Source organism: Oceanobacillus sp. FSL W7-1304 (genome assembly GCF_037969805.1).
Classification (GTDB): Bacteria; Bacillota; Bacilli; order Bacillales; family Amphibacillaceae; genus Oceanobacillus; species Oceanobacillus profundus.
The window spans coordinates 1,266,326-1,323,996 of the sequence record NZ_CP150211.1; the positions used below are offsets into that span (position 1 = coordinate 1,266,326).

General features: G+C 37.6%; 58 protein-coding genes and 1 other annotated feature (2 of these 59 running past the window's edge). Of the genes, 23 read left to right on the forward strand and 35 right to left on the reverse strand.

Annotated elements, in window-relative coordinates:
* Nucleotides 1-285 carry the 3' end of a bis(5'-nucleosyl)-tetraphosphatase PrpE gene (gene prpE, locus NYE61_RS06335; protein WP_095309472.1) on the forward strand. Its footprint begins 456 nt before the window's first position, so only the last 285 of its 741 coding nucleotides appear in the window; its start codon lies beyond the left edge, outside the window; its stop codon occupies nucleotides 283-285.
* A gap of 5 nt (nucleotides 286-290) precedes the next feature.
* Here the strand turns inward: prpE and NYE61_RS06340 are convergent, their stop codons facing one another.
* The 3 genes from NYE61_RS06340 to NYE61_RS06350 form a co-directional block, all read right to left on the reverse strand.
* On the reverse strand, nucleotides 291-1,163 hold the full coding sequence (locus tag NYE61_RS06340) for an RluA family pseudouridine synthase (protein ID WP_303447992.1): 873 nt from the start codon (nucleotides 1,161-1,163) through the stop codon (nucleotides 291-293).
* 15 nt (nucleotides 1,164-1,178) lie between these two features.
* Nucleotides 1,179-1,988, reverse strand: coding sequence for an NAD kinase (locus NYE61_RS06345; RefSeq protein ID WP_095309476.1), 810 nt, complete (start codon nucleotides 1,986-1,988; stop codon nucleotides 1,179-1,181).
* A gap of 100 nt (nucleotides 1,989-2,088) precedes the next feature.
* The gene (locus tag NYE61_RS06350) at nucleotides 2,089-2,697 is read right to left on the reverse strand and encodes a GTP pyrophosphokinase family protein (RefSeq protein ID WP_118888748.1); all 609 of its coding nucleotides are present in this window, start codon (nucleotides 2,695-2,697) and stop codon (nucleotides 2,089-2,091) included.
* Nucleotides 2,698-2,924: 227 nt separating this feature from the next.
* Between NYE61_RS06350 and NYE61_RS06355 the strand changes: the two genes are divergently transcribed.
* From NYE61_RS06355 to NYE61_RS06370, 4 genes are all read left to right on the forward strand, one after another.
* Nucleotides 2,925-3,497 (forward strand): CYTH domain-containing protein, encoded by a 573-nt coding sequence (locus NYE61_RS06355; RefSeq protein WP_095309480.1) that lies wholly within the window; start codon nucleotides 2,925-2,927, stop codon nucleotides 3,495-3,497.
* A gap of 84 nt (nucleotides 3,498-3,581) precedes the next feature.
* Nucleotides 3,582-3,968 carry a globin gene (locus tag NYE61_RS06360; protein WP_095309482.1) on the forward strand — a complete coding sequence of 129 codons (387 nt, stop codon included), beginning with the start codon at nucleotides 3,582-3,584 and terminating at the stop codon, nucleotides 3,966-3,968.
* 18 nt (nucleotides 3,969-3,986) lie between these two features.
* Entirely contained in the window at nucleotides 3,987-4,880 is an 894-nt protein-coding gene (locus tag NYE61_RS06365; RefSeq protein ID WP_095309484.1) for a ClpXP adapter SpxH family protein, read from the forward strand.
* A gap of 386 nt (nucleotides 4,881-5,266) precedes the next feature.
* Nucleotides 5,267-5,452 carry a hypothetical protein gene (locus tag NYE61_RS06370; protein ID WP_095309486.1) on the forward strand — a complete coding sequence of 62 codons (186 nt, stop codon included), beginning with the start codon at nucleotides 5,267-5,269 and terminating at the stop codon, nucleotides 5,450-5,452.
* 47 nt (nucleotides 5,453-5,499) lie between these two features.
* Here the strand turns inward: NYE61_RS06370 and pepF (NYE61_RS06375) are convergent, their stop codons facing one another.
* The 6 genes from pepF (NYE61_RS06375) to spxA all read right to left on the reverse strand — a co-directional run bounded on the left by pepF (NYE61_RS06375) (nucleotide 5,500) and on the right by spxA (nucleotide 12,508).
* Complete coding sequence (pepF, locus tag NYE61_RS06375) at nucleotides 5,500-7,311, reverse strand: oligoendopeptidase F (protein WP_095309488.1); 1,812 nt, start codon at nucleotides 7,309-7,311, stop codon at nucleotides 5,500-5,502.
* Nucleotides 7,312-7,405: 94 nt separating this feature from the next.
* Nucleotides 7,406-8,599: a competence protein CoiA family protein gene (locus tag NYE61_RS06380; protein ID WP_095309490.1), complete on the reverse strand. Its 1,194-nt coding sequence runs from the start codon at nucleotides 8,597-8,599 to the stop codon at nucleotides 7,406-7,408.
* A gap of 175 nt (nucleotides 8,600-8,774) precedes the next feature.
* Nucleotides 8,775-10,067 carry a DUF5068 domain-containing protein gene (locus NYE61_RS06385; RefSeq protein ID WP_303447994.1) on the reverse strand — a complete coding sequence of 431 codons (1,293 nt, stop codon included), beginning with the start codon at nucleotides 10,065-10,067 and terminating at the stop codon, nucleotides 8,775-8,777.
* Between the two features lie 146 nt (nucleotides 10,068-10,213).
* Entirely contained in the window at nucleotides 10,214-10,906 is a 693-nt protein-coding gene (mecA, locus tag NYE61_RS06390; protein ID WP_095309492.1) for an adaptor protein MecA, read from the reverse strand.
* Nucleotides 10,907-11,363: 457 nt separating this feature from the next.
* Entirely contained in the window at nucleotides 11,364-11,765 is a 402-nt protein-coding gene (locus NYE61_RS06395) for a thiol-disulfide oxidoreductase DCC family protein (RefSeq protein WP_095309494.1), read from the reverse strand.
* A gap of 347 nt (nucleotides 11,766-12,112) precedes the next feature.
* Entirely contained in the window at nucleotides 12,113-12,508 is a 396-nt protein-coding gene (gene spxA, locus NYE61_RS06400) for a transcriptional regulator SpxA (protein WP_095309496.1), read from the reverse strand.
* A gap of 382 nt (nucleotides 12,509-12,890) precedes the next feature.
* On the opposite strand from spxA, the gene NYE61_RS06405 reads away from it, so the two are divergent.
* Nucleotides 12,891-13,232: a P-II family nitrogen regulator gene (locus tag NYE61_RS06405; RefSeq protein ID WP_095309498.1), complete on the forward strand. Its 342-nt coding sequence runs from the start codon at nucleotides 12,891-12,893 to the stop codon at nucleotides 13,230-13,232.
* A 330-nt stretch (nucleotides 13,233-13,562) separates the two neighbouring features.
* The gene (locus tag NYE61_RS06410; protein WP_303447995.1) at nucleotides 13,563-14,939 is read left to right on the forward strand and encodes an ammonium transporter; all 1,377 of its coding nucleotides are present in this window, start codon (nucleotides 13,563-13,565) and stop codon (nucleotides 14,937-14,939) included.
* Nucleotides 14,940-15,047: 108 nt separating this feature from the next.
* Here the strand turns inward: NYE61_RS06410 and NYE61_RS06415 are convergent, their stop codons facing one another.
* Both NYE61_RS06415 and NYE61_RS06420 read right to left on the reverse strand, forming a co-directional pair.
* A complete protein-coding gene (locus tag NYE61_RS06415; RefSeq protein ID WP_095309502.1) occupies nucleotides 15,048-15,641 on the reverse strand; it encodes a GNAT family N-acetyltransferase in 594 nt (197 codons plus the stop codon).
* Between the two features lie 110 nt (nucleotides 15,642-15,751).
* Entirely contained in the window at nucleotides 15,752-16,963 is a 1,212-nt protein-coding gene (locus tag NYE61_RS06420) for a putative glycoside hydrolase (RefSeq protein WP_118888745.1), read from the reverse strand.
* A 267-nt stretch (nucleotides 16,964-17,230) separates the two neighbouring features.
* Between NYE61_RS06420 and NYE61_RS06425 the strand changes: the two genes are divergently transcribed.
* On the forward strand, nucleotides 17,231-18,136 hold the full coding sequence (locus NYE61_RS06425; RefSeq protein WP_303447996.1) for a nuclease-related domain-containing protein: 906 nt from the start codon (nucleotides 17,231-17,233) through the stop codon (nucleotides 18,134-18,136).
* Between the two features lie 730 nt (nucleotides 18,137-18,866).
* Nucleotides 18,867-19,041: a binding site (T-box leader), on the forward strand.
* A gap of 69 nt (nucleotides 19,042-19,110) precedes the next feature.
* Complete coding sequence (trpS, locus tag NYE61_RS06430; protein ID WP_095309531.1) at nucleotides 19,111-20,100, forward strand: tryptophan--tRNA ligase; 990 nt, start codon at nucleotides 19,111-19,113, stop codon at nucleotides 20,098-20,100.
* A 75-nt stretch (nucleotides 20,101-20,175) separates the two neighbouring features.
* On the opposite strand, the gene NYE61_RS06435 is transcribed toward trpS, so the two are convergent.
* The 6 genes from NYE61_RS06435 to NYE61_RS06460 form a co-directional block, all read right to left on the reverse strand.
* Nucleotides 20,176-20,937: a YjbA family protein gene (locus NYE61_RS06435; protein ID WP_095309534.1), complete on the reverse strand. Its 762-nt coding sequence runs from the start codon at nucleotides 20,935-20,937 to the stop codon at nucleotides 20,176-20,178.
* Nucleotides 20,938-21,020: 83 nt separating this feature from the next.
* Entirely contained in the window at nucleotides 21,021-21,221 is a 201-nt protein-coding gene (locus NYE61_RS06440) for a hypothetical protein (protein WP_095309537.1), read from the reverse strand.
* Nucleotides 21,222-21,535: 314 nt separating this feature from the next.
* Nucleotides 21,536-22,774, reverse strand: coding sequence for a beta-ketoacyl-ACP synthase II (fabF, locus tag NYE61_RS06445; protein ID WP_303447997.1), 1,239 nt, complete (start codon nucleotides 22,772-22,774; stop codon nucleotides 21,536-21,538).
* Between the two features lie 31 nt (nucleotides 22,775-22,805).
* Complete coding sequence (locus NYE61_RS06450; RefSeq protein WP_095309541.1) at nucleotides 22,806-23,744, reverse strand: beta-ketoacyl-ACP synthase III; 939 nt, start codon at nucleotides 23,742-23,744, stop codon at nucleotides 22,806-22,808.
* Between the two features lie 126 nt (nucleotides 23,745-23,870).
* The gene (locus NYE61_RS06455; protein ID WP_303447998.1) at nucleotides 23,871-24,827 is read right to left on the reverse strand and encodes a BMP family ABC transporter substrate-binding protein; all 957 of its coding nucleotides are present in this window, start codon (nucleotides 24,825-24,827) and stop codon (nucleotides 23,871-23,873) included.
* Nucleotides 24,828-24,920: 93 nt separating this feature from the next.
* Nucleotides 24,921-25,538: a hypothetical protein gene (locus tag NYE61_RS06460; protein ID WP_303447999.1), complete on the reverse strand. Its 618-nt coding sequence runs from the start codon at nucleotides 25,536-25,538 to the stop codon at nucleotides 24,921-24,923.
* A gap of 373 nt (nucleotides 25,539-25,911) precedes the next feature.
* Between NYE61_RS06460 and NYE61_RS06465 the strand changes: the two genes are divergently transcribed.
* Nucleotides 25,912-26,088: a DUF2929 family protein gene (locus tag NYE61_RS06465; protein WP_095309545.1), complete on the forward strand. Its 177-nt coding sequence runs from the start codon at nucleotides 25,912-25,914 to the stop codon at nucleotides 26,086-26,088.
* Between the two features lie 49 nt (nucleotides 26,089-26,137).
* Here NYE61_RS06465 and NYE61_RS06470 read toward each other — a convergent pair whose 3' ends face one another.
* Nucleotides 26,138-26,458, reverse strand: coding sequence for a hypothetical protein (locus NYE61_RS06470; protein ID WP_095309547.1), 321 nt, complete (start codon nucleotides 26,456-26,458; stop codon nucleotides 26,138-26,140).
* Between the two features lie 99 nt (nucleotides 26,459-26,557).
* On the opposite strand from NYE61_RS06470, the gene NYE61_RS06475 reads away from it, so the two are divergent.
* Nucleotides 26,558-27,379: an undecaprenyl-diphosphate phosphatase gene (locus tag NYE61_RS06475; RefSeq protein WP_118888742.1), complete on the forward strand. Its 822-nt coding sequence runs from the start codon at nucleotides 26,558-26,560 to the stop codon at nucleotides 27,377-27,379.
* 147 nt (nucleotides 27,380-27,526) lie between these two features.
* On the opposite strand, the gene NYE61_RS06480 is transcribed toward NYE61_RS06475, so the two are convergent.
* Both NYE61_RS06480 and yjfP read right to left on the reverse strand, forming a co-directional pair.
* Nucleotides 27,527-27,838 (reverse strand): metal-sulfur cluster assembly factor, encoded by a 312-nt coding sequence (locus tag NYE61_RS06480; protein ID WP_095309551.1) that lies wholly within the window; start codon nucleotides 27,836-27,838, stop codon nucleotides 27,527-27,529.
* A gap of 94 nt (nucleotides 27,839-27,932) precedes the next feature.
* Nucleotides 27,933-28,694 carry an esterase gene (gene yjfP, locus NYE61_RS06485; RefSeq protein ID WP_303448000.1) on the reverse strand — a complete coding sequence of 254 codons (762 nt, stop codon included), beginning with the start codon at nucleotides 28,692-28,694 and terminating at the stop codon, nucleotides 27,933-27,935.
* Between the two features lie 138 nt (nucleotides 28,695-28,832).
* On the opposite strand from yjfP, the gene NYE61_RS06490 reads away from it, so the two are divergent.
* The 4 genes from NYE61_RS06490 (at nucleotide 28,833) to NYE61_RS06505 (ending at nucleotide 30,656) form a co-directional block, all read left to right on the forward strand.
* Complete coding sequence (locus NYE61_RS06490; RefSeq protein ID WP_095309555.1) at nucleotides 28,833-29,669, forward strand: Cof-type HAD-IIB family hydrolase; 837 nt, start codon at nucleotides 28,833-28,835, stop codon at nucleotides 29,667-29,669.
* A gap of 162 nt (nucleotides 29,670-29,831) precedes the next feature.
* On the forward strand, nucleotides 29,832-29,981 hold the full coding sequence (locus NYE61_RS06495; protein WP_251660500.1) for a hypothetical protein: 150 nt from the start codon (nucleotides 29,832-29,834) through the stop codon (nucleotides 29,979-29,981).
* A complete protein-coding gene (locus NYE61_RS06500; RefSeq protein WP_095309557.1) occupies nucleotides 29,982-30,173 on the forward strand; it encodes a DUF3813 family protein in 192 nt (63 codons plus the stop codon). It abuts the gene before it with no gap.
* A gap of 219 nt (nucleotides 30,174-30,392) precedes the next feature.
* Complete coding sequence (locus NYE61_RS06505; RefSeq protein ID WP_095309559.1) at nucleotides 30,393-30,656, forward strand: NifU N-terminal domain-containing protein; 264 nt, start codon at nucleotides 30,393-30,395, stop codon at nucleotides 30,654-30,656.
* 76 nt (nucleotides 30,657-30,732) lie between these two features.
* Here the strand turns inward: NYE61_RS06505 and NYE61_RS06510 are convergent, their stop codons facing one another.
* The gene (locus NYE61_RS06510) at nucleotides 30,733-31,119 is read right to left on the reverse strand and encodes a hypothetical protein (protein ID WP_339317140.1); all 387 of its coding nucleotides are present in this window, start codon (nucleotides 31,117-31,119) and stop codon (nucleotides 30,733-30,735) included.
* A 14-nt stretch (nucleotides 31,120-31,133) separates the two neighbouring features.
* The gene (locus tag NYE61_RS06515) at nucleotides 31,134-31,976 is read right to left on the reverse strand and encodes a YitT family protein (RefSeq protein WP_095309563.1); all 843 of its coding nucleotides are present in this window, start codon (nucleotides 31,974-31,976) and stop codon (nucleotides 31,134-31,136) included.
* A gap of 166 nt (nucleotides 31,977-32,142) precedes the next feature.
* Between NYE61_RS06515 and NYE61_RS06520 the strand changes: the two genes are divergently transcribed.
* The 3 genes from NYE61_RS06520 to NYE61_RS06530 all read left to right on the forward strand — a co-directional run bounded on the left by NYE61_RS06520 (nucleotide 32,143) and on the right by NYE61_RS06530 (nucleotide 34,528).
* Nucleotides 32,143-33,009 carry a DegV family protein gene (locus NYE61_RS06520; RefSeq protein WP_118888740.1) on the forward strand — a complete coding sequence of 289 codons (867 nt, stop codon included), beginning with the start codon at nucleotides 32,143-32,145 and terminating at the stop codon, nucleotides 33,007-33,009.
* Between the two features lie 332 nt (nucleotides 33,010-33,341).
* Nucleotides 33,342-33,539, forward strand: coding sequence for a YppF family protein (gene yppF / locus NYE61_RS06525; RefSeq protein ID WP_303448002.1), 198 nt, complete (start codon nucleotides 33,342-33,344; stop codon nucleotides 33,537-33,539).
* A gap of 116 nt (nucleotides 33,540-33,655) precedes the next feature.
* The gene (locus NYE61_RS06530; RefSeq protein WP_118888738.1) at nucleotides 33,656-34,528 is read left to right on the forward strand and encodes an SDR family oxidoreductase; all 873 of its coding nucleotides are present in this window, start codon (nucleotides 33,656-33,658) and stop codon (nucleotides 34,526-34,528) included.
* A gap of 59 nt (nucleotides 34,529-34,587) precedes the next feature.
* Here the strand turns inward: NYE61_RS06530 and NYE61_RS06535 are convergent, their stop codons facing one another.
* On the reverse strand, nucleotides 34,588-36,081 hold the full coding sequence (locus tag NYE61_RS06535; protein WP_303448004.1) for an alpha-amylase family glycosyl hydrolase: 1,494 nt from the start codon (nucleotides 36,079-36,081) through the stop codon (nucleotides 34,588-34,590).
* A gap of 168 nt (nucleotides 36,082-36,249) precedes the next feature.
* Entirely contained in the window at nucleotides 36,250-36,624 is a 375-nt protein-coding gene (locus tag NYE61_RS06540; RefSeq protein WP_095309575.1) for a YisL family protein, read from the reverse strand.
* A 221-nt stretch (nucleotides 36,625-36,845) separates the two neighbouring features.
* Between NYE61_RS06540 and NYE61_RS06545 the strand changes: the two genes are divergently transcribed.
* A complete protein-coding gene (locus NYE61_RS06545; protein WP_303448006.1) occupies nucleotides 36,846-38,036 on the forward strand; it encodes an ornithine--oxo-acid transaminase in 1,191 nt (396 codons plus the stop codon).
* Nucleotides 38,037-38,104: 68 nt separating this feature from the next.
* Here the strand turns inward: NYE61_RS06545 and NYE61_RS06550 are convergent, their stop codons facing one another.
* The 7 genes from NYE61_RS06550 to NYE61_RS06580 form a co-directional block, all read right to left on the reverse strand.
* A complete protein-coding gene (locus NYE61_RS06550) occupies nucleotides 38,105-38,611 on the reverse strand; it encodes a GDYXXLXY domain-containing protein (RefSeq protein ID WP_303448007.1) in 507 nt (168 codons plus the stop codon).
* Between the two features lie 2 nt (nucleotides 38,612-38,613).
* Complete coding sequence (locus tag NYE61_RS06555; RefSeq protein WP_303448008.1) at nucleotides 38,614-39,816, reverse strand: DUF2157 domain-containing protein; 1,203 nt, start codon at nucleotides 39,814-39,816, stop codon at nucleotides 38,614-38,616.
* Nucleotides 39,817-39,819: 3 nt separating this feature from the next.
* A complete protein-coding gene (locus NYE61_RS06560; protein ID WP_339317147.1) occupies nucleotides 39,820-41,001 on the reverse strand; it encodes a DUF418 domain-containing protein in 1,182 nt (393 codons plus the stop codon).
* 90 nt (nucleotides 41,002-41,091) lie between these two features.
* Nucleotides 41,092-44,814, reverse strand: coding sequence for a helicase-exonuclease AddAB subunit AddA (addA, locus tag NYE61_RS06565; RefSeq protein WP_303448010.1), 3,723 nt, complete (start codon nucleotides 44,812-44,814; stop codon nucleotides 41,092-41,094).
* A gap of 102 nt (nucleotides 44,815-44,916) precedes the next feature.
* Entirely contained in the window at nucleotides 44,917-48,384 is a 3,468-nt protein-coding gene (gene addB, locus NYE61_RS06570; protein WP_303448011.1) for a helicase-exonuclease AddAB subunit AddB, read from the reverse strand.
* A 298-nt stretch (nucleotides 48,385-48,682) separates the two neighbouring features.
* Entirely contained in the window at nucleotides 48,683-49,240 is a 558-nt protein-coding gene (gene lepB / locus NYE61_RS06575) for a signal peptidase I (protein WP_303448012.1), read from the reverse strand.
* A gap of 53 nt (nucleotides 49,241-49,293) precedes the next feature.
* Complete coding sequence (locus NYE61_RS06580) at nucleotides 49,294-49,950, reverse strand: TVP38/TMEM64 family protein (RefSeq protein ID WP_303448013.1); 657 nt, start codon at nucleotides 49,948-49,950, stop codon at nucleotides 49,294-49,296.
* A gap of 306 nt (nucleotides 49,951-50,256) precedes the next feature.
* Between NYE61_RS06580 and NYE61_RS06585 the strand changes: the two genes are divergently transcribed.
* A complete protein-coding gene (locus NYE61_RS06585) occupies nucleotides 50,257-50,646 on the forward strand; it encodes a hypothetical protein (protein WP_303448014.1) in 390 nt (129 codons plus the stop codon).
* Here NYE61_RS06585 and NYE61_RS06590 read toward each other — a convergent pair.
* The 3 genes from NYE61_RS06590 to NYE61_RS06600 form a co-directional block, all read right to left on the reverse strand.
* The gene (locus tag NYE61_RS06590; protein WP_303448015.1) at nucleotides 50,594-51,112 is read right to left on the reverse strand and encodes a competence protein ComK; all 519 of its coding nucleotides are present in this window, start codon (nucleotides 51,110-51,112) and stop codon (nucleotides 50,594-50,596) included. The genes NYE61_RS06585 and NYE61_RS06590 overlap by 53 nt on opposite strands.
* Before the next feature lie 273 nt (nucleotides 51,113-51,385).
* Nucleotides 51,386-52,381, reverse strand: coding sequence for a lipoate--protein ligase (locus NYE61_RS06595; protein ID WP_095309594.1), 996 nt, complete (start codon nucleotides 52,379-52,381; stop codon nucleotides 51,386-51,388).
* 81 nt (nucleotides 52,382-52,462) lie between these two features.
* Nucleotides 52,463-53,194 (reverse strand): MBL fold metallo-hydrolase, encoded by a 732-nt coding sequence (locus NYE61_RS06600; protein ID WP_251660506.1) that lies wholly within the window; start codon nucleotides 53,192-53,194, stop codon nucleotides 52,463-52,465.
* 111 nt (nucleotides 53,195-53,305) lie between these two features.
* On the opposite strand from NYE61_RS06600, the gene yhfH reads away from it, so the two are divergent.
* The 3 genes from yhfH (at nucleotide 53,306) to NYE61_RS06615 (ending at nucleotide 56,468) form a co-directional block, all read left to right on the forward strand.
* Entirely contained in the window at nucleotides 53,306-53,437 is a 132-nt protein-coding gene (gene yhfH, locus NYE61_RS06605; RefSeq protein WP_095309598.1) for a protein YhfH, read from the forward strand.
* A gap of 222 nt (nucleotides 53,438-53,659) precedes the next feature.
* Nucleotides 53,660-55,471 carry an oligoendopeptidase F gene (pepF, locus tag NYE61_RS06610; protein ID WP_303448017.1) on the forward strand — a complete coding sequence of 604 codons (1,812 nt, stop codon included), beginning with the start codon at nucleotides 53,660-53,662 and terminating at the stop codon, nucleotides 55,469-55,471.
* A 358-nt stretch (nucleotides 55,472-55,829) separates the two neighbouring features.
* Nucleotides 55,830-56,468 carry a GyrI-like domain-containing protein gene (locus NYE61_RS06615; RefSeq protein ID WP_118888726.1) on the forward strand — a complete coding sequence of 213 codons (639 nt, stop codon included), beginning with the start codon at nucleotides 55,830-55,832 and terminating at the stop codon, nucleotides 56,466-56,468.
* Between the two features lie 245 nt (nucleotides 56,469-56,713).
* Here the strand turns inward: NYE61_RS06615 and hemY are convergent, their stop codons facing one another.
* A protein-coding gene (hemY, locus tag NYE61_RS06620) for a protoporphyrinogen oxidase (RefSeq protein WP_303448018.1) crosses the window boundary here: on the reverse strand, nucleotides 56,714-57,671 show its 3' portion. Its footprint extends 449 nt past the window's final position; 958 of the gene's 1,407 nt are visible here — the last part of the coding sequence; the start codon falls outside the window, past its right edge; it ends in the stop codon at nucleotides 56,714-56,716.

The following is a 57,671-nucleotide window of genomic DNA, read 5'->3' on the forward strand; positions in this document are numbered from 1 at the left end:
AAAAAAGTAAAAACCTTCGTACTCTATGGCGATATTAGCGGAGAGTTTGACAGTAGTGGACGACCGATTCGAAGAGATTGGGCAAAAGACTATCACGGAAATAATTGGATTGTTTACGGACATACACCCGTGAAGAATCCACGAATCCAGAATAAAACAATCAATATTGACACTGGATGTGTATTTGGCAACCGATTAACAGCATTTCGCCTACCTGAAGAAAAAATAATCTCTGTTCCATCCCGACAACCATTATTAGAAGATAAATTCACTGATTTCACATAAGGTTGTTAATTCAATAGTTTTTGCAGATCTTCTGGAAGCTTCGATTGAACCTTTATATTCTCTCTTGTTATTGGGTGTTCGAAGGATAGCTCATTACAATGCAATGCTTGTCTATTGAGGATTTGTAATGAGCCACCATACAAATCATCTCCCACTAACGGATGACCACAGTGGGAGAAATGGACACGAATTTGATGTGTTCGTCCCGTCTCCAGCTCAATTTCAACCATGGTTCTGTTCTCAATTTCAGAGCGTTTTTTATAGTGTGTAATGGCTGGTTTCCCACTTTCATGAATAGTACGTTCTATTATAGAATCAGGTTTACGCGCAATCGGAGCATCAATAGTTCCTTTCTCCGCCTCTAAAATCCCTTCCACAAACGCGATATATGTACGTTTTACTTTATTCGATTGCTGCGCTTTTGCCAGCAATGAGTGGCTATATCTATCCTTGGCAACAAGCACAAGACCAGAAGTATCGCGATCCAACCGTGTCACAACATGTACAGTAAACATACGGTTATTTCTCCTGTAATATCCAATTAGCCCATTTGCCATCGTACCTGACGGATGGTTTTTAGACGGCATCGTTGCCATACCAGCCGGTTTATCAATAACGATTACAGCTTGGTCTTCGTAGGCAATATTTAAATTGATATTTTCAGGTTGAAGATTATCGCTTACCTTTTCAGCTGGAAAATGAATTTCTAGCACATCCCCTTCCGCCAGAACATAGCGAACCGTTCTCTCCAAGTCATTTACAAGGAGCTTCCCCTCTTGCTTTATCGCAATAATAATTCTCCTTGAAAAACCATGGATACCTTGCAAATACTCACGAATAGTTAATCCTGCGTATTTTTTTTCAATTACCCAATTCATTTTATAAAATCCTCACTATCTATTATCATCATCCGCCACAAAGGAATCCCGTACCCTATTCCAAAACGGAAATTGTTTAAAACGCGCAAAGCGGATTCTTTCATTCGCCACACGGCATTGAATTGATTTCACATTCGTGTATGTTTTTATAAAATGATCGATTTGAATTAAAAAACTGCTGTCCCTCATTGGTTTTAAGAAGCACGTATGATGCTTTGGCAACACCAATGGCGAACCGATTGTACGAAACACGCGGTTATTTATTGATGCATTTTCCGTTATTTGTATCGCTTCAAGTGACGGATGTAAAATTGCTCCGCCAAGCGCTTTATTATACGCAGTGCTTCCAGAAGGAGTAGAAATACAAATCCCATCCCCGCGGAATGTTTCAAAATGCTCTCCCTTGATCTCCACATCAAAAACGACTGAAGAACCGTCAGCAGTTTTAATCATCGCTTCATTAAGTGCCAAAAAACGATCTTCCTTTTCCCCTGTTTTCCCACGAATAATTACTTCGAGCAATGGATATTCTACTGTTTGAAACGGTGTTTTGGCAATTTCAATAATTAGCTTTTCCACTTCAGACGGAACCCAATCCGTGTAAAATCCTAAATGCCCTGTATGGAGACCAATAAACGCAGTTGTTTCAAGCCGATGATTATATCGATGGAATGCCTCCAGAAAAGTACCGTCTCCCCCAACCGATATAACGAGATCTGGCTCGACTTTATCATATTCTAAATCAAATTCTGACAAATATTGCTTCATCGTTGCTTTAATCTTATTAGAACGCTCATCACCTTTTGAAACAATTTTAAACTTCATCCACTCTCTCCCCTTATTACTTATATTACAGTCCCTTTCATAAACGGTCGAGGCGCAGTAGTTTGCACGTTGCTAACTGGTCGCCCCGAGTCTTTACACTTTACTTACGGTGGAATATTCGTTGCGCTTCCTGAATTTCGCTTTTTATCTTCGACATTTCTTCATCTAATTTAAATGCTGCTTCTGCTGCTCTTTGTAGCCTTGACTCTACCTCTTCTGGTAATTTGCCTTCATATTTATAATTTAAGGAATGCTCATTTGTTGCCCAAAAGTTCATGGCGAGCGTCCTAATTTGAATTTCTGCTAGGTGCAGCTTCGTGCCATGGATTGTCTCAACCGGATATTCAATAATCATATGATACGAGCGGTAGCCACTTGTTTTCTTATTCGCAATATAATCCTTCTCTTCAACTATCGTAAAATCAGTCCTCGTATGAAGCATATCTACAATTGTATAAATATCATCAACAAATTGACAAACAACACGAACACCAGCAATATCTTGGATTTCGGTATCAATTTCATCTAGTGAAACTCCGCGTATTTCTGCTTTTTCCATAATACTATGTACCGGTTTTACCCGACCAGTTACAAATTCTATTGGAGAATGGCTTGATTCGAGTTCAAATTGTGCGCGCATTCCTCTTAATTTTACTTTTAGCTCTTCAACAATTTGCTTATATGGAGCAAGGATTACTTCCCATTTCATTGTTATCACCCTTACCGTTCATCTCAGGTTCATAACAGCCTTCAACATATAAAAAAGCATCTCGAATTGCCAGCTTGACAATAAAGTATTACCTTGTCAATGTTTGAATAACTATTATGAATCAACCCTATTTTAACACATCAGACGAAAATGGCTAATCTTTGCATACATGCTCATCTTTCGCCATAATTAATAATAACCTATTTTCAAGTTGGGGGACATAGATTATGACACAAGAAATAGAAATTGAATTTAAAAACTTATTAGAAAAGGAGGAGTATGATCAATTACTAAATAGCATCCCTTTTCCATCAGAAGGAAAACTGCAAATAAACCATTACTTTGAGACAAAGGAATTCTCGCTTAAAGAATTAGGATGCGCTATACGAATAAGGGAAAAAGATGGGAAATATACATTAACTCTAAAAGAACCGCACCCTGATGGTTTACTTGAGACTCATGACTTACTCACCAAACAAGAAGCATTAAATTGGATGAATGGAACAATTATCCCGAAAGTCAATACATCAAAACAACTACTGAAGAAAAACATACAACCTGAAAAGCTAACCTATTATGGCAGTCTTTCCACATTGAGGCGAGAAGTCCCATATCAAGATGTATTGCTTGTACTTGATTACAGCACGTACAACCATAAAACAGATTATGAATTAGAGCTAGAGGCGCCTACAAAGGCAGATGGATTACGTATATTTCATCAATTGCTCGAAGAAAATAAGATAGAGCAACGCACAACACCAAATAAAATCGAACGGTTTTTCCACTCGTTGGAAAAATAGGTAATACAATCTAGTCAAAATCAGATTTGTTGCTCATTTCGGCATCCGTTGCTACAATATATACAAACATCCAAGGAGATAATTATGGAACAGATTGTACATGGTACTATTTATGAGGCCATTGGCGGATTCGATACAATAGACAAACTAGTTAATGCCTTTTATAAGCGAGTAGGAAAGCATCCAAAACTTATACCAATTTTTCCAGAAGACCTAACAGAAACTGCAAGAAAGCAGAGTCTTTTTTTAACACAATTTTTCGGAGGTCCGAGGAATTACGAAGCAGAACGCGGCCATCCAATGATGCGAAGACGTCACTTACCATTTGAAATAACTCCTTCCAGACGAGATGCTTGGCTAGATTGTATGGCAGAAGCGTTAGATGAAATAGAAATCGAGGAACCATACCGCACGGCTATATTTGAGAAATTGACCCTGACTGCAAACCACATGATGAACACGCCTGAATAAGAGAAAGGAGAATTCGATGTGAGTTGGAACCAAACTGAGCTTACAAGCTCAAATCACACAAACACATCGGCCAACTATAGCTATGTTGATATTGTACAAAAACCGATAGAAATTTTTGTATTTATTGATCCGCTGTGTGCGGAATGCTGGTCCCTAGAACCTTATCTAAAAAAATTGTCCGTTGAATATGGACGTTTTTTCACCATACGTCAAATTGTAAGTGGCCAACTAAGAGCACTGAATACCGATTCTTTTGATAAACCAAGAAAGTTAAAAGATATGTGGGAAAGAACAGCAAAACGTACTGGTATGAGCTGTGATGGAGATTTATGGATTGAAAACCCAGTTTCTTATCCTTGGATTGCATCACTTGCAATAAAAGCGGCAGAGCTTCAAGGTAAAAAAGCAGGAATGGTGTTTCTGCGAAAACTGCAAGAGAATCTTTTCTTAAAGAAGCAGAACATATCAGATGGAGACGTACTCCTTCAATGTGCGAAAGAAGCTAAGTTAGACGTTGAAGAATTTGAGAGAGATCTGTTCTCGGGCTCCGCAAAAAAAGCATACCAATGTGATTTGAAGTTAACACGTGAAATGGAAGTAGATTATATTCCAACAATTGTATTCTTTAATCAAGTTGTTGAAGAGGAAGGTATTAAAATTTCCGGTCTTTATCCATATGAAATTTATGAGCTTGTATTAAAAGAAATGCTGCAACGAACACCCATACCTTCCGTAAAGCCACCTCTAGAAACTTTCTTAGAATATTATGAGGTTGTAGGCACGAAGGAAATTTCGGTTGTTTACGATTGGTCACTTGCCAAAACAGAAAAAGAAATGAAAAAACTACAATTTCAGCAAGTTGTCGAAAAAATCCCAGCAAAATATGGATCCTTTTGGAAATATATTTTTTAGTTTTTCAGCCTTACACAGAGGCTTTTTTTTTGCCATTAAACTATAGGAATAAATGCACTACAATTTATCGTATTTCGCAGTAGGCTTCAGAATAAATTTATGGTCGTTTACTAGAAAAATTAAATGAAGGCAAAAAAATAAAGGATATACGGGGCAGCGTATATCCTTATTCCTACTTTGTATTTATACAAAGGGGGATGGGAGAAAGTTTCATGATCAAACAAAAGGGGTATTTGTTTGTACTTAACTTACAATCTTATAATAACAAGAAGTAATTTGATTTTCAACCTATATGTGCACATATTCACAAAATGTTCACTTCTATACGAGCACTTCTAATCATATAGTGTAATGAGCCGATTGATGATGTCACTGGAGGGATTGAGATGCGAAGAATTTATCGGTTTTATCCTATTTTATTTATCACTTTAACTGTTTTTGCCTTTTTCTTAAATTTATTGGGCTTAATGAAGCTCATTCCACTTTTTATCACATTGCCATTATTTTTCTTATCCATCTACGTAACGCTTCATTCCTTAACCCAGCGAAATGTATATCGGCGGTTTAGGTAAAGGGGAATCAGCGATTTGCTGATTCCCCTTTCTTATTTGTGCATGCCTTATCCTAATAACATGCGTTCCATTTCATTCAATTTTTCCTCAAACACATCAAGTGCATCTAAAATCGGTTGTTTTGAAGTCATATCAACCCCAGCTTTTTTCAACACTTCGATTGGATAATCACTACTTCCAGCTTTCAGGAAATCAAGATAACGATCAACTGCACCTTCTTTTCCTTCTAATATGTTATTCGCAAGTGCCGTCGCAGCAGAATATCCTGTTGCATACTGGTATACATAATAGTTGTAATAGAAATGTGGAATTCTTGCCCATTCCAGTCCGATTGCTTCATCAGAAACAACTGCTTCTCCATAATATTTTTTGTTTAGATCATAATAGATTTCGGTTAGCTTATCCGCAGTAAGTGCTTCTCCGTCTTTTGCTCTTACATGGATCTCATGCTCGAATTCAGCGAACATCGTTTGACGGAATACCGTTCCGCGGAAGCCTTCTAAGAAATGATTTAAAATATATAGCTTTTGTTTTTCATCTTCTAAATTATTTAATAAATAATCATTTAACAATGCTTCATTTGTCGTAGATGCAACCTCAGCTACAAAAATGGAGTAATCTCCATAGCGGAAAGGCTGGGTTTTTCTTGTATAGTAGCTATGAACAGAATGACCTAGCTCATGTGCTAATGTAAACGTATTGTTCACATCATCTTGCCAGTTCATCAATATATATGGATTTGTCGCATATGATCCAGAAGAATATGCTCCGCTTCGTTTTCCTTTATTCTCTTCTACATCGATCCAGCGATTTTCAAAAGCTTCTTTTAGAATTTCTCCATATTCACTCCCGAGTGGAGATAACCCTTTAAACATAAAATCTTTAGCCTCTTCATAGGAAACCTTCATTTCAACTTCTTTGACCAAAGGTGTGTACAAATCGTACATATGCAATTCATCAAGCTTTAATACTTTTTTACGCAGCTCTGTATAACGGTGCAATAATGGAAGCTTTTCATTAACAGCCTCGACTAAATTATCATAAACTTGTTCAGGTATATTATTGTTATCCAGTGCAGCCTGTCTTGCAGATTCATAATTTCGAACTTTGGCAGAGAAATTATGGGTTTTCACTGCTCCACTAAGTGTTGAAGCAAATGTATTTTTAAAATTACCATACGTGTCATATACCTTAGTGAACGCATCTTCTCGAACACGACGATCCTTTGATTCTAAAAATGTAGAGTATCTTCCATGTGTAAGATCAACCTCTTCCCCATTCTCGTTGATAATTGAAGGAAAGGTTAAATCAGCGTTATTAAGCATACCAAATGTCTGCGAAGAGCTTGATAAAGGCTCGGATGCTTCGGCAAGCAACGCCTCTTCTTTCTCGCTTAATGCGTGTGGACGCCCGCGGTTAATTTCATCCAATACTTTTTTATAAAAATTTAGTTCTTCTTTTTCTTCAAGAAATTGCTTAATTTTAGCCTCATCCATTTGAAGCACTTCTGGAACAATATAACTCATTACACTTGATGCTTGAGTTAGCACCATATCCGCTTGAGCATTTAAGCCTTGATAAAAGGAATTGGTTGTATCCTGATCATATCGCATATGCGAATATGTATATAATTTTCCAAGGCGCTCAAAAAGTTCATCCTGTAGTTTCAACAAATCATATAAGGCATCTGGAGACTCTGATAATTTCCCTTTATATGCTTCTGCTTTTGGAATATCATTTTGCAATTTTTTTAATTCTTCCTGCCACAATTCATCAGTGGCAAAGATATCCTCTAATCTCCATGTAGATTCAACTGGTATGTCACTGCGTTTTGGTAATTCCTTTGTGGTTTTTGCCATGAATAAATTCCTCCCTTATTCTTTCTTTACTATTTCTAGATTTCCTAGATAAAATCCTTCCATCTATACTTTAGTATAACGAACTATTCCCAATTCATGCTCGTATTATGTTTGATTTTTGCCTAAATAATTCCTTTACAAGCTGCTCATCTCCTTGTACTGCTTGCTCAATATGATGATAAAAGGAAATTGGCTGGCGTTTTTTATACATACCGCTAGAGACTTTCTCAATCACTTGAAGCTGCTCGAGCAAGCTAAGGTACTCTTGAACTGGATTACTTTGCGAAGGGATTAATGGAAACTGTTTTGATTTGTATAGCTGCCGGAAGAAAAGACCTTGACATTCAGCATTAGAAAAAACACCTTCAACGGGAAGTGGATCAATAATCTCCAGGCAGACTTTACTCTGCCAATTCCATAGCGGGATTTTCATTCGATATTGCGAGGTTATTGGGAGATGGACAATTGATGGGAGGTTTTCAAGATGCAGTCCTTTGGAGTAGAGCCATCTACGCCAATTCAATTCACTTCCATAAGGTTTTATTCCTTGCGTCTGACGAAATTTAAACTTTTCTTTCTGCCATAAATATTGTAGTTCTGCATTTGTAAAAAATTCAAATTGAAACAGGTCTGAAAATTTATGTTTATTTAGTGGTGAAATACGGATTTTACCAATGGCTTGTGTGCTTTTGGTAATGAAAATATCTTGTAAGATTGCAAGTTGAGAGGTGTATGGGCAAAAGTAGTATAGGACAGGTGGCAATCGTGGGTTATATTGGTGCAGTAATTGTTTCGTAAACTGATCAATTCGAAAGCTATTCGCTTGATAACGTGTAAACAGGGTCGCTCCGGCAATCCATATTGGAATAATGCCACTTGATCGATATCCATGAGTACGTTTCCTTATTATTTCTCCTGAAATTCTAGCACATTGATACTCAATAGCAATTCGTCTGTTGTTCCATGTTATGAATATATCGGGACGTTGTTGAATTTCAGGAAGATATACTTCTAATTCCACCTTCATATCGTGGCGTTTCAACCATTGATATAGCAATAGTTTTCCTTGTTCATGATACATCCCCTCTCCACCTTCATAGGACGGACAATCTACAGTAGATTTATGAGCAAAATGAGCAATTATTTTAACACCAACCTTCATAATTACTTGTTTACCACAAACAGGACAATAAAATAGTATGCCAGTGTTTTTCAATGCCAGTATGCTTTCTCGATTCATGGATGCAAGCGTGACGGATCTACCATCGGCTGTTTTAGCTTGCAGCATTACATCACCTCCATCGAACTATATATTCGACAGTGAATGACAAAATCCTGCTTCTATTGGGATATAATTAAAGGTCTCTCCAATTTATATTTACGTTTTTTTTAAATCAACTTTAAAAAAACGAATAGTATCCAATTAGTTTGGTTGGCTACTATTCGTTACATACGCTCATTATTTATTTCAATTTAAACTTCGCTTCTGCACCTTTGGAAATATCTTCACCATCTATATTGCGCATCGGTCCGATTTCCATTTCAAATGATTTATCTTTCCAAATTTTTTCATACTGTTCTTGATCCAGAAGAAAAACTTGTAGCAGTTCATCGCTATCGTTAGCAGGAATAACATCACCATATCCATACGGCAATAACATTCCTTCATTTAATGTCCACTGTTTACCATCGTTTAAGTATAAATTAGAAGATATAGAGCTTTTGGAAATATCTTCATCATATCCATTATCGATAGTAAATCTAACTGTTAATAATACTACTTCATCAGACTGAAAACGCGGCGCTTCATCTGCATTTGGAACAAAGTTTGTGAATTGATAGCCTTCTAATGTCACACTTGCTTGGTCTACATCTTCACTCTTTCCAATTCCTTCTTCACTTTCTAACATCTCTTTGTCACCCATATTATCAGCAGTTGCTTTATCTTCGTAGAAGCCCTGGCTTGCGGTTTGTTCTTCCTTTTCAGCATTTTCCGCATCAAGAGGGAAGGAGAATCTACCTTCCGAACCAAAAGTAGTAGAAAAATCATCTTTATCTGTTTGAGGTTTTGGAACTCCAACATCAACCGCACCAACCTCTAATACGTTAACCAGACGATCTTCTCCAATAGGATATGCATAGTAACCTGTAAGTTCCTGCCCCGCTTCTAATAAGTATTCATTGTTAGGTGAAAGCAGCGTTGGTAATTGTTCTTCTTCAGGCAAAAGGTATCGATGATTATTTAAATCCTTATCCGCACCAACATAGGTCATATAAAGACTTGGCATATAATGTACATTTTCATCTGTATCATTTTTCACTGTGTATTGTGCGATAATGACCGCTCCATTATTTTGGTCATCAAATGGGATAGCGAAATCTCTATGAAAATCCGTTAATTCAACCAATGTATAAGCATCTAATGTTAATGATATCCCTTCCATATCATGCGATTGTGAATTATTATTTTCATATAGTACGTTTGCTATACCCTGTGTTTCCTCTTCCATATATGTAATCAATTCACTGAAACTGCCTTCCTTATTCGTATCTGCAGGCTCTTCTTCGTTTTCCTCTATTTTTTCCTCTTCTGCTTGATCTGGCTCTTCTTCTGTCTCATCTCCCATCACTTCTTCCTCTGGTTCTTCTGCACTAGCTTCTGATCCTTCATTTTCTTCATCTCCATTACCACATGCAGTTAGTACCATTGCTGATAAAAGTAATGTAATTAAAAATATAAGTCCTTTTCGATTCACGTGGTTATCCTCCTTCTTTACTAGACACAACTATTATATTACTATACCAAATCGAAAAGTCTATGAATATTGCAAAAATGATACATTATTCCTAGGTTATTAGAACGTTTGAAAATAAAAAAATAGACATTCCTATTACAGAATGTCTATACTTCAACTGGAAAGTATGATCTTACTTGTGAAAATGTATCTGATTCAAAAATAATTTTCCCATACTCTTCCAATAAATGAATGGATAAATCGGAATCATTTGCAAACTCTAGTACTTGACTGATTATATTCTCCTGATTGTTATCATCAAGTATTTCGTGAGAAAATTCCATGTATAAATAGTATTTATCATGATAATGGTATAGTGTCTCTTCCCCAAATTGAGATAGGTTGTTGAAATAATGACTTAACTGAATGACATCTTCAAACTCATTAAATTCTACAATAATCCACAAATTATCCTCAATCATATCTTCTTCATCACCTTCTGAAGACGAAACATTCTTACCAAATTTATCTTCAAGCAGGTTTTCGATTTTTTCCTCAACTGGTACATCGTAATCATCTGCATCCTCTGTATCTAATTCAAGGTGCTCCCCATTTTTAGATACTTTTGCCTTAGTAACAACTATTTCAAGCCCTTTTTCCATTGCTTGCACCTGAATCCATAATGGTCCATCGGGATTGAAGTCTTCCTTGTAATTAACTTCATCCATCATTTGCCAAAAAAGTTGTTCACTACGTTCACGGTTATACCAAATTTCCTCACGTTCAAAACCGAGGTCTTCAATGTCAATATACGAGATATAAAACTTAATGGTATTCTCATTTATTCTCTCTATTTCCAATTTAATTCTCTCCCTTCAAATTGAAAAATTAATTGCTGTTTCATCCTTGCAGGAGTATCGCCTAGTCATTTCATATTAAGGAGAACAGTTAGGTGGAAGAGACATCTTCACCAATTATTTATTTCAACTATTATGCTACTCTATAGTTTGTAGTACCCTTTTCAAGGTGACTCTAACCATCGTTATTCTCTGTTTACTTCTATTGTATGATAGTGTACGACATCTTGGAAATTAATATGCCTATTTATCATACGAATTTCTTCATTCCATCCAAATTGAAATGGATAGTTAGTATGCTATTTTACAGCATTCCCCCTATTTTGTCACCCGTTTCGCGCTATGAGATAATCACATTTTTCAGCACAAATACATGATGCATCTTGGTCTAATATTACAACAAGATTATTAGAAAAAATTGGTATCTGTTAAGCCTTACATCACGGAAAGTTTCATTTTTTTAATTTCCGTCTGTCAAAAATCGCTTCCTAACTTCTGGACTAGGCAATTCACAACTCCTCTTTTTACCGAACCATTTATAACGATTTCGTGCAATAATTCCATAAAAAAAATCACGTATTGGTCTTGGGATAATTACAAAACCATAGACTATTTTCCATGGTCCCTTTAATTGCTTACATATTCGAAGAGCTGCCGCAGACTTAATGTAATACTTGTTATCCTCAATAAGCACCATACTATCTAAATCTTTAGGAGTATCAAGGCTTCTCAAGATATTTTTGCTAATATCACTTTGTAACGAAGCAAATTTAAAACGACCTTTAGGATCCCTAGTGATGATAAATTGTACACCTCGGTCACAAAAATTGCATTCACCATCAAATAATATTAATCTTTCCACGGCACTCACTCCTTATGTTGATGCTACCTCAACAAGATATTCTTATAGAGGTTGTTCAAAAATTCCTGTGAAAATACACATCGAGAAAAGAGGACCTTCGACTAAAAACTGACACGTCCTATGTCGAAAGCAGAAGTCAGCACATTCTGTGTAAGCCCGGTACGGGGGAGCTACTTCGCCTCGAACTTCGACGCACAGGAGCGTGCTGGTGTCCGCGCCTGCACAGGACGTTGCGAATTCAGCCGACTTCAGTCCTATTCATTCCCTTTTTGAATACATACTTATAAGTAGAAAAACGCAGCTCCATAACGGAGTCTGCGTTTTTTATTTTATTTATGAAAAAACAGTTAGTTAACCATCCTCTGAGCTTCGCGCAATTGAAACGTACGTACAGTTCTCGGTAAGAATCTGCGAATCTCATCTTCGTTATAACCTACTTGCAGGCGCTTTTCGTCCAGAATAATTGGTCTTCTCAATAATCCAGGATTTTTTTGAATTAGACTAAATAGATCCTTCATTGGAAGTTGTTCGATATTTACATCCAACTTTTGAAAAACCTTCGAACGCGTCGAAATTATCTCATCCGTTCCATCTTCAGTCATACGTAATATTTCTTTAATCTCATCAAGTGTTAACGGCTCAGAGAAAATATTACGTTCTGTAAACGGTATGTTGTGTTCTTCTAGCCATGCTTTTGCCTTTCTGCAAGAAGTACAACTTGGCGAGGTATAAAGTGTTACCATGAAACTTCACTCCTCATTTTTAAGTATGTTAGATCATTATCATAAACATTGGTAAACTTATTAAATTAAAATAAGTTTAAACTACCCATATGTATAAGTATACTACATTTGTCAACCAAAAGGTAGGGGATATTCTAGAATTAACAGGAAGTTTTACAATATTTTTAGATAATATCTTAACTCATTATGTAATGTACCCATTCTCAATTTCAATTAAACCTATTAAGTAAAAAGATTTCCCTTCAAATTGCAAACGTTCACTTCGAAATTTTCTAAAAATATATAAAAAAAAACACTTGCAATGATTAAAATTTACAATTATGATAATTAACATAACTAATAATGTTAGGAAACCTAACATATAATGAAAGGAAGAGGAACAATGAAAAAGATTGAGTCCATTATTAGACCAGAAACATTTCAAACCCTTCGATATAACCTTTCACAAATCGGAATCAATGGTCTTACAGTGACTGAAGTTGCTGGAACTGGCAAGCAACGAGGGCAAACTGGTGTCTACAGATCAACAGAATTCCAAATACAATTATTATCGAAACTCAAAGTTGAAATGGTCGTGGAAGAAAATCAATTAGAACAAATCATTGATATTATTCTTGAAAGCTGCAACACAGGGAATATCGGAGATGGTAAGATATTCGTTTCTTCAATCGAGGAAACAATTCGAATTCGCACAGGCGAACGAGGTGTAGAAGCAGTTATGTGACAATAACTAACTCGAATACACTGATACATTTCTTTCACCGCTGTTCCGTAAAACTGGATATACCAATTATCTATATTAGTTTTATTTCGGAATGCATCTGTCCTAACAGTTAAAGATTCGTATTTTCTCATTTTTAAAATAAGGTTATGATCTTGTAACCTTCTCCATGTAATCTTTAGATCACAAAAATAACTTCACACCATGATAACAACATTCATTCTTTAAAAAGGATGTGACAGCATCTACTCTTCTTCATATCCTTTTAGCTACTTTAAATTTTAGAGATAAATCTTTCTTTGTATATTCATTAAAATTCTGGGAGGAAATGATATGTTTAAGAAAAGTTTACTTTTATTTTTATTGATATCTTTTACTGCATCACCAGTTTATGCCGCATCACCTACAGTTGAATCACTAGAATTATCCGTTAATCTGGTGTGGCTTATGTTTGGAGCCGTTCTAGTATTTTTTATGCATGCCGGTTTTGCAATGGTTGAATCTGGTTTTACACGCTCTAAAAATACGTTGAACATCTTAATGAAAAATTTTCTGACAATCAGCATTGCTGCAATATTATTCTTCATTGTCGGATACGGAATTATGTTTGGCACTTCTGGTGGTTCATTCATCGGAATCGACGGCTTTATGCTCAGTGGTGTGGAAGACATTGGATTTTTTGTTTTCCAAGCAATGTTTGTGGCAACGTGCGCAACAATTATGTCAGGGGCAGTTGCTGAACGAATCAAGCTTGGCAGCTATGTATTTATTGTTGTAGCTATAACCGCATTTATTTACCCAGTGGTTGGTCACTGGATTTGGCAAGGAGATGGGTGGATATCCGCCTTAGGTTTTAGTGACTTTGCGGGATCAACGGTCGTTCACTTAACTGGTGCAGTTGCTGCATTTATGGTTGTGCTTATCCTGGGACCACGTATCGGAAAATATAAAGGGAATAAAGTAAACGTCATTCAAGGTCATAATATACCATTAGGCGCACTTGGTGTATTTATACTTTGGCTGGGCTGGTTCGGCTTCAATGGCGGCAGTACATTAGCTGCTGACCCAGCATTAGTCCCAATGGTTATCGGCACAACCTTATTGTCTACTTCTGCCTCTTTATGCGCTTCGGCTCTTTATACAAAGCTTCGGTTCAAAAAAGTAGATGCTTCGCTTTCTATGAATGGTGTTTTAGGTGGGCTCGTCGGAATTACAGCAGGCGCTGCAGAAATCACACTTGGTGGGGCTCTTATTGTTGGATTCATTTCAGGAATCTTGCTAGTGGAAGGTATCCGTTTCTTGGATACCAAACTTAGGGTAGATGATCCAGTTGGTGCGATTGCAGTACATGGAATCTGCGGTATTTGGGGAACTTTGGCAATCGGGCTGTTTTCCACCTCAACCGGTTTATTCTACGGGAATGGATTTTCACAGCTCGGTATTCAAGCTATAGGAGTTGTTGCCGTAATTAGCTGGGTTGCTTTATCAGTTGGTGGTTTTACCTATATGCTAAATAAATTTTCTCCGATTCGCGTTTCAAGAGATGAGGAAATTGCTGGCCTCGACTTTACAGAACATGGTTCAAATGCTTATCATTTTAAAGATAACCTATTAGATGAAAACACAGAAATTCCAACAAGAAGCTTCGGCTTAGCCGATCGATTGAATCAAAACATACCTTTTGAAACAGCATCTAAGCAAAGTTCGTGACCTATAGAAAAAAGAATGCGACGAAAGCCTAACATAGCTTTCATCGCATTCTTTACTTATCGTAATTGCAGTCAACACTTTCCCCACTCAATGAAATAAACCTAACAATTATGCTTTTTCGGGCTTTTTTATTCCTTCTAAAATATCCTCTGAATCGCGCTTCTCATTATAACTCAATACCTCATCAACAGGTTGATATGCTTTTCCATATATTTCTTTATCCTTATACGTATGGATGTCATTATACATTTTTTTCATTTGTTCAAAGATGATCGCTTCGGCATCGTCATCTGGCGACCAATATAATATTTCCAGCTGTGTTTCTTCATTTGTAGCTAATGACCTACGATTATATCCGATTGATTGCGCATGGGTAAATCCTTCCCTGTTATAAAAACGCAACCTTTTTTCGGAATCCGAATCATCATAATCAATCGGCTCAACTTCTAATATAATTGGTTTGTTTTTTGCCTTTAAATTCTCGATTAATTGGTGACCAATTCCTTGTCCTCTCGTCTGTGTCGAAACCCATAGGTAATCAATAAAAAGGAATGTCTCAAATTCAGCATACATCAGTACATGTTTCGGACTTTCATCCTTATAGTATACATCCCCTTTTTCATCTAACAGGATTTCCATATGCTTTTTTGATTTCATTTCTTCGATCGGAAAATACTCGTTAAGCTTTTCATACCAATTCATGGATCTACTCCTTTTTTCGTAGTCCCACTTAGTATAACGAAAAACGTTGCATTTGTTAAATAAGGTCTGAAAAGAAAACAAGAGACTGCCTTACAGACAGCCTCCTGTTATTATTTTCCAATCATATAATCAACATTTTCTGTATATACATTACCTGAATTCCATAGCAGGAACTCATCAATCCCGTTTTCATACAGCGCCTTAATTTGCGCTTCTATTTCTGCTTTACCATACTGCTTCGTAGGTCCACTGTAAAGCCACGGCGCTTCAAAATCTTGAAGCCAAGGTCTGGATACTGGCGGTGTCTCAAGCTCACCTAATACCGCATTTTCAACCTTCGCATATTCTGAAACAAGTTTATATGGCTCTTCATCAGGATTTTCAATCCCAAAATACGATGTCCAATGACTTGGATAAATCATGGAAGAAATGACATCAACGTTCTCCGAAATTTTCGAGAAGTTTTGACCAATACCAGGTGTTTCTTCAATCGTTGCTGCATAACCAAAAATATCAACAGACACATCTACATCATAATTCGATAACTCTTCTCTTGCATATGCAACAAAATCCGATACTGCCTCAACTCGTTTTTTAATATTGTTTAAGTCCATATCCTTATAGTCACCGAGCGTATATTCTAATTCTTCATCCTTCGTTTCAAAACCTTCCGGGAAGCGGACATAATCAAATTGAATTTCCTGGAATCCCATTTCCGCTGCCATTTTGGCGATTTCGACATTATATTCCCATACCTCTTTTTCAAAAGGGCTGACAAAAGCTTCCCCTTTATTGTTTACCCATACTTCTCCGTTTTGTGTAAATGATAAGTCAGGACGCTTCTTAGCAAGCAGTGAATCCTTAAATACAACTACCCTAGCAATCGGATAAATTTGCTTTTCCTCTAAAAGTTCCATTAACCCTTCAGGATCTGAAATATAATTGGTTGCAATGTCTTCATATGGAGATCCTTCTTCCGGCTTAAACGTTAAATGCCCATGATCTTCTTTAATGTCGATAACCATTGCATTCAGATCAGTTGTGTCTACCAGCTCTACAAGGTTTTCAAAATTGCTAGACCCGACGGAATTTCCAGTTACATAGATTCCTCTGACAGCATCAGGATATTCAAAGTGAAACCCTGAGTCATATGTAAAACGCTTCACATTTTGTAATATGTCCATTAATTCTATGTTTGTCTGCCTCTCTTGATGCAAGGACGCCTGCACCGCTTCCTCACCTGCTACGAACGTTGGAATTGAAATACTAAGTAAAAGAATTCCAATGAATGCCATAATCTTACTACGCCTTCTTTTCCTCATGTTGAATCAATCTCCTATTAAAGTTAATAAGTTAAGTATAAATGAAAAGTTCGTTCATTTAAATGGATATTCCTTATTTGTTTTAAATACTTTTCACCTCAATTAACTTAAAGTATAATTACCCGCCAGTACAAAAATAAAACCGTTTTTTGTTTGAATATTTTTTTCGAAGGTTTGCGATAAAAAGTCGTTCAGTTCTCTATTTCAAAATCAAATATTACAGTATAATTGACTTAGTTTAATATTTATAATAGAAAGGATGTTACAATGCCCTACAAATTGCGTTCGAAGCCGACTGCATTACGAATTCTCGAGTTTTTAAACAAACGAAAGAAATTAACAAACAAGGAAAAACAACACTATTTAAATTTACACAGGGGTTATGAAGGAGAAATTCTATTCGACAATTTCACAGAAAAACTACAGTGTGAATGCTTAATCTTAAACGATTTGTTACTAGAAGTAAATAATACCTCCTTCCAAATTGATTGCCTAATTATTACAGGAGATAAAACCTACCTTTATGAAGTGAAAAACTATGCAGGCGATTATTACTACCAAACTGACAAGTTATTCAAAAAACCCAGATTAGAAGTTATTAATCCCCTACACCAACTGAGCAGAAGTGAACCCTTACTACGACAGTTACTTCTTCCTACTGGGTTTATCCCGCAAATCGATGCCTCAGTAGTCTTTATAAACCCCAGCTTCACCTTGTACCAAGCACCTCTAGATAAACCCTTTATTTTCCCAACCCAAATAAAACAACACATGAGAAGTATAAATGAAATGCCTTCTAAATTAATGGAGAAACATCGAAAACTTGCAGATCGATTACTATCATTACATCTATCTGAGTCTCCTTATAATCAGTTGCCATCTTATGAATATGGTCAATTGCGAAAAGGAATTATTTGTTTTAAATGCCATTCGTTTTCTGTTTCAGTCAAACAAAGAGAATGCGTTTGCCAAGAATGCGGATATAAGGAATCTCTAACCAGTTCGGTATTAAGAATCGTTAAAGAATTTGAGATTCTATTCCCAAATGAAAAGATTACTACCAATAATATTCACGATTGGTGCCAAGTAGTGAATTCAAAAAAATCAATAAGAAGAATTCTATCAAGCAACTTAACTGCTGTAGGGTCACATCAATGGACATACTACAAATAAAATAAATCGTTAGGAGCATAAATCCAGCCTTTCATCTGTCTTGGTGAGGGGTTTTTTAATTCTTGCCTATAACTTTTTTATTTTATTGATAAGTTACCAAAGAATGGTTTTTGTGGCATTCGGGGCTTTCACCCGCTCTATGAGTGACCGAAACTTTGGCTTTTTGCGGCGTTCGGGCTTTCATCCGCTCTATGAGTGACCGATACTTTGGCTTTTTGCGGCGTTCGGGCTTTCATCCGCTCTATGAGTGACCGATACATTGGCTTTTTGCGACGTTCGGGCTTTCATCCGCTCTATGAGTGACCGATACTTTGGCTTTTTGCGACGTTCGGGCTTTCATGCATTCCATGAGTGACCGAAGCATTGGCTTTTTGCGGCGTTCGGGCTTTCATCCGCTCTATGAGTGACCGAAACTTTGGCTTTTTGCGGCGTTCGGGTTTTCATCCGCTCTATGAGTGACCGAAACTTTGGCTTTTTGCGGCGTTCGGGCTTTCACCCGCTCTATGAGTGACCGAAACTTTGGCTTTTTGCGGCGTTCGGGCTTTCATCCGCTCTATGAGTGACCGATACATTAAGTTTTTGCGGCGTTCGGGCTTTCATCCGCTCTATGAGTGACCGAACAATTGGCTTTTTGTAACGTTCGGTTACTCATCAAGAACTAAAAGCCCGCCTAATAAACTTTCCCCTTGCATTTCAATAAAAGGATATATATAATAGTTAAAAATTAATATATTTAGCGTTGATAAAGATATAGTACAATTTATCCTCTGAATTTGAGAGAGCTTGTGGTTGGTGGAAACAAGCATCAAGGTAAATTGGAATTGGACTTTAGAGCTGATAACAATTAAAGTGATCTTACAAAGTTAAGATAATTAGGGTGGCACCGCGGTTCATTCGTCCCTTTTCTATAGGGAGAATGGGCTTTTTTTAATGCTTTTTTAATGCTTTAAAATGATAAGATGGAGTGATAAGACATGGAAAAAATTTTTTCTGGAATTCAGCCAAGTGGTACATTAACTCTTGGAAATTATCTTGGAGCAATCCAGCAGTTTGTTGAATTACAAAATGATTACGAGTGTTTCTTCTGCATTGTAGACGAACACGCAATTACCGTACCTCAGGAGCGATTAAAATTAAGACAAAATATTCGTTCGCTTGCAGCTTTATATCTTGCATCAGGTATTGATCCTGAAAAAGCAACCTTGTTCATTCAATCCGAGGTTCCTGCCCATACACAGCTAGGATGGATGTTGCAGTCTATCAGCTATGTTGGTGAACTAGAGCGTATGACTCAGTATAAAGATAAATCAGAAGGGAAAGATGCAGTTTCTTCTGCACTACTAACGTATCCGTCACTAATGGCAGCAGATATTCTCCTTTATAATACGAACGTTGTACCTGTTGGAGATGATCAAAAGCAGCATCTAGAATTAACACGAAATTTAGCACAACGTTTCAATAATCGCTTTAATGAGATTTTTACAATTCCAGAAATTCGTATTCCGAAGGTCGGAGCGCGGATTATGTCCCTACAGGATCCTACGAAGAAAATGAGTAAATCCGATACAAATGAAAAAGGCTACATTTCCATGCTTGACGAACCAAAGAAAATCGAGAAGAAGATTAAGAGCGCTGTAACGGATTCGGAAGGTATTGTGAAATTCGATAAAGAAAACAAGCCTGGCGTTTCTAACTTACTTACGATCTATTCAAGTTGCACAGGTGAATCCATTGAAGCACTTGAAGCAAAATATGAAGGCAAAGGCTATGGGGATTTCAAACAAGGCGTTGCAGATGCCGTAATTAGTGTTTTGAAACCAATTCAGGATCGATATGCAGCATTAATTGATTCCAAAAAGCTTGATGAGATTTTAGATCAAGGTGCAGAGAAGGCATCATTTACAGCAAATAAAACGGTTGCCAAAGCAAAGAAAGCTATGGGACTTGGAAGGGTTAAAAAATAATCATTTAAAATGCGCTAGGCAGATTTTTCTGCTTAGCGCATTGCTTTTAGCTCGTTCGATGGCATATACTGAAATCTATTTTTGATTGGATGTATCATGTTCTGGCCCAATCTCAGCTTCCCACATTTTCTCTAAAAAAGGCTGTCCGCGAATCAATTTCATGCAAAGTTCTTCATGGGTTGGGCTCCAGCCCTCTTTCACACCATTATACAACGTTTCCCAAACCGTATCCTCATCCATATAGCGAATCGCAGGATATTGCTTGGGATCCCATTCAGTTAGCCAGTACCGCAATTCTTCGCGGTTATTTGTTGTCTTCAACTGATCCAAGCCAATCATGAGCAATTGTTTGAGTTGTCTTTCTTTTCTTGTCAGTCCAAAGATCAGCTCAGGCGACATGGAAAGCATATGGTATTCTTTTTGGTAATCACTTTCAACGAATTTAAAAGATTGTGCTTTCGTATTGGCAATCATATCAAATACTAGCTGTTCTTGTCGCGGTATTAACCTACTTTTACGAATAGGTATCGAATAGCCAATCGTATCAAAAGCAAGTATATCATTACCGTCTGTAACGATACATGCATACTCCACAACCGATCTTTTTTGTCCCTTGCGTGTATATGCTCTTTTGTAGATCGAATCAAGCAAAGCTTTCGGTAGATCATGCATATCATTTTCAATGTAGTTATATAGTGTTTCTGTTATGTATAACAACGGCACTTGGTCCAACAGCTCAATTGCGTCCTCCTTACGCCACTCATGGAAATGGCAGACACTGTAGCCATTCTCTTCTCCTTCAAACCAATTCACCCATACATCGTGCAAATATAACATAGAACAACCCTCACTTTTCATATTCCGATTTAGAATACATTATGACCATCACGGTGAAAAATATTCGAGAAGTTCCATTAAAATTAATTTGGATAACGATAAAGCACAAATGCCATGATAGCAAGTCCAATTAATAGAAAATAGCATTCAATCCTGCTACTAATAAAAATAAAGTAATCCGACCATGATAAACCAGCTGGAAGAAAATTCATATATGCAATAATGGTAACGCCACCAGTAACAGCTAGTCCAAATCCAATGAGAAAGATAAAAATATATCCCATGATATCCCACCTAAGCTTGTCCGTTTTTATTAGTACATTTTATGCTAGCTAACTCAAAACATGTCATTTCATCTAACGTTATTAACGAGCAAAAAAATTTAACTCCTGCCAAGTTAGGTATCTATTTGAACCCAGAATTTACTTACTGGCGCAGCATTTGTGAACATCAGCATTTATTCTTGAATCACAGCCAATTCTTTTGAACATCAGGATCCCCCCTTAAATCTGCACTCAGTTAGATGAACTTTTTAAAACATCAAAAAAGCCGGTTAGCAATGTTCCATGCTACCAGCTTCTTAGCTTTTCATAGTTAATTATTTATACTTTTTAAATACAAGCGCAACATTATGTCCACCAAATCCAAGTGAATTACTTACAACAACATCTACATTCTGTTGTCTCGCTTCATTCGGGACATAATCCAAATCACAATCTGGGTCTGGAGTCTCATAATTAATTGTCGCAGGGACGATACTATCTTGAATTGATTTAATCGAAATAACAGCCTCTACCCCACCTGCTGCACCAAGTAAATGTCCTGTCATGGATTTCGTCGAGGAAATAGCAAGCTTATTTGCATAATCACCAAAAACGGACTTAATTGCAGCTGTTTCGTATTTATCATTTAAATTCGTGCTTGTCCCGTGGGCATTAATGTAATCTACTTCTTCCGGAGCAATGCCAGCATCCTTAAGCGCAAGCTGCATCGCACGAGCTGCACCTTCACCATTTTCTGCTGGAGCTGTAATATGGTAAGCATCACCTGTAGCACCATATCCGACGATTTCTCCATAGATTTTTGCACCACGCTCAATTGCCGAATCCAATGATTCTAAAATTAAAATCCCGGCACCTTCACCCATAACAAAACCATCTCGGTTTTTATCAAATGGGCGGCTAGCTGTACTTGGATCTTCATTTGTAGATAAAGCTTTCGCTGAAGAGAAACCAGCAAAGGCCATATCAGAGATTGGTGCCTCTGTACCGCCGGCAATAATATAGTCAACATCTCCACGCTGAACCGCTTTGAATGCATCACCAATTGAATTGGCACCTGACGCACAAGCTGTAACAGAACAAGAGTTGATACCTTTTGCACCTAATTGAATGGATACTTGACCAGCAGCCATATCCGGAATCATCATTGGGACAAAAAATGGACTAACCCTTTTCGGACCTTTTTCTAATAGTTTTGTATGCTGATCCTCCCAGGTTTTCATACCACCGATTCCTGAGCCAATCCATACGCCTACTCGATGTGCATTGCTATCATCTATCGTAAGCTTTGCATCTTCTACAGCCATTTTCGCTGCAGCAACTGCATACTGTGTGAATGGATCCATTTTACGTACATCTTTTTTATCCATATATTCCGTAGGCTCAAAGTCCTTTACTTCTGCGGCAACCTTAGCAGGATAATGGTCTTTATTAACCTTCGTTACAAAATCAATCCCTGATTTACCCGCTAAGATGTTTTCCCACATCGTTTCCACATTATTACCTAGAGGTGTTACTGCCCCTAATCCAGTAACTACTACTCTGTTTTCTTTCATTATCTTTTCCACCTTTCACTAAATTAACGGCTTATTTGCCCCAACGCATTGCAACCGCGCCCCAAGTTAGCCCGCCACCAAAGCCAACTAATACAATTAAATCATTATCTTTTATTTTACCTTCTTTTACTGATTCCGATAAAGCCATAGGTATCGATGCTGCGGAATTATTTCCGTACTTTCTAATTGTCGCTGCCATTTTATCAGATGAAATTCCTAAACGTTCACGAGCAGCATCCATAATTCGAATATTCGCCTGATGCGGCACCAAATAATCAACATCCTCTTTACTATAACCCAATTGTTTAATTACGTTAACTGTAGACTCTGGCATTTGTCTTACTGCAAATTTAAATACTTCACGACCGTTCATAACGAGTTGATCATTTTCGTTCTGATATAAATCTTTACCACCAGATCCATTAGCTCCTAATTCAAAAGATAGGATCCCTTTTCCTTCTGTTACTTCACCAACAACCGCTGCCCCAGCTCCATCTCCAAGCAATACACAGGTAGAGCGGTCTTCCCAATTGATGATTTTAGATAGCTTATCTGCACCAATGACAAGTACATTTTTATAAGCTTTTGTTTCGATAAATTGTTTAGCTGTAATTAATCCATACATAAAACCAGCACATGCAGCACCAATATCCATCGCAGCTGCATTCATCGCACCTAGACGTTCCTGCACCATACATGCCACAGATGGAAATGGCGTATCTGCAGTTACAGTTGCAACTAAAATTAAGTCAATATCAGCTGCATCGATTGCAGCTTCTTCAAGTGCACCAAGTGCTGCATGGTATGCCATATCCGATGTATCGATATCGTCCTCGGCTAACCTTCTTTCCTCAATCCCAGTTCGTGTTCGGATCCATTCATCATTTGTATCAACTATTTTTTCCAAATCTTTATTTGTAACTACTCTAGTTGGAAGATAATGACCTGTGCCCAATATACCTACGTTCATATTGACAGCTCCCTTATATATTCATGTTTAATTGGTTGTACTTTAATATCAATTATTATGACTTGGTACTAATTTTAATGTAAAATACACTATTTAGCAAGAAAAAATGGATATTTCGCCGTTTAATTAGTGTTCATTCGGAAGTAGTCCTGTCTCTTTATATTCTTTAATGAGGTCATGTAATTCTTCCTGAAAAGCTTCTGGAATTGCTTCATTGAATTCACCTAAAGTAATAAACTCGTCGTTAAAATCTAATGTAATCAACTCTCCTGCAAGCTTACCTTCATTAAATTGCTCGGCTGTTTTTTCATAGAGCTCGTCAACATGTTGGATTGTACTTGTTAGAACTGTGTTAGGAGCTATGGAAAGCTGGTCTGTAATATAACCAATCGCATAGTTTTGATCTTCAGCGGCTTTTCGGATAACCTCTTCACTATAAGAATCTCCAATCGGATACACAATATCCACACCATTTTGCTGCATTGTCTTATAAATGCCTGTAGCTATATCGGTATTCGTCCAGCTGTTTGTATAATTTACGCGGATATGAGCATCTGGATTTTGGTATTTTACCCCCTCATAGAACCCCTCTGCTTCTGATTGCCAAGAAAAAGCAGCAATGACACCTATTTCATTTGTAGTCGTCATCTCACCTGCTACCATTCCAGCAAAAAAACCCATCGCATGTGAATTAAAATTTAAGCTCGTAACATTTTCACTGCTCTCACCACCGTTAACGTATACAAAATGGACATCCGGATATAGCTCTGCGATATCTATAAAATAGTCACCATACATGTTACTGTGACCAAAAATCAGGTTCACTCCATCTTGTACAAATTCATCAATGGCTTCGTTAATTTCCTCTTCGGTCGTTATATTTTCTTTATAATACACTTGGACATCGAAGCGCTCTTCGATTAGCGAAAGTCCTTTATAGCCCTTCTCACTCCATGCATTCTCATCGATGGCAGTATCAACCAGCAAACCAACATTTTGAATTTGACCTGTATTAAAGTATGAGCAGCCTGAAAGAATTGATGCACTTGCTACGAATAATAGAATGATTTTGATATTCCTCAAGGTCCGGCCTCCATTCTGCCACATTTTCAAAGCTTCTTCCATTGTACCTGCTACATTTTTTTCGGTAAATGAATCCAATGTTACATTTTGATATCAAATCTTGAAATTCCTTTTGGAACGATAATGCTCGATTACAGATTTCACCTTCTCTCGCTTAGGTATATTGTCACGGATGAAGACGTTTTTTTCAAGTTTCGAGTCTCCCTTTTTTCCATCATTTTTATTATTCACATATAGGATCGGTGGTAAATCGGAAACTTGTAGCCACTGAAGGAGCGCCTTGGTAAAATCGCCTATATAAAGTGCACTTTTCTCAAATGTTTCGGATTCAAAAGGTATGAATGTGTCTTCATTATATATCCCTTCTTCCTTCATTGGCATCCACTCTCCAAAAAGAATCGGAGTGTGAATGACAGTACATTTTGTATGTGTGTCGGGTTGAAATGAGTTCTTAGCTGGATTAATTACAATTAATTGATCGAATTCATGACGCATATCACTTTCTATATCTCCTAAAAAGATGCCAACAGCATACTTTTTTTGAACGTCTTCTGTAACGATAGAAAACGAACTATTTCGTACAAAAAACATACTTAAATCTTCTTCGGTACTTGTAGTTAAAAAAGCATCCACTTTGTAATCATTTTCTAAGAGCATTTCAACAATATGATAGGTTCTCCAATCATTGCAATCCATTACCAAGATAGACATTCGTAAACACTTCCCTTATCAAGGATATTTTGCGTTACATTTAAGAGGATGTTCAAAAAGTCCGGTGAAAATGACACATCGAGAACAAAGACCTTCGACTAAAAACCGACACGTCCTATGTCGAACGTCAAAGTCACCACATCCTGTGGTAGCTCGTTGGCTTGCTTTTCATCCTCCTATTTGAAGAGGCACTTTAAATATTTTATTTTCATGACAAGCCTTTTCATTTTTGTTTGTATTTGATAAACTATATGAGGATATAAAGATGAATATCGTTCGAATAATAAATTGATCTAAACTTTTTTACAATAGGTTGTTTCAAGTGCTTCTTTTTGTTATAACCTTTTATAGAATAAGAAGTGGGGTGGGAGTTATGCGTTACATAATGACGATTGTTTGGGCTGTTTTGATCAGTGCTGCTGTATCCTATGTGTTAACTAGTATGGGTGGAGAACCTTTCGTCCTATCAGAAGCATTAATTCTTTCAGCTGTTTTTGTAGTAGCTGCTTTCATTTTAGGTGATGGCGTACTAAAAGAGAAAAGTAATTAAATGCGGAAATAACCCTTGCCTTTAGCAATGACGGCAAGGGTTTTCATTTTTAATACCAAGGTAGGATACTTATGGCTGCGAGTGCTGCCAGTGGCAAAATTAACCGTTGAAATCTACGCGGTGGTCGCCCAAATCCATAACCAAACCCTGGATACCCGTATCCAGGAAAACCAAAGCCAAATCCTCTACTATCTTCATGTTCTTGGTAGCCTTGTTGATTTGGGTCTACTGGCATAGCAAAATATACGTATTCATCATCCAAACCAGTTATAATTGCATCAAAACTTGAGCCATCCGTTGTTTGTGCAAGCACATACGAATGCATATGGCTTTTACATAAATCATACATATGTTTAGTATCACTTTTCATTTTCGTAACCTCCTTCTCACCATCAGCCTATTCATAGGCGCAGTATCTGGTGACTTGTTTGCAGGTGAAAATGAATGGCTATAATAAGGAGAGAAAACAATGGAATTTGTATCAGAATTATGGACAATCATCCAGTATTTTATTTTAGGACTCGTACAAGGTGTTACAGAACCAATCCCAATTTCATCGAGTGGACATCTTATTATTTTCCGAGAACTATTTGGTATCGAAGCGAGTGGGTTATCCTTCGAGATATTTGTGAACTTCGCTTCACTTTTAGCGGTTTTCATCATTTATTGGAACGATATTATTCGTTTAATTAAAAACGGCATTATTTACTTAATAAAGCAGGATCCAGAGGCAAAAAGCGACTTTCAATTTATCATTTATCTTATTGTCGCAACAATCCCAGTTGGTATTATTGGCTTGTTGTTTGGCGATGCAATTGGGGAAGCATTAAGCGGAACAAATGTAGTTGGGGTTACACTCTTAATTACAGCAGCTGCTGTATGGATGATTCGTAATCTAAGGGGAAGAAAAAACGACCGCGACCTAACATTGAAGGATGCATTAATTGTCGGACTTACGCAAGCAGTTGCAGTGACACCAGGGATTAGTCGTTCGGGATCAACGATTGTTGCATCGATGCTCGTTGGAATGAGACAAGAAACCGCACTTCGCTTTTCATTCCTGCTGTATATCCCGGTCAGCTTAGGAACAACCATAATTGAAGTTCCTAAATTAGTGAGCAGTCCGGAATTTCAATCCATGCTCATTCCAAATATTATTGCCTTTATCACGGCATTTATTGCAACCTACTTTGCATTAAAATGGTTTATGAACATCATGGCTAAAGGAAATTTAAAATATTTCTCTTATTACTGTGTTGTCGTAGGGTTATTGGTTATATTTTTCTTATAGAAAAGCCCTGGTTTAGTAATGCGAGGAGACTCGCTTCGTAAATAAGGCTCAACGTAATCCACACAACTTTCAATTAGTATAGTTTCACGAAGCAATTAAAAAAGCAGCTCCATTACATTTCGGGCTGCTTTTTCTTATTATTTAAGATCAATCCGGAATTCCCAGGGCAATTTTAGCATAACGTGACATTTTATCTTTACCCCATGGTGGATCCCATACAACATTTACTTTTATTTCTTTCGCTTCTGGAATATCTGCAAGTGCATGCTTAATATCTGTTTCAATATGCGCAGCCAGTGGACATCCCATTGACGTTAAGGTCATTGTAACGTTACAAACCCCATCTTCATCTAAATCAACATCATATATTAATCCTAAATTAACAATGTCAATGCCTAACTCAGGGTCGATTACATTTTCTAATGCGCCAAGTAAATTCTCTTTTAACGCTTCATCCATCTCTTCTACCTCCCATCCTTCATCTATTTCTATTTAAACATAAATTCAGGTTTTATTAAATGATTTTAACCTATTCCTCCTGCCACTATCATCATTATAAATGTTTATCAAACCATTTTACTGTTTCCAATATAGCTGACCGACTTACTTTATGATTTTGGTTTGGTTCTTTAATGAATTTAATGTTCTCTTTATTTCGATAGACCGTTTGAACTTCATCATAAAATGTATAGGAATGATCAAACGGAACAACTGAATCACTTTCTCCATGCCAAAATAATAACGGCCGGTCATTTAATTTCTCTGGTTGCTTTGATAAATCATAATTCTCTAATTGCTCATAGAGACTCTCAATCATTTCCTCTGTTACCGGCAGGTCCCCTACTTTTTTAAAGCTCTCAACCAATGTCTTTGCATAAGTCGTAATTTTCGGAGAGCCCATTAAAATTGCTGCCACTTTAATCCATGAATACTGTGACAATGCGGCAGATGTCGTAATTCCTCCCATACTTGTTCCGGCCACTCCAAAACGGTCTTCCAAAATCAACCCTTTAGATTCGAAAAATGATTTAATAGTGGCTAATTCTTTTACATTTTGCATAACGATGTTCCAAAAAGAAACCTGTTTTTTTAATTTTGGTATATCTGGCTCTCTTTCACCATGATACATGCTGTCAGGTAAAACTACTCTAAAGCCCTTTTCAGCTAACAAATATGCTAACGGTAGATTATGTTCTTTTGCACTTGTAAATCCGTGAAAGTAGGTAATAACTGGTAATGCTTCGTTTTTCTTTTCTGCGTCTACTACGACTAAGCATGGTATCGTTTGGATAGTTTCTGTATAGATTCCGATCATGTATGTTATTCCGCTCCTTCTCTTTATACTACGTTCTATTTTAAGGGTAAACTTGAGCTTGTTGCAAATAATGTAAAGGAAAAATTACTTTACATATTTCGCTTTCCTCTATACACTATCACATACGAGGTGAATTTTATGGAAAATAAAAAACATTTAATTGCGTTGGATCTTGATGGTACACTTCTAACGAATAAACAAGAGATTAGTGCTCGAACGAAGCAAACGATTCAAACTGCCATGGAGGAAGGGCATCTCGTTGTGATTTCTACTGGTAGACCACACCGTGCAAGCATTCATTATTATAATGAACTTGGCTTAAACTCTCCCATGGTTAATTTTAATGGTGCATTAATCCACCACCCACAAGATCGCACATGGGATTTCGCTATGCATACTCCAATGCCACTCAAAACTGCTCATACCATAATTGATGCCTGCTATGATTTAGAGGTTCATAACATATTGGCTGAAGTGATGGATGATGTTTATCTTGATAATTACAGCCAGGAGATCATTGACATTTTCCACCAAACTCAAAAAGATCGACCTTATATTATTGGAAACATCAAAGATAAATTAGAAGAGGATCCAACTTCTGTTCTAATTTACCCGAAAAAAGATCATATTGAGTCATTGCGTAACCATCTGGATGATTATCATGCCGAGATTATTGAGCACCGTAGATGGGGTGCACCTTGGAATATCATTGAAATCATTAAAAAAGGGATAAACAAAGCCGTTGGGTTACAAAAAATTGCTGATTATTACGGTATTCCAAAAGAACGTATCATTGCCTTTGGTGATGAGGATAATGATCTAGAGATGATTGATTACGCAGGTGTCGGCGTTGCAATGGGCAATGCAATTGATGAATTGAAGTCCGTTTCAAAATATCAGACCTTAACAAATGAACAAGATGGAATTGGTGTTTTTCTAGAAGAGTATTTAAAGATTAAAGTTAAAACAGTTTAATTGAACTTTTTGAACACTACTTCATACGCCAGTACTTACCAGCTATATAAAATGGACGATCGTCCATACTACTTAGTGAACGTATGATGCGTTCACTTTTGATTTGCTTTACTTTTAGCATCTGTTCCGAGTAATTCGTTATTATCCAAGGAGGTTTTCGTCTTGGGCAAACGAAGTAAATCGAAGCGTTTCATTCATCAGGGTGCCGCTTCTGTCAAAAAACATGCAGAGGTTTTCACCTATCGTTCCACTTTATCGGACGAAGAACGAAAGCATGAAGAAGTAGACAACCACAATCTAGGAGGGTTTTAGGTGCAAAACAACCTATTCCAGCAAGCTAAAGACGCAGTTTCAAACATGATGATGCAAGGCAATGCTAACTCCCAAGATAAGCAAGCTGCGCAAAACGCAGTGCAAGCAGCCTACACCGAGGCTACACCTGAGGAACGCAATCAATTACAACAACTTGAACAGCAGTTGAAACAGCACAATCAATTACAGTAATGAATTCTTAAGCAATCTCTAATTCATTAAGCAAAATAATGAAGCTGGTTTGCTAAATGAAAAATCTCCCTGGCGTTCAGGGAGATTTTTTATTTAAGCGCTCTATTCTGCACTATTCATTTAAACTGTTTGAATTCGACCATCACACATGGGTCTTTCTTTTTTTTTATACACATTTCTGCTACTATAGAAGTAAGTATGTTTAGGAGGGATTTTGTTATGGGAGTTCGCATAGAAGCTACACCTAACCCTAATGCGATGAAATTTACTACGGACAAGTTAATTTTTGAAGGCACAAATAGCGTTTCCGTTATGCCAGGCAATACAAGCGAATACGATATTTTAAATGATTTGATGGAACTTGAAGAAGTAGATAATGTATTTGGCTACCAAAACTTCATCACTGTTAATAAACAGTTTGATGTGGAGTGGGATACTTTAAATCCAAAAGTACTAGAGATTTTTGAAAAACACGGATATTAAGTACATAAAGCAAGAGGTTAACCATTTCTTCTGGTTAACCTCTTGCTTTAATAGTACACATTTCACGATACCGATTTTATTCCTTTTTTATATCAACTGGAATATAGTTCGGGTTTACAATTTCATCGTCCATATTTTTTCCATATAACATCATAATTGGTGGATTGTTACTTTCAATCACAGCCTCAGATAGCTTTTCTTTAATTTCAAATTCCACCCAATCACATGATTTCTGTGCGATAGAAATTCGTTTTTCTTCAGAAATTTGCTCGTCCCCTTGTTCGATAACATAGAAAAATTCCCCTTCTGTCGCAGCAACTTCACCGGTTAACACAAATTCATTTGCATCTGATACAACATCAATATTTTGAAATACGATTGAATTATTATTTTCTGCTGCTTGATTTTCATTTCCACATGCCGCCAGCAAAAAAACTATAATTATAAGCATGAAATATCTCATTTGTCATTCTCCTATCAATCACGTCTGAAAGAACCAAACACACCTGCAGTTTCCACAACATTTGTAAACGCAGTTGGATCTACCTCATTAATTATTTTTTCTAAGTCATATAACTCATAACGTGTAATTACAAGATACATTACACTTTTGTCTGCTTTCGTGTAAGCTCCCTTTGCAGGCAAAATTGTTATACCCCGAATCATTTTTCGATGAATTGCTTCCTGTAATTCATCTGCTTTAAGTGTAACAATCCATGCTGTAACTTTCTCATGTCGTGTATGAATCGCATCAATTACCCGTGTCGATACATATAACGTAACCATTGTGTACAACGCATTCTCAGGTTCGTATAAAATTCCAGCAAACAAAATAATGACGGCATTCATCACTAAAAAGTAATTACCAATCGGCTTATCCTTCAAGCGCGATAAAATCATCGCTACAATATCCATCCCTCCAGTAGAAGCACCGATTTTTAGTGTGATACCTACTCCAACGCCACCAATAACCCCACCAAATGCTGCGTTCAATATAATATCACCAGAAAGCTCGATTACAGGAATAACCTCTAAGAAAAGCGTGGAGAAGAATACAGAGATAATGCTGTAAATCGTAAAACCTTTACCAACTTTATACCAGCCTAAAAGTAAAACCGGAATATTTAGTACAAAAAGCAAGATCCCTGTACTGATACCAATTCCGATAAAATCATTAAACACACTTGATAGCAGCTGGGCTGCCCCGGTAAACCCACTTGCATATACATTTGCTCCAATTAAGAAAAAGTTTAACGAAATTGCATTTAATAACGCACCGAATATCACAACAATTATGCGTTTTGCTTCCATCATAAACATAGTAGCACTTCAACCTCCTCTTTAATATACTTCATACACCTTTAGTAGTAATTTCAACCATCTTCAATATTGTAGATAATTCTAACTATTACTGGATTATACTTTGACTAAAGCACTAGATAGCTATAAACTAGACATAGAAAGAATTTAGAATGTAGGTGAAAAAATGACGATACAAATTCTCGCTGACTCAGCAAGTGATTTATCATTGAAACATTATAACGAATTTAACATCGAAATGGTATCATTAACCGTTCATTTAGAAGAAAAAGAATACGAAGACGGAAAAACTATTGAACCTAAAAGTGTCTATAACGCAATGAGAGATGGGAAATCTCCGAAAACTTCTCAGGTCTCACCACAAACATTTAAATCTGTTTTCACGACTTATGCCAAAGCAAATAAGCCTCTGGTTTACATTGCTTTCTCTTCTGCTCTATCAGGTACTTATCAAACTGCTAAAATGATGGAACAGGAAGTAAAGGAAGAATACCCGGATGCGCCCATTCACATTATCGATACTAAATGCGCCTCAATTGGATATGGGCTCGTTGTCCTGCACGCTGCAAAACTTGCACAAAATGGTGCCAGCTTAGAAGAAATCATGGAAGCCGCTACCTATCAAGCTGAACATATGGAGCATATTTTTACGGTAGATGATTTAGAATACCTATATCGCGGTGGGCGTGTCAGTAAAACTGCAGCATTTGTCGGTACATTACTTAAAATCAAACCTTTACTCCATGTTGAAGACGGGAAATTAATCCCGCTTGAAAAAATTAGAGGCTCAAAAAAAGTACTTGGCAGAATGCTTGAACTCATGGAAAAACGTGGAACTGATTTTCAAAATCAAACGATCGGTATTAGTCATGGTGATGCCCTTGAAACTGCTGAAAAGCTAGCTTCCATGATCAGTGAAAAATTTGGTGTAGAAAAAGATAACATTCTGATTGAGATGGTCGGTTCTGCAATCGGTTCGCATTCAGGACCCGGAACTATCGCGTTATTCTTCTCAAACAAACCAACCAAATGATAATCTTAAAGTCTGTTCCAGTAAAATGGGAAAGGCTTTTTTTATTACCTTAAATTGATACGTTTAAAATATAGAATGGGAACTAACTCCCAAACACATCAACTTAAAGAACAACAAGATTACCCTGAATAGGTCTAAATAAGGCGGATTATTACCATTGGTAATACAATCTATACTTTTTCCTGCGATCAATATAGTGTTTACAGTGTAGAGAATAACCGTGTAATGGAAGCTTTCCCATGCGACATCAAACAGCAGTAACTTGAAAAAGTAGTATGAATGAGCCTCCTTCAACATATGAATGTATAAATAACTTATGATGGAGGTTTTCCATGCTGAACGAATTATTGGACGCCTTTGAGATGGAACACAAATTTGCCCCGCAAACGATTGATAATTTATTAGACTATTGCCAGAAAAAATATATCCATGGCGAAATTGACCTTAAAACATATCGTGCGTTTTATAATTGTTTGCATGAAAAGGGTGCTGTTTCTGCACATGAAATATCAATTGAGAAAAAAGTTTAACCGTATCCATTGTTTGTAATTCCCAATCTCAAGTTTTCCTAATCTATTTTCCATGATTGAAATTCCACGATCCGGGTACATTGTTAATAAGCAATTTTCAAGGAGGAACTTTTATCATGGAAATGGAACAAAAAAACGGAACACAAACCCCTCCGGCTCAAATACAACACAAACAGCCCGGAATTGAAGCAAAAATGAATCCAGAACCAGCATATATTCGAAACGAATACAAAGGCAGTGATAAATTAAAGGATAAGGTTGCCATTATTACTGGCGGTGACAGTGGAATCGGTAGATCCGTAAGTGTACACTTTGCAAGAGAAGGTGCATCCGTCGCAATTATTTACTTGGATGAACATGAAGATGCGAATGATACAAAAAGACTGATTGAAAATGAAGGTCAGAAATGTATTTTAATTAACGGCGATATTGGGAATCAATCATTTTGTGAGGCTGCTGTTACCGAGGTATTAGACACATTCGGTAAAATTGATATACTCGTTAATAACGCTGCTGAACAGCACATACAGAATAGTATTATGGACATTACAAGTGAACAACTGGAAAAAACGTTCCGAACCAATATTTTCAGTATGTTTTATCTGACAAAAGCTGTATTACCGAACCTAAAATCAGGTAGCAGCATAATTAATACGTCCTCGATTACCGCTTATAAAGGAAATGTAGATTTAATTGATTATTCTGCTACAAAAGGAGCGATTACTTCCTTTACAAGATCGCTTTCCGGCTCCCTCGTTGATAAAGGCATTCGAGTAAACGGGGTTGCACCAGGGCCCATTTGGACACCTTTAATCCCAGCATCCTTTACGGAGGATAAAGTAAGTAATTTTGGTGCAAATGCACCAATGAAGCGACCTGGTCAGCCACAAGAATTAGGACCAGCGTATGTCTATTTAGCAAGTGAAGATGCAAGCTATATTACTGGCCAAATGATTCACATTAATGGCGGTACAATTGTAAACGGCTAACTAAACTCGACAAAGCTCTCCAGGAACGTTCCTTTTGGAGAGCCTTGTCCATATGTCAATTACATGTTCGACTTCTTTTGTTTAGCACTTAAGAATATAATTGCCCCAATAAACAAAACAAACACACCGACGACAAACCCGATAAATAACCAATTAAAGCCTGCGTCTGTTTGAACGGTATACACTTCAGCACTCTCCCGCGCTAAACCAATTCGGTAATCCCCATTTTCATTTTCTCTTACTAGATTATCACCGAGATATCCTCTTAACTCCATATTTGAAGGTATGTCTGAAACATCAACATATGCTGACTCACTACCATTGTTAATTGCGATATACATTGTTTCATCATTATAGGTTCGTTTAAAGACGCTTAGCGCACCAGAAGAATCAACGATTTCAAAATCACCATACCGCAGCACTGGAAACTCATTGCGTAATGCTGAGATTCGATTATGGAATTCCTTTAAATCTGGTTCTCCACTATTAAATGGTACTAAACGCTGGGATTCCTCTGCTTCTGTGCCATACATCGGAAGTTCACTTCCCTGAAGCAACATTGGCACTCCTGGTGTTGTATACATATAAGTTAATGCCAATGACCACGTTGTTAGCGTATTTCTTCCATTCTCAGAAAATTTCTGTGTAAAGCGTTCTGAATTAAAATCATCCATATACAATAAAGGCTGCTGATTTTTTGCTGTTTGCCATACTTCATAAATATTTTCCACCGCATTGTCTGGTTCAGCAAAAACCTCCACCATTGCATCATTTAAGCGCATATTGCCTACCGCATCCAATGCAGTGTCGTTTATTAATTCAGCATTATCCGCATCCGTAACGAGGATATCACCGAGCAGATAAAATTCAGGATTCAATTCTTTTATATACTGTGTAAAGCTCTCCAAAAATGTCAATGGTGCTTGATCAACTGCATGAAGCTTAAAGCCATCAATTGCTGTTTCCTCCATCCAATACGCAGCAACGTCTAGTAAATGAGCTTCCACCTCCGGATGCTCCAAATTTAAACGAACAGTGTTCTCCATCCAAGCTGGCTCTGTCAACTCATTGTCAATAAACCAATCTGCTTTTTCTGAATCATCGACGATTGGATGACTTGCAGCAACATAATTCGTAACAAATTCTATAACTACTTTCATATCACGATTATGTGCTTCTTCAATCAACGTATGTAAGTCTTCCATTGTTCCAATATGATCTTCCACCTGATAAAAATCTTCAATCCAATAGCCATGGAACCCATTGTCACTATTTTCCATCAAAGGGGATAAAGAGATTGTTGTAACCCCAATTTCCTGTAAGTCATCGAGCTTTGCAATTACTCCTTGAAGGTCCCCTCCGTGGTATGCTTGAGGATCATCAAGATTTACTTGAGTATCATTAGTCGGTGTGCCATTATTGTAACGATCAATCAAAATGTTATATATAATTTCATCCTCTAGTCCCCGTTCTCTTTCAGCTGCAACATTGGGAACAAATGTCATAAAAGCTATTAAACCTACTGCTAAAAACACCCCTGCTATTTTTTTCATAAATAATCCTCCATCGCTTTTCAAGCTGTAAACTATCTCTTTACTTAATTATTAAGGAAGGAGAAAAATAGTCAATCCCATTGCTTGGATTGTTGAAAAGCCTTCACATTATTGGGTTAAATACATTTAAAAAGACTGCCCAAAATGGACAGCCTTTTACCTTCGCTATTAAAAATAAAAGCCCATTGGCAAACGGAAAAAGCCAAGTACGAGTACAATGAGAAGTGCAATCCAAAATTGTATCCAAACACCTTTTGTTGGTTTTCCTTTGCCTAACTTTACAAGAATCATTTCCATTGCTGCAATAAGCCAGATTCCTGCAGCTCCCTTTGTAGCAGCTTCAGCCGGATAAGGCATTTGATAGCCGCCACTGAAATAATCCAACACGAGTACAATACCTGTATACAGAATAAACAGATAAACTAGACGTAAGATCATGTGAACGATTTTCGCTGGTTTTGCTTTTCCTTGTTTTTGCATTACGATTGCAACGATGAACAAAATTAATCCTAATACCCATCCTGTAATGTGCATATGTGTCATTAGTATGCTACCTCCTTATATCAGCATTTAAGGTTGTCCAAAAAGGTGTTAAAAATCTTCCTTTTGCACACATCGTTTAGAGCTGATATACCGATTTCTATTCGTATCATATCATGGAACTAAGAATAATTCATTTATTTGCTCTAAGGAGAAGTAATTCAATTCTAAAGCTGTTATACTAAACATGGTGTTTAAATTTTCCAATAATGGAGGGTCAAAATATGAGAAGTCAAGAGATTATCGACCAGACACAACAATTCGGTGCGAAGAACTATCATCCCCTTCCAGTAGTCATTTCAAAAGCAGAGAATGTTTGGCTCGAGGATCCAGAAAGAAATCGTTATTTGGATATGCTGAGCGCTTATTCAGCCGTTAATCAGGGGCACAGGCATCCTAAAATTATTGCAGCATTAAAAAAGCAGGCAGACAATGTCACTCTAACATCTAGGGCGTTTCATAATGATCAATTAGGACCGTGGTATGAAAAAATTTGCAAGCTGACAAATAAAGATATGGCACTTCCAATGAATACTGGAGCCGAAGCAGTGGAAACAGCAATTAAAGCTGCAAGGCGCTGGGCGTATGATGTCAAAAGAGTAGAAAATAACAAAGCTGAAATCATCGCTTGCGAAGGCAACTTTCATGGTCGAACAATGACAGCGGTTTCTTTATCCTCTGAACTTGAATACCAACGCGGCTTCGGGCCAATGCTCCCAGGGATTAAACTAATCCCGTACGGAGATATTGATGCTCTAAAGAATGCTATCAATGAGAATACGGCTGGTTTTCTTTTCGAACCAATTCAAGGAGAAGCCGGGATTATTATTCCACCTGATGGATTTCTAAAAGAAGCTTATAACGTGTGCAAGGAAAATAATGTCCTATATATTGCAGATGAAATTCAATCGGGACTTGGTCGAAGCGGAAAGCTATTTGCTTGCGACTGGGAGCATGTTTCTCCAGATATTTTAATTCTCGGAAAAGCCTTAGGTGGCGGCGTTTTCCCAATTTCCTGTATCGTTGCCAATAATGACATTCTTAGCGTGTTTAATCCTGGTTCACACGGTTCTACTTTTGGCGGGAACCCACTTGCTTGCGCTGTTTCCATTGCATCATTAGAGGTTCTGGAAGAAGAAAAGCTCGCTGATTGGTCCCTTGAGATGGGTAATCATATGCTCAATGAGCTTAGAAAAATTAATAACCCAATCATAAAGGAAGTACGTGGTAAAGGGTTATTTGTTGGTGTCGAGCTTACTGAAAGCGCTCGCCCATATTGCGAGGCATTAAAAGAGAAAGGTCTATTATGTAAAGAAACACATGAAAATGTCATCCGCTTTGCCCCTCCGCTTGTCATTTCTAAAAAAGACTTAGAGTGGGCTATAGTTCGAATCAAGGATGTACTGCAGCCTTAAAAAATAACATTAAAAATCACAGAAATGTCGATACATCAACGTTTCTGTGATTTTATTTTCAAGCTATTTCAGTTTTCTATATCGGTCACCTTTTTTTGCCCCCATGGCGCAAGCTGTATGGTGATTATTGATCGGTCCCTGACTGAACGATTAAAGTCAAAATCAGGATGAAACGATTCAATTCCATAGGTGACATGATATTCTTTCTGCATATCATTGTAATACTGATATCTCCCTTGGAGAACGATCTGGTCCTGTTCAGCATCTATTTTCTGATCGTTTGCTTTCACAATATGAAAGACACCATCCGAATCAGATTCGAGCAAGACATATATCTTCGTATTATAATCTACTTCTTCTGCAATTTCCCAAGCATCCTCTGCTATAAAATTAATCTCATAATCAATATATGTCATATGCTGATTATAGCTTCCATACGTATCCGTCATTTCCTCATGCTTACTAAGCAATTGTACCGTACGTCCATAATCATCGATAAAATAATATTGTACGCCTAAGAGAAAAAGTATCGCAATTTGCAGCAAAAGCAGGAGATAGAATAAGAAACGTTTCATGCTTACTCGCCCCCCTTTTGCTTATCAACAATTGTACGACGCTGTTTCTCGATTAAAAAACTAATTAAAAATAATAGAATTCCTCCAATTAAAAAGAAAAGTGACTTATTCATCGCATCCCATGCAAATTGAATATACACCGTGAAAACACTGACTAAAAACGAGATCGTTCCAATTAAAATATACTCACTATTGTCCTGCTTATAGCCAATAAAGAGCCAGACAAGCGAAAATATAAATAGAACAATCAAACTCATACCATATGAAAATGGTATAAACGCGATTGGTAAGAATAAAACGAAGTCAATCAGCTGATAGCTTCGATTATCTATTATTTTTATAGCTATTGCTGCACCAAACAACACGAACCAAACTATTATAAAGCTCCATTGAAGGGTTAGATTATCCATGTAAAATTCGTCTTGGAGAATAAAAGTTTGGTACATCCCGAATATAAAAATGGCAAGTAAGCTGATTATTTTAAAGGGCTTCCGATAAACTTGTTCTCTAATCAAATCACCAGCAACATACAAAATTAAAAAGTACAAAATCAACCAATAATACTGCTGGGACGCTGCAAAAACAAGCGTTAATAATTGCACAACAAAGCTTATACTAAACAGGTAGCTGAATAAATAATTCCGATGGTGGTAGACAAAATGACCAAAACCGAGCAGTAATAGAAACAGCAGAACCCAGCTAAAAGCTGAATTAATACTCGCATTGTATAGTTGGCCTATCGTTGTTACTGCAATTGCAACTGAAAACAATAATTTATGCTCATATATAAAATAGACGCCAAGACCTACAACTGCCCATATGATAAAGGGCCAAGCAAATGTCACTTGAATGTTGTAAATATCAATAGCTAATAGCATTCCCGCCCCGAAAGCAATATAGCCAAGCACAATAAAGCTGATTGCTATTAAATCTGCACTTTTTCGGTAACGTATATCTCCTAATACATAGAGCACAGTTGTTACGCTTGCAAGGATAACAATCCTTGATAAATGCGGTTCCCGCGCCCAGTCAGACATAATAAATGTCAAAAATCCGAGTGCCATTAGTAAAATAGCAAATAGAAGGATAATTGAATTTGGTCCACTTTTAGAATAGCGTTCTATAATCTTATCGTATTGCTCGTCAGAAATAATACCTTCTTCCACCCATGCTTTCGCTTCTCGTTTTAGCTTTTGCCTATTCATCTGTCAACCCTCCAGCTTTCGTAATGGCTGTCGCTTTCCATAGGTTAAACTACGCCATAGCCACTCAAATGGTCCAAACCGAAATCGCCTTAACCACCAGTTGCTAAGAAAGATTTGACCAATAAAAACAACAAGCACCATTCCTACTCCAGCTAGCGGACGAATCGAACCATATAAACCAAAACCAATACCATAAAAAAGAATAAAGCAAATTATTGACTGCATGAGGTAGTTGGTTAATGCCATTCTTCCAACTGCCGCAAAGGGCTGGATGATTTTCTGTCCAATTTTTCGCTGCGCTATAAACGTTATTGATATAATATAAAATATGGCCGAAAATGTCCCGCCAACATTATCCTGAAGGTAGGATATCCAAAGTGGATTCCCAACGAGATACGGCCCAATTTTTAACCCTATAAAACCAATGAGTGACACCAGCCAAAGCTTTCTCAAAATGGTTTTATGCTTCTCTGGCTCATGCAGCCAGCGCTTTCTTGCGATATACATGCCGAATAAAAATAATGGGAGTAATACCATAATAAGAAAGAAGAACCCTATTCCGCCATTGGAGTTCATCCAATCATTGTAATTTTGCTCCCAAATCGTAATAAGGCTCTCGCTTTGATAACTTGTAATAGCTTGCGTAATAGCGAGTTGGTTTGACCCTCCTAAAGCACTTCGCGTTCCATATAAAGCTAATGATAATAAACCAACACTTCCACCTAAAAGAGCTGCTCCCCATGCAAGCAAGGATGTATTGCTAGCTTTTAGAAACAATAGTAATAGCAGACCAATAAGACCATAGGATAGTAAAATATCTCCGTGCCAAATAGCAAATGCATGGATTACTCCGAACCCTACTAATATCGTTAACCGTTTCGCCAAAAAGCGGCTTACACGAATATTTCGTTCAACTAGCCTATCCTTCAGCAATTGGATTCCAAAACCAAATAAAAGTGAAAACAGCGTATAAAAGCTTGCTTGAAAAAACATATCAATCAATGCTTGTGTATAGCGGTCAGCGGTAGAATTCCACACCGCAGTTGCACCACCATAGATAAAGTAAGGAGCTGAGAAAGCTCCAATATTTACAATGAATATACCGAAAATAGCAAAGCCTCGTGCAGCATCGATTGCTGCAAGCCGATTCTTCTCTTTAGTTGGTGCTGCATTTATATCCATCATCGATATCCTTTCAATTCCGGTTTCTATCTAAAAAAACTAGCATGTAGTGAGAATTATCCCCCACTACATGCAATTTCAAACCAATTGTGATTACACTTCGAGCAATAGATCCTTAGCAAAGAAATACAAATACGTTTCCTTCACTGGTTCTTTCCAGATCGTTTCTAATGCTGTTCGGTAAAGCTTCATTTGTGTTTCATATCGACTTACTAATTGTACCTTTACCTCTTCTGTAACATCTGCTGTAATCGCATCTGTTTTATAATCTAAAATAATCCAGCCATCATCACTTTGAATTACGCAATCAATCACACCCTGAATCAATACTTGCTCATCTGTCTCACTTTCCCAATTTGCATAAACCTTGCTTGCAGGCAACGTTAAACTAAACGGAATTTCACGAATGACCTGTGGACTTTCCATTATCCGTTCGGCAATTTCAGAATGGAAAAACTGCTCAATGGCTTCACTGTCAATAACAGAAGCTTCTACACGCGTCAATATTTCTTTATCAGCCAACATTTCCACTGTTTCCTCGATTTCCTTTTTCTTCAGTAGTTTACGTATTGGCAAATGCTGCATGACCGTATGCAAGGCTGTCCCTTTTTCTGCAGCTGTTACCTGTCTTTCCTGCTGCATGAAATTTGGACGCTTAATAATTGGCGCTCGGAAGGCTTGTACAAAGCGATCATCACTATATTCGTCCTTCATTTCCTGCTGACGCTTCAATTCTGTAACAGACTGCTTTGCACGTGACCTTGCCGCTTCGCTAAATGGATAGTGATAAGATAAACGTTCATCAACAAATTTTTCTAATGTTTTATCCCCGATGTGTACAGGCTGCCATTCGTTAATCTTCTCTTTTAAATTCAAATCTGTTTCGACTGTTCTTTCTTCCAAATTTGTCAATTCACTAGCATGGATAATCGAAATATCCCACTTTGATGGATCTGCTTTGATTTCATCTAATACACCATTGCCGATTCCCTCTTCACGAAGCACCTCTGATTCTTGGTGACGGATGAGAGCTGGTCCAACCCAGTCCAAGTATGTTTTCGATTCCGCTCGGAAGTATGCTGGCAGTACCCAGTCTGGATGATTTTGTATTTTTTGCCATTTTTGCAGCTTTTTCTCAACAGATGCTACATTCCCAACCATTACTAATTTCTCCTTTGCTCTTGTCAAAGCTACGTAAAGCACTCGCATTTCCTCTGCAAGCAGCTCCCTTCGCATTTCCTCCTTAAAAGCATGATAAAATAGTGTCGGATAGGTGATGCGCTTGATTGGATCAATATACTTACTCGCTAACCCTAAATCTTTATGCAGTAAGTATTTTTGCATTAAATCCCGCTGATTAAACAGCTTGTCCATTGCACCAACAATAACAACCGGAAATTCCAGCCCTTTACTCTTATGAATCGTCATGATACGCACAACATCTTCTTGTTCACTAAGCGCCCGAGCTGACCCTAAATCATCGCCACGCTCTTCCATTCTTTCAATAAATCGGAGAAAACGGAATAGTCCTCGGAAGGAAGTTGTTTCATAGCCTCTTGCCCGATCATAAAGTGCCCTTAGATTCGCCTGACGCTGTCTTCCGCCTGGCATCCCACCAACAAAGTCATAGTAGCCTGTTTCCCGATAAATATCCCAAATCAACTCTGATAATGCACCTTGTCTGGACGCTAAGCGAAATTGTTCAAGCTGTTCTAAGAACCGATTTAATTTCGTGGCCGTTTCATTTGTTTGCTGTTTTGAATAGGTAAGGACAGCTTCGTAAAAAGAATCCTGTTTTGCCGCTAGACGTATTGCAGCAAGCTCATCCTCATTTAAACCAACTATCGGTGATTTTAAAACTGAAGCGAGTGGAATATCCTGCCTTGGATTATCAATCGCCTTCAACAGACTAAGCATTACCTTTACTTCAATCGCTTCAAAATAACCTGTTGAAAGCTCTGCATAGACTGGAATTCCTTGCTTTTTCAGCTCATCTACAATTGTTGGTGCCCATGTCATCGAGCGCATTAAAATCACGATGTCGCGGTATTGCAGATCTCGTTGTGATTGGGTCGCTTTATCAACAACCTGCATTGGCTTAGTGCCTTCTTTTGTACCAATCCAAGTTTTAATTTTTTCTGCATACGATCTTGCCTCTAACTGCGCCTTTTCTAAATCCTGAAAATCTTCTTCTTCATCTGATACCTCGGCATGCTCTTCCCCTGTTTCCCGATCAATTAACAGCAGCTCGGGAAAAGGTTTATCAAACGGCATATCCTCATACATTTTATTTCCATAGATCAGCTCAGCATCCTGATCATAATCAATCTCACCAAGCTCTTCATTTAAAATTTGTCTAAATATATAGTTCGCACCAATTAAAACCTGTTCCCTGCTGCGGAAATTACTTGCCAAATCAATTCGTTTTGCTTGCTCTTCTTCTCGTGCAAATCGCTTATACTTTTCGATAAAAAGGGATGGTTCTGCATGGCGGAACCGATAAATACTTTGTTTCACATCCCCTACCATAAACATGTTTCCATCCTCTGAGCGATCGCTAATCAATGTCAAAATCGTTTCCTGAACAAGGTTTGTATCTTGATACTCATCAACTAGAACCTCGCTGAACTGCTTTTGAAACCCGATCGCTACGTTTGATGGAATGATGTTATCTGCTGTCGATGCCTCGCTGGCAAGCAGCTGCAAGCAATAATGCTCTAAATCCGAGAAGTCCACCAATGCTTTCTCACGCTTCAGTTCAGTAAATCGGTTTTTAAATTGTTTTACGAGCTCTGTCAACTGTTTAATTACTGGTGCAAGCTCACGCATATCCTCGATATGACTGGATAAATTCCGCCTGAACCATTCGCTGTTCATATCGTCCCAGCGTTTCTTGTAGCTTTTTCTTAGCTGTTTCACTTTTTCCTTCTTTTGCTCATTACAGTCAGCTTTTTTCCCCGAAAGCCTGCCGAAGGACTTCGATGACATGAACTGCTGCAATTCATCCCATGAATCAACCAAATTCATTGCTTCATGCAACAACGCAATTTCCGTATCAATCGTATCCGCATAATGGTATGGTCCATCATTTTCCCGGGTTATGCTTAAAGCAAGCTCCATTTCTTGACGGATTGCTTCAAACTGGTTGTTCACTTCCCGTTTTATTATCGTTAACCAAGCTAAATCCTCCTCTTTCCAATCCTCCGGAATATGATAGGATTCAGCTAACTTATCTAGCCATTTTTCTGGCCATGGATTCTGTGTTGCAAATGTGTATAAATCCAGGATTAAATTTTCCACTTCAAGGTCGCTTCGATCATTAGAAAAACGGTCGACAACCGCGAAAAACGCTTGTTGTTCCCCCGGTTCAGCCCCATACCATTCTTCAAATAAATCCTCCAAAACTTCCTGCTTGATAAGATCCCCTTCCATATCATCGGCAATTCGAAAAGATGGATCCATATCAATCAAATACGCATATTTTCGAACGACATCAAGGCAAAAGGAGTGCAAGGTGGAAATGGAAGCACGCTGCAATAAGGAAAGCTGTTTCTTTAAATGCATGGATGTCGGATTTTCTGCTAATGCTTTTTCAAGTGCAATTCCGACCCGATTACGCATCTCCTGTGCCGCAGCATTCGTAAATGTCACGACAAGCAAAGAGTCGATATCAACTGGATTGCTAGTAGATAACAGCTTTTTAATAATCCGTTCAACGAGTACGGCTGTTTTTCCAGAACCCGCTGCTGCGGCTACGAGAATATCGCTTCCGGCAGTATAAATCGCCTCTTCCTGTTCCTTTGTCCAATTAACCATATGTTTACTCCTCTCTTAGTTTTTTAGAAAACTTTGTATGCACCAAGCCTTTCGAAGAAATCTAAAGTTGCACTTATGCAAATTGGTAAGTATTATACTTACTTATTTGCCCAGAATATCCTGTTCTTTTATCTCTTTAAGCTTCCGGTAATTATTCTCTCGTAATTCTGGATCAAATTGACAAACCGAATGAAACGGACAAAATGTACATGCAATCTGCTCTTTATGCTGGTATGGATTTAAATCCACGCCACCAGATGTCATATCAAGCCCTGCGTTTCGCATTAATTGATGAATATGATGTTGTAAGCTGGAAAACGTTTCTTGATCCGCAATTTTGGAATAACCATAAAACCCGCCACTCTTTTTAATACCAGCAGGTACAATTTGACTGGATCCTGACTCCAGTGACTTGTCCATCATTTTGACAATCTCTTCATCAGATAAAAGCAAGCCTTGCATTTTATATTTTTTAAAGATTTCTTCACTAATTTGATCATCATTCATTTTTTGTTTACTTGAAATCATTGGATTATGGACATGGAAATAAAGAACACCTGCTGGGCTCGCTTTCGTGCCAAGCCACTGTTCCGAATGCGTTAAGACGACATCTAAATAAGCAAGCATCTGTAATGCAATACCATAATAAACCTCCATTAGATTTAAGCCTTTCGCACTTGATTTATAATCAATAATTCTCAAATATAGATTATCTTCATTCAAAGCCTTATCGACACGGTCAATTCTTCCGCGAAGCAAAAGCTCATATCCATTCGACAATTGCATTTTTAATGGTGGAAGCTTTTCCTTGTCACCAAAGCCAAGCTCTAATCCAACTGGCGAGAAATTACTCTGTCTTGCTTGTTCACTTAGAATATAGGTGGCTCTCGCGATAACCTCCTGCAGCTTTTGCTGAATATATTTATATCGATTCGAGCTGTGAAGAATTTGATGCTGTAAAATAGGAGCAAGATTAAATACAGCCTTTCCGGCATAGCCATCTGCATCCTTTTTCGTTAGCTGTGCAAAGTCTTTTCCTTCACCTTGAATCCAATCGGTAATGATTTTTAACGCTTCATGGAAAAGCTGACCAATATCTGGCGCATCTAATTTATACGTCCTTCGTTCATCTAGCTTCAAGCTATATTTCGCAAAATGCTGATACGAGCATCTGTAATATGTCTCCAGTCTGCTTACACTTGCCTTCACTTGTTTCGGATAAAGCTCTTCCACTGTATCCTTCGCTAGATTGCTAGGTTTATTTTCATAATATAAGCTTTGTAATATCTTATAGGTTGTACTATATTTTGGCTGGTGTTCCACATACCAGTTATACACTTCCCACCAGACAGGCTGTATTGGATAGCCTTTTTGGCTTCTTGCCAATTGTGCTGTCAATGCCGATCTTGTTTTTACTGGTGCCGTGATAAAGCGTTCTGCTTCTGCTAATTCATCCGGATCCTGCAGTAATAAATGATTACAGCAAGACGGGAATAAATCTTCAATACGCTTAATAAGCTGCGATGGCATTTTGGCCTTCCCTTCCTCATCACTCAATGGATAACTAATCATCAGCCTGTCTTGTGCAGCTGTAAACGCAATATACATATAAAACCAATCATCTAATAATTGACGCTTTCCGCTTTCCGCTAGCTTCATACCATTTTCTGCTAAAAGTGCTCTTTCTTCTTCATTAATCATGCTATCAGCTGGCGGCTTCAATGGCCAAATTCCATCGTTTACACCGAGAAGAAATGCACATTGCACCCCACTAAGCCGTGAACGATCAACTGTCCCGACAATAACATGATCCATGCTTGGAGGTACATGGGCAAATTTTAGCGTTTCAAATCCAGCATCAAGCGTTGCCCGGAAAGTTGCCAATTTCATCGGTTCATCTCCAGCCATTTCCACCATCTCATCAAATAACTGAATCACCGCTGCCCAGACCTGTTCCTGCTCTCTTCCTTTTTCGATTTTGCCATGCTCATCATAATAAGTTCGCATTTCTTCCAGGCGCTCCGGAACACCAAGCTTTTCTAGTAGCAAATAGGTTATTTCAGATAATTCTCTTACAGTAGCCGCTTTTCTTATCTGTTCATCAAATGGCTGTAATGCCTTTACAATTTGCGCTCGGTATGCATTAATCCTCTCCTGGGTTTGTTTTTCCATATCGGTTTGCACATTATTGTCAAAACCGCGGAACCTTTGAAACTTCCATTCCTCATCACTAAACCAACGTTCCCGTGAACGAATTCCATATTCTAATACGTAATTCTCTAACTCATCAATTGCATCATTTGTTAAAGGAAATTTTTGGTTTGATACTGGAATAAACCCTGTTTTTAACACACGGAAAACAGCATCATATCGCCAGTTTCCTTCGACGATATCAAGCATGGAACGAATAAATTCTATCAATGCATGGTTCAGCATCGTTCTTTTTTCATCGATAAATACCGGGATATCATGGTCATCGAAAATTGTTTGAATTAAATCGTGATAAACATCTGTTTGCCTAATAAAAATAGCAATATCTTGAAAGCGATACTTCTCCTCTCGAACAAGGCGCAATATTTCCTGTGCAACCCCTTCTACCTCCGCGCGCGGGTGTACCGCTTCAGCTATTTGAATTGGCACTTCACCATGGAATTCAGGTGACGGCCTGACATCAAAATTTTGTTCTAAATGTGCAAAATACGGTCTATCCTTGAATCTGCCATTAGCTGGATGCATAACGATTGTTTCATCAACCATCACGTAATTCTCATATGCGATTTGCTTTAGGATATGATACGTTTCCGATGTTTGATGAAACAGGTCAAGCTCAGAAATCGTATCATTCGGATTATCAACTGCAAGTGTAATCGTAACCGAGTGACATTGCTTCATTAGGGCTTCAACAACAACAAGCTCATTTGGCGTAAAGCTGTGAAATCCATCAATATAAATTTCTGCATCTTTTAAAATCGATGATTCACCTATTTTCTCGGCTAATAGCTGTAATTGATCTTCTCCGTCCATGTAATGATCCTTTAATGCCGCAATAAGTTTTTCATAAATATATACTAAATCATCAAGCTTATTCACCAAAGCTACTTCACCAGGTTCTTTATGTACAAACTGGTTCATATGCTCCATTTGCATGTGTAAAATCTCTGGTGTTACTTGGTATCTCTTAAATTCCGTTATCATTTGCTCCAATTGATTCAGGAAGCCTTGTTTTTCCATTGCTTTTTGAAAAACCTGCCATTCTCCCTGCTTCTCTTCAATTATTTTGCGAAGCATCATTTGCAGTCCAATTGAGCTTATAAATTGTCTTGTACCTCCCCCCGTCTCTTGCAATATCCGCCATGCAAGTCGGGAAAAGCTTACTACCTGTGCACGTATGCTTCCTTTTATATGTTCATCATTAAACAATGCAAATTCCTGCTGAAATGTCATTTGGTCTGGAACGACATAAAATATTGGAGAACCTTGAGGATTTGCTAACAGTTTCTCTTTGATTTCATCTAATGTTCTTCCGCTTTTCCCCGTACCAGATCTTCCCATGATAAATCGTAATCCCATTGGTGTTAGCCCTCCTTAAACTATAAAAGATTGTTGCTTTTTGACACAATAAATATAAAACTTCGAACTAACGTGTAATGTTTGTGCGTATACTCGCTCCGGAACGCTTTCCGCGGGTGACCCGAAGCGATCCCGGACGGCGATTATTGCACGTACTGGAAGAAAACAGCCGAGAAGTTAGTTCGCAGTTTCTTCCAACTACGAAGCTTATGAAGCAACAAATTTTACAAAAACAGTCAAATAATAAATAGAGCTCCTACCTATTTTACCAAAAGTAGAAGCTCCAATATAGCTATAACTATTTACCAAAACTAAGCTTTGTCTGGGAGAGTGGCCAGTATTTAATATCTACCTTACCAACAAGCTGATCCATTGATATAAATCCAAATGCTCGGCTGTCATAACTGTCACCACGATTGTCTCCCATAACAAATAACTGACCTTCGGGAACAACTTTTTCTCCTGTTAATTCAGTAAGTGTAAAATTCTTTGTATATGGATGATTGTCACTGGCCTGCACATAACCATCCACCTGCAAGAATTTCTCTGGAACGTATTCGCCATTAATGTACAGCTTATCGTTCGTATACTCAATCTCATCACCAGGCAAGCCAATGACCCGTTTTACATAATCATCTTCTTCATTCGCATGGAATACAATAACATCAAAGCGACCTACATCTCTTATATTATATACAACCTTATTCACAATTAATAAATTGCCATCGTACAGCGTTGGCTGCATTGATTCACCATCAACAACATAACTTGCAAAGATGCTTGATCTGAGAATTACCGCAAATAAAACTGCAAGTATGACCAAAGGAATGAGTCTGCGATAATTAATTTTTTTCATCTTCATCTTCCTCCAGGATATTATATTCTTATCATACCCTAGAGGACGCCCTTTTAATCTTTCTTCCTATCCGGATAAGCCTTTTCCACAGCTTTCTTTTGTAATTTTTGCTCTAGGTATTTTCCTAACATCCAAAAAAGGAAAATACCAATACCAACAACAATTGTTCGAACTGGATTTTTTGCGAATTCCATAATGCTGGAACCAACATAGGATATCGAGAAAATCATAACTGCTTTCCCTAGAAAAACAGCAAGAATAAATTGATGGGTACTAACTTTAGACAGCCCTGCGACAACATTAATAATAGCGGATGGCGAAAACGGAAAACAAAGCAGAAGAAACAGCGGGCCAAATCCATGTCTTTCCACCCATGCTGTAATCCTCTTTACTTGATTGTTTTTACGGATTTTTACAAACAGTTTTGTGTTTCCAAGCCTTCTGATAACAACAAATACAACGATTGCTCCACTACTGGCACCAATCCAGGAAAACAAAAATCCTTCCAGCAATCCATATGCCGCCGCATTACCTAGTACAAAAACGATTAACGGTAAGAAAGGCAAGAAAGCTTCTATAAATGGCAAAATTATCCCTGGTAACGGCCCTAGTCCTTCATACTGTTCCAATAATTGCTCTATAAAATTTTCTAGTCCTTCCGTTTCAAGAACGTTTTTCCAATTAGAAAAAGTGATGTTTGACAAGTACATGTAGTCTAATTCCCCTCGTTAACAAAAGCAATTTTCGATTATAAAGGTGGGTGTTTAAAAAATCCGATGATAGTGACACATTAAATTTTCCGGTTCTTTTCATTCACCTTTTTACTCTTACCTATAAATACAATTATCTCATTATATATTCTAAAGTAAACAATGAAAAATGCATAATTTTAAATTAGCTATTTGGCCACTTTCTTTTTATTACGCAAGTATTTTTATTTTAGTAGTGTAATTTTTTTTACTTTAGCATATAATAATACAGGAACTTATGTTCTGTTTCAGGAGGAGGGTATCGAAATGCGCTATCTTTCAGATGAAGAATTAGAACTAGGCACGCGCTTTCTTTTTTTATCAATGGCAATAGTTGTCATCAGACAGGATATGGATCATATTCAGCATGGCGGCTTCAAAATTAAGGAATTTTATATAAGACTCTTAAAGAAGATGGAAGAACAAGCATCCAATGAACGGAGGGAACTTCGTGTAGCGATGAAGCAGAAGAAAATGCAGGTAATTACATTAAATAAAAATGACTCGTTTTCCTCATTCCTTTTTATTTGTCAAAATCGGGAAGAAAAGCGAAATTATTTCAACCCTGCAATTCGTAAAAAAGTAGAAGCTATCTTAGATGAACTCATTGGGAAGGATCTCCTACCGCACCAGTCTGATACTGCTGAAAGAGTCTAATTCGATGATCCAACAAGTAGCGAAATTGGGCAGTGCGCTGCAATTGATTCATGATGGAACCATACGATGTATCAATAACAATCTTTCTGCCATTTGTAAACTGAATTTCAGTACGTTTATCAGCAGCTTTTCTTATTTTATCAATATATGAATGCGCAATCCAAGAACATCTTCGATTGCTAGGTGAAGTAGTTGGGAAAAAGTACATTCCACTTGAAGGGTCGATGGAGATTGGTGCTTTATGGGTAATTCCGCTAATGTCTCTGGTTCCGTCCTGCCTGCCTTTTAGACTGCTACCGAAGAAGCGGCATGCATGGTCAATAATCTTTGTCGGGGAGTGATCAACCACATATTCTGCATCCTCCTCTATTACACGTGTAACTGCATCACCATTTACATCACGCAAAGATAAGATTGCCATTGTAACAGGAGTTATTTCATGAGAGGTAAAATAATAATTTTCCATTAATTGATTCTTCCTTTCTAAAAAATAAAAAGAAAGTGGCTCAAGGACTAATTTACCATATTTGTGTAAATAATGGTAGTGAAAAACCAAATATTGAGAAAAATTAACTTGGGATATAACAAAAGCACGGAGCGCCGTGTGCTGTAGCTGAACGTGGCTGTTTAGGCAGCTACGTTATCCACAGCTTTCACTTTTTATAGTGTCCTGACATTAAAACATAAAAAATCCACCCCATACTTTCAATCAACGGGGAGGATTTTTTATGTTTTTTAATTAATAGAGTAAATTAATAAAATCTTCTTTGGAAATTCTGCCGAGGTAGTGCGATACATTGAAATCTTCTAATGCAGCTTCAATCGCTCTTCGTTCATGACGAATACCTTTTAGCTTATCTTCAAGCTCTGTCACACTTCCGACTCCAAAGAAATCACCATAAATCTTACAATTTTCAATGATTCCTTTTTTAACATCTAACCGGACATCTACAAGACCTGCATCAAACTTATACGTTTCCTGAACATTAAATGCCGGAGACTTCCCATAGTTCCATTCCCATTGCTGATAACGGTTTTTAGAGATTTCGTGAATCTTCTCCCAATCTTCTTCTGTCAATACATACTGTGGGACATCTTTTATATCCTCTACATCAAAAACATTTTTCAAGATGATTTCTTTGAATTGACCCATCGTAATCGGCTCGTCAAGATACTCTGCAACATTCGCGACTCGACTTCGAATAGATTTAATTCCTTTTGATTCAATTTTTATCTTTTTAACTTTCAATGCTTTTGTGAGTTCTTCCAGCTCAGAGTCCAGCATTAAGGTCCCATGACTGAACATACGTCCCTTTGTCGAAAACATCGCATTACCGGAAATTTTACGACCCTCTACTGCTAAATCGTTCCGCCCTTGCATTTCTGCTGGAACACCTAGTTTATTCAGCGCATCAACCATTGGTTTTGTAAATTTAGCAAAATTTTGAAAGCTGTTGCCATCATCCTTTGTTATAAAGCTGAAATTAAGATTTTGTTCATCGTGGTAAACAGCTCCACCACCTGAAAGACGACGTACAACTTTAATTTCTTTATCATCGACGTAGTCCGTATTGATTTCTTCAATCGTATTTTGATTTCTTCCAATAATAATAGACGGTTTATTCACATAGAATAATAGGTATGTATCCTTTTCACCAAAATTCTCAAGGACATATTCTTCAATAGCCAAGTTAACCATTGGATCTGTAATTCCTTTATTATCAATAAATTTCATTTATCGTTACCTCCTTCATTACCTCTACCATTAATTTTAAGCCAAAGGACCCAAGTAATCAATGGATATTGCTTATCACAATTAGCCTTTCCAGATTGTTCCTTCTTCCGCTAACCGTACATTTCCCTTATAATGGTTTTTCGCTTCTATCACTAATTGGTGAATATCGCCATATTGCGGTAAGTGACTAAGCATTAAGGTGTCTACTCCTGCAGCCTTCGCAATTTTTGCACCCTCCTCACTATTCATATGCCCTGCTTTTGTCCCGTCTTGTCCAGCATAATAATTACAATCAACAATCAATAGATCCGCGCCTTGTGCAAAATCCTTCCATTCTGATTTATAGCTTGTGTCTGCTGTATAGACAATAACATTTTCACCGTCAGTTATTCGCATACCGTAACATGTAACTGGGTGAACCGTTTCAAAAAACTGAATCGTAAAGGGTCCAAGTTTCAGTTCTTCTTTTGGATTGTACGGCATACCTTTTGTATAGTCATGTGTTAAAGCTTGAAAGCTAGCTTGATCTGCTGTATGCCCATAAATCGGTAAGCGTTTATTTACACCTTTAACGTAGTATTCAATTAACTTTGCATACTGAAGCACACCAACATCAGCAATATGATCATGATGATAATGCGAAATGATAACCGCGTCGAGATCGGCAACTGCTTTGTATTTTTGTAATTTCGACAGTGCCCCACTCCCAACATCGATCAACAGTGAAAAACCCTCTTTTTCAAGTAAATAAGATGAGGTTGCACCATCCCTTGCTGGGTACCCACCCCAGCAACCAATAACCGTTAATTTCATAAAAAAACACTCCTGTTATAAAATTTGTTGTAACACAGCATTGACAAATAACATATTGTTATATTACAATGAATCTAACATCAAATACGTTAACATTAAAGGAGGATACACATGACTAGTATTGTTGAGTTTTTCAGAAACCTGCCTAAAAAGAAGTGCAAGCAATGCGGTGAAGATATGATTCACGAGAAAGCTGACTGCTATGGTAATATCTGTGATGAGTGTGATCACCCAGCAAGATAACTGCAATACGTCAATAATTTTGTTAATGTGTATAACCTAAATAAATCAGTTTAAATCATCTGTACTACAACAATATTCTTTTTCTTACAGCTATTATTATAGCTGTATTTTTTTTGTAAGCACAGAAAATACTCAAAATATTTTAGAAGGTTCTATTAATAGCTATCAATTTATATTATAATTTATTTAGAGATACGAAACATTTAGTAAAGGAGATTAATAATGGCAATTCATACAATAACTAAAAATCGTTCGGACATACCGGAAGAACAGAAATGGGATTTAAAAGACTTATTCCCTTCTCATACCGCTTGGAATGAGGAGCTTGCGAAATTACAAAAAGACGTTACAGAAATTACAGCCTATAAAGGCAAGTTAGGCTCTGATTCCAATACGTTATTACAAGCTTTGCAGGCATTGGAAGCATTCCAGCAAAAACTTACGCGTGTTTCGGTTTATGCAATGCTTCGTTCAAGTGCAGATGGATCAGATCCCGATAACCAGCGAGACTCCGCGAAAGTAGCAGCTGCAACTGCTTCTATTCAAGCAAAACTAGCTTTTTTTCAATCCGAATTATTGACGCTTTCGGATGCTACGATTAATCAATTTCTTAGGGAACAGTCTGAACTGACAACCTATAAAAAAATGCTAGATGATTTAATGGAAGCAAAGCCTTATACCCTTGCTCCAGAGATAGAAGAGACACTAGCTGCACTAAGCGAAGTACATAATGCGCCATATATGATTTATCAGCGCAGCAAAGCTGCTGATATGCAATTCGACCCGATTAAGAATGAGGATAATGTCGAGTTACCTATGTCTGCGGCTCTTTATGAAGATCGTTATGAATTTACAGCTGATACGAATACGCGTCGAGCAGCATACAAGTCTTTTACGAAAACATTAGATCAATATAAGAATACGTTTGCTGCCACCTATGCAACAGAAGTGACAAAACAGGTTACGATGGCTAAACTTCGTGGCTACAAGTCTGTAACGGATATGCTGTTAGCACCACAGCAAGTAACTGAAGAAATGTATCATAACCAATTAGATGTAATTCAACAGGAACTGGCACCACATATGCGCCGGTTTGCTAAATTAAAAAAAGAAAAGCTCAAGCTTGATGAAATGCAGTACTGCGATCTAAAAGCGCCGCTTGACCCAGAGTTTAACCCAAAAACAACCTATGAAGATGCAGCGGCAACGATTATTGAAGCATTGCAGGTAATGGGACCTGAATACACAGCGATTATGAAAGAGGGAATTTCTAATCGCTGGATTGATCGATCCGATAATGCCGGTAAAGCAAATGGAGCATTTTGTTCCAGTCCATATGGTGTTCATCCATATATCTTAATTACATGGACAGATACAATGCGAGGCGCTTTCGTATTAGCACATGAGCTTGGTCATGCAGGTCATTTTTATCTCGCTGGAAAGAATCAATCCCTTGTCAATACACGTCCATCTACTTATTTCATTGAAGCACCATCCACTTTAAATGAGCTGCTATTAGCAGAACATCTGATGAAAAACAATGACGATAAGCGGATGAAACGTTGGGTGATTACCCAATTGCTAGGAACATATTATCATAACTTTGTTACACATCTGCTAGAGGGAGAATATCAACGCCGTGTTTATACGTTAGCTGAGCAAGGTGTTCCGCTTACAGCAAATGTACTTTGCAAGGAGAAGAAAGAAACACTCGAAGCCTTCTGGGGAAATGAGGTTGTATTTGATGAAGGTGCTGGCTTAACTTGGATGCGCCAACCACATTATTATATGGGGCTTTATCCATACACCTATTCAGCTGGGTTAACTGTTTCCACGGCAGTAGCAGAAAAAATTAAAACGGAAGGTAAACCTGCTATTGACAGTTGGTTAGATGTATTAAGAGCCGGTGGAACAAAAAAGCCACTCGAACTAATTAAACAAGCTGGTGTTGATATGTCAAATTCTGATGCTATTCGCGTTGCCGTTAACTATGTAGGATCACTCGTTGATGAATTGGAGAAAACCTACGAATGATGTTTGCGACCTGCTGGAAGCAAAATAAGAGTTAAACAATGAAATAATGCTACCTTAACGATTAAGGATGGGGCTGGGACATAACAAAAGTGTTTAATGTTAAAAACGAACGATGCAAAAGCTTAGCGTAGGAAATATACGTAGACTCCAGCGGGAGGTAAGGCATAGGTGAGACACCGTAGTGCAATAGCACAAGAGGCTCACCATCCGCCTTTGGATGCGCGAATTATATTTCCGGATCGAGTTATTTGCACCAATCATGTTCGGTTTTTATTTCATAAAAATACTTTTGTCTCAGTCTCATCCCTTTTATAATTTAGAAGGTAAAAATCCAGCCATTAATAAAGGATGATAATAAATGAAATATGAGTGGAGAAAAAAAGAAAAGGATTTATATATACCGAAACAACAACCCGAATTAGTCACCGTTCCAGAACAGCATTATTTTATGATTCAGGGAAATGGGAATCCGAATGACGAGGAATTTTCCAATAGAATAAATGTCCTTTATTCGTTAGCATATGCTGTGCGGATGATGCCAAAACAAGGACATACTCCTGAAGGATATTTTGAGTATACGGTCTATCCATTAGAAGGAATATGGGATTTGACGGAGAAAGGCAGACAACTAGATACCCTGGATAAGGATGAATTGCTATACACCATTATGATTAAACAACCTACATTTGTAACTGAAGAAGTAGTGGAGAGAGCATTTGAATATGTACGAAAGAAGAAAGCACATCCTTTGCTAGATGACGTGACTTTCGATTCAATGGAAGAGGGTTTGTCTGTACAAATGCTTCACGTCGGACCATATGATGATGAACCTAAAACGTTTCAGAAGATGGATGAATTTATAGCTAGCAATCAGCTTGAGAGAATGTCTTTAACACATAAAGAAATTTACCTATCCGATTTTCGAAAAGTTGAAGCATCCAAGCTTAAAACCGTTCTTCGTTACAAGGTAAAACGGAAAATAGAATCGTTTGAGTAGATGATCCAACTAATTGCAGACCATCTACTTTTTTGTGTTTCCCCGGATTAAATTGCTCGATTCTCACCTGTAATGTCGAATAACAGCCAAATTCTCTTATATATCAGCTAATTTAGTGTGAACATCAGCATTTTTCACCCAAATATCAGCCTTTTCACAGTAATTATCAGCTTTTCCCAAGAGGTGCATTTTCCTAAGCAAATAAATAAGCTCCAGATCAACAATCGTCTAGAGCTTACATACCATTATTTATTTAAAAATCCGAGCACCTCTTCAGCACTCTTGCGTCCATGTCCAATGCAATCTGGGATTCCGACGCCATCATAAGAGCTTCCTGTTAAAAATAAACCAGGCAATTCACTTGCTGCATTTGCACGGATATCTGCCACAAGCTCTATATGTCCGACATGATATTGTGGCCTTGCATGTTTAAAGCGTGTAATAATGCTGAATTCGGGCCTTGCTTTTATTTTCATCGTTTTATTCAAATCACGTAAAACGATGTCTGTAATTTCTTCATCTGATAAATTGACAATATCTTGATCATCGGGTTTTCCAACATAGCATCGGAATAAAGCTTTCCCTTCCGGAGTTGTATTTGGCCATTTGCGATGGGTCCACGTACAAGCCGTGATTCGATATTTTTCACTCCGACTAACAAGAAAACCAGTACCATCGATATCTTTTTTTATTTGTGACTGATCGAACGCAAGAACAACATTTGCAGTTGATGTTGCTGGAATATCATATAAGTTTTTAAGGAAATCATATTGTGAAAGCATCTTTGGAACTTTATTATGTGGCGCAGTCATAATAATCGCATCTGCTCGATACACTTCTCCATTGCTTAATAACAAATGGTAGCCATGTTCCTTCTTCTCTATATGATCAACAGCAGTATGCGTACGTACCGTTCCATCAGTTAATTTTCCTTCAAGTCGATCGATTAATGTCTCGAGTCCATTTTCAAAAGAAAAAAACATTCCTTGCGATTTTTTCTCTTTTGCTTTTTTTGCTGGCTTTGGCATTGTTTTTTGTAAACCTTTGATTAAGCTGCCATGTTCCTGCTCCAATCGATGAAACATCGGATATGTCGCTTGTAAGCTCATTTGATCAATATCACCAGAATGAATTCCTGAAAGCAGCGGATCAATCTGATAATCAACAAGCTCGTCTCCAAAGCGACGACGCATTAATGCACCA

Excerpts from the sequence above, each read along its gene's own strand:
- NYE61_RS06340 (WP_303447992.1), bottom strand. The coding sequence starts at position 1,163 with ATGAATTGGGTAATTGAAAAAAAATACGCAGGATTAACTATTCGTGAG.
- NYE61_RS06345 (WP_095309476.1), bottom strand. The coding sequence starts at position 1,988 with ATGAAGTTTAAAATTGTTTCAAAAGGTGATGAGCGTTCTAATAAGATT.
- NYE61_RS06350 (WP_118888748.1), bottom strand. The coding sequence starts at position 2,697 with ATGAAATGGGAAGTAATCCTTGCTCCATATAAGCAAATTGTTGAAGAG.
- NYE61_RS06355 (WP_095309480.1), top strand. The coding sequence starts at position 2,925 with ATGACACAAGAAATAGAAATTGAATTTAAAAACTTATTAGAAAAGGAG.
- NYE61_RS06360 (WP_095309482.1), top strand. The coding sequence starts at position 3,582 with ATGGAACAGATTGTACATGGTACTATTTATGAGGCCATTGGCGGATTC.
- NYE61_RS06370 (WP_095309486.1), top strand. The coding sequence starts at position 5,267 with ATGCGAAGAATTTATCGGTTTTATCCTATTTTATTTATCACTTTAACT.
- pepF (WP_095309488.1), bottom strand. The coding sequence starts at position 7,311 with ATGGCAAAAACCACAAAGGAATTACCAAAACGCAGTGACATACCAGTT.
- NYE61_RS06380 (WP_095309490.1), bottom strand. The coding sequence starts at position 8,599 with ATGCTGCAAGCTAAAACAGCCGATGGTAGATCCGTCACGCTTGCATCC.
- spxA (WP_095309496.1), bottom strand. The coding sequence starts at position 12,508 with ATGGTAACACTTTATACCTCGCCAAGTTGTACTTCTTGCAGAAAGGCA.
- NYE61_RS06405 (WP_095309498.1), top strand. The coding sequence starts at position 12,891 with ATGAAAAAGATTGAGTCCATTATTAGACCAGAAACATTTCAAACCCTT.
- NYE61_RS06410 (WP_303447995.1), top strand. The coding sequence starts at position 13,563 with ATGTTTAAGAAAAGTTTACTTTTATTTTTATTGATATCTTTTACTGCA.
- NYE61_RS06415 (WP_095309502.1), bottom strand. The coding sequence starts at position 15,641 with ATGAATTGGTATGAAAAGCTTAACGAGTATTTTCCGATCGAAGAAATG.
- NYE61_RS06420 (WP_118888745.1), bottom strand. The coding sequence starts at position 16,963 with ATGAGGAAAAGAAGGCGTAGTAAGATTATGGCATTCATTGGAATTCTT.
- NYE61_RS06425 (WP_303447996.1), top strand. The coding sequence starts at position 17,231 with ATGCCCTACAAATTGCGTTCGAAGCCGACTGCATTACGAATTCTCGAG.
- trpS (WP_095309531.1), top strand. The coding sequence starts at position 19,111 with ATGGAAAAAATTTTTTCTGGAATTCAGCCAAGTGGTACATTAACTCTT.
- NYE61_RS06435 (WP_095309534.1), bottom strand. The coding sequence starts at position 20,937 with ATGTTATATTTGCACGATGTATGGGTGAATTGGTTTGAAGGAGAAGAG.
- NYE61_RS06440 (WP_095309537.1), bottom strand. The coding sequence starts at position 21,221 with ATGGGATATATTTTTATCTTTCTCATTGGATTTGGACTAGCTGTTACT.
- fabF (WP_303447997.1), bottom strand. The coding sequence starts at position 22,774 with ATGAAAGAAAACAGAGTAGTAGTTACTGGATTAGGGGCAGTAACACCT.
- NYE61_RS06450 (WP_095309541.1), bottom strand. The coding sequence starts at position 23,744 with ATGAACGTAGGTATATTGGGCACAGGTCATTATCTTCCAACTAGAGTA.
- NYE61_RS06460 (WP_303447999.1), bottom strand. The coding sequence starts at position 25,538 with ATGTCTATCTTGGTAATGGATTGCAATGATTGGAGAACCTATCATATT.
- NYE61_RS06465 (WP_095309545.1), top strand. The coding sequence starts at position 25,912 with ATGCGTTACATAATGACGATTGTTTGGGCTGTTTTGATCAGTGCTGCT.
- NYE61_RS06470 (WP_095309547.1), bottom strand. The coding sequence starts at position 26,458 with ATGAAAAGTGATACTAAACATATGTATGATTTATGTAAAAGCCATATG.
- NYE61_RS06475 (WP_118888742.1), top strand. The coding sequence starts at position 26,558 with ATGGAATTTGTATCAGAATTATGGACAATCATCCAGTATTTTATTTTA.
- NYE61_RS06480 (WP_095309551.1), bottom strand. The coding sequence starts at position 27,838 with ATGGATGAAGCGTTAAAAGAGAATTTACTTGGCGCATTAGAAAATGTA.
- yjfP (WP_303448000.1), bottom strand. The coding sequence starts at position 28,694 with ATGATCGGAATCTATACAGAAACTATCCAAACGATACCATGCTTAGTC.
- NYE61_RS06490 (WP_095309555.1), top strand. The coding sequence starts at position 28,833 with ATGGAAAATAAAAAACATTTAATTGCGTTGGATCTTGATGGTACACTT.
- NYE61_RS06505 (WP_095309559.1), top strand. The coding sequence starts at position 30,393 with ATGGGAGTTCGCATAGAAGCTACACCTAACCCTAATGCGATGAAATTT.
- NYE61_RS06510 (WP_339317140.1), bottom strand. The coding sequence starts at position 31,119 with ATGAGATATTTCATGCTTATAATTATAGTTTTTTTGCTGGCGGCATGT.
- NYE61_RS06515 (WP_095309563.1), bottom strand. The coding sequence starts at position 31,976 with ATGTTTATGATGGAAGCAAAACGCATAATTGTTGTGATATTCGGTGCG.
- NYE61_RS06520 (WP_118888740.1), top strand. The coding sequence starts at position 32,143 with ATGACGATACAAATTCTCGCTGACTCAGCAAGTGATTTATCATTGAAA.
- yppF (WP_303448002.1), top strand. The coding sequence starts at position 33,342 with ATGCTGAACGAATTATTGGACGCCTTTGAGATGGAACACAAATTTGCC.
- NYE61_RS06530 (WP_118888738.1), top strand. The coding sequence starts at position 33,656 with ATGGAAATGGAACAAAAAAACGGAACACAAACCCCTCCGGCTCAAATA.
- NYE61_RS06535 (WP_303448004.1), bottom strand. The coding sequence starts at position 36,081 with ATGAAAAAAATAGCAGGGGTGTTTTTAGCAGTAGGTTTAATAGCTTTT.
- NYE61_RS06540 (WP_095309575.1), bottom strand. The coding sequence starts at position 36,624 with ATGACACATATGCACATTACAGGATGGGTATTAGGATTAATTTTGTTC.
- NYE61_RS06545 (WP_303448006.1), top strand. The coding sequence starts at position 36,846 with ATGAGAAGTCAAGAGATTATCGACCAGACACAACAATTCGGTGCGAAG.
- NYE61_RS06550 (WP_303448007.1), bottom strand. The coding sequence starts at position 38,611 with ATGAAACGTTTCTTATTCTATCTCCTGCTTTTGCTGCAAATTGCGATA.
- NYE61_RS06555 (WP_303448008.1), bottom strand. The coding sequence starts at position 39,816 with ATGAATAGGCAAAAGCTAAAACGAGAAGCGAAAGCATGGGTGGAAGAA.
- NYE61_RS06560 (WP_339317147.1), bottom strand. The coding sequence starts at position 41,001 with ATGATGGATATAAATGCAGCACCAACTAAAGAGAAGAATCGGCTTGCA.
- addA (WP_303448010.1), bottom strand. The coding sequence starts at position 44,814 with ATGGTTAATTGGACAAAGGAACAGGAAGAGGCGATTTATACTGCCGGA.
- addB (WP_303448011.1), bottom strand. The coding sequence starts at position 48,384 with ATGGGATTACGATTTATCATGGGAAGATCTGGTACGGGGAAAAGCGGA.
- lepB (WP_303448012.1), bottom strand. The coding sequence starts at position 49,240 with ATGAAAAAAATTAATTATCGCAGACTCATTCCTTTGGTCATACTTGCA.
- NYE61_RS06580 (WP_303448013.1), bottom strand. The coding sequence starts at position 49,950 with ATGTACTTGTCAAACATCACTTTTTCTAATTGGAAAAACGTTCTTGAA.
- NYE61_RS06585 (WP_303448014.1), top strand. The coding sequence starts at position 50,257 with ATGCGCTATCTTTCAGATGAAGAATTAGAACTAGGCACGCGCTTTCTT.
- NYE61_RS06590 (WP_303448015.1), bottom strand. The coding sequence starts at position 51,112 with ATGGAAAATTATTATTTTACCTCTCATGAAATAACTCCTGTTACAATG.
- NYE61_RS06595 (WP_095309594.1), bottom strand. The coding sequence starts at position 52,381 with ATGAAATTTATTGATAATAAAGGAATTACAGATCCAATGGTTAACTTG.
- NYE61_RS06600 (WP_251660506.1), bottom strand. The coding sequence starts at position 53,194 with ATGAAATTAACGGTTATTGGTTGCTGGGGTGGGTACCCAGCAAGGGAT.
- yhfH (WP_095309598.1), top strand. The coding sequence starts at position 53,306 with ATGACTAGTATTGTTGAGTTTTTCAGAAACCTGCCTAAAAAGAAGTGC.
- pepF (WP_303448017.1), top strand. The coding sequence starts at position 53,660 with ATGGCAATTCATACAATAACTAAAAATCGTTCGGACATACCGGAAGAA.
- NYE61_RS06615 (WP_118888726.1), top strand. The coding sequence starts at position 55,830 with ATGAAATATGAGTGGAGAAAAAAAGAAAAGGATTTATATATACCGAAA.